Annotated in this window: 47 protein-coding genes, 2 tRNA genes and 2 pseudogenes (2 of these 51 only partly in view); 32 read left to right on the top strand and 19 right to left on the bottom strand. The window is 38.7% G+C overall.

Annotated features, from left to right (window positions below; genetic code table 11):
- Positions 1-1,550: the 3' portion of a 5-histidylcysteine sulfoxide synthase gene (gene ovoA / locus FHX64_RS06460; protein WP_183412968.1), read on the top strand. Its footprint begins 565 nt before the window's first position; only the last 1,550 of its 2,115 coding nucleotides appear in the window; its start codon lies beyond the left edge, outside the window; the stop codon is at positions 1,548-1,550.
- Positions 1,551-1,554: 4 nt separating this feature from the next.
- Positions 1,555-2,283 (top strand): SDR family oxidoreductase, encoded by a 729-nt coding sequence (locus tag FHX64_RS06455; RefSeq protein WP_183412967.1) that lies wholly within the window; start codon positions 1,555-1,557, stop codon positions 2,281-2,283.
- Positions 2,284-2,813: 530 nt separating this feature from the next.
- On the opposite strand, the gene FHX64_RS06450 is transcribed toward FHX64_RS06455, so the two are convergent.
- From FHX64_RS06450 to FHX64_RS06415, 8 genes are all read right to left on the bottom strand, one after another.
- Positions 2,814-2,969 (bottom strand): YqaE/Pmp3 family membrane protein, encoded by a 156-nt coding sequence (locus tag FHX64_RS06450; RefSeq protein ID WP_183412966.1) that lies wholly within the window; start codon positions 2,967-2,969, stop codon positions 2,814-2,816.
- A gap of 55 nt (positions 2,970-3,024) precedes the next feature.
- Positions 3,025-3,531, bottom strand: a complete 507-nt coding sequence (locus tag FHX64_RS06445) for a DUF302 domain-containing protein (protein ID WP_183412965.1) — start codon at positions 3,529-3,531, stop codon at positions 3,025-3,027.
- A gap of 83 nt (positions 3,532-3,614) precedes the next feature.
- Positions 3,615-4,565, bottom strand: a complete 951-nt coding sequence (locus FHX64_RS06440) for an SLAC1 anion channel family protein (protein ID WP_183412964.1) — start codon at positions 4,563-4,565, stop codon at positions 3,615-3,617.
- A gap of 266 nt (positions 4,566-4,831) precedes the next feature.
- Positions 4,832-5,131, bottom strand: coding sequence for a thioredoxin (trxA, locus tag FHX64_RS06435; RefSeq protein WP_183412963.1), 300 nt, complete (start codon positions 5,129-5,131; stop codon positions 4,832-4,834).
- A 137-nt stretch (positions 5,132-5,268) separates the two neighbouring features.
- Positions 5,269-5,556, bottom strand: a complete 288-nt coding sequence (locus tag FHX64_RS06430) for a co-chaperone GroES (RefSeq protein ID WP_183412962.1) — start codon at positions 5,554-5,556, stop codon at positions 5,269-5,271.
- Positions 5,557-5,653: 97 nt separating this feature from the next.
- Positions 5,654-6,229 carry a thioredoxin family protein gene (locus FHX64_RS06425; RefSeq protein WP_183412961.1) on the bottom strand — a complete coding sequence of 192 codons (576 nt, stop codon included), beginning with the start codon at positions 6,227-6,229 and terminating at the stop codon, positions 5,654-5,656.
- A 23-nt stretch (positions 6,230-6,252) separates the two neighbouring features.
- Complete coding sequence (locus tag FHX64_RS06420; RefSeq protein ID WP_183412960.1) at positions 6,253-6,600, bottom strand: thioredoxin family protein; 348 nt, start codon at positions 6,598-6,600, stop codon at positions 6,253-6,255.
- A gap of 229 nt (positions 6,601-6,829) precedes the next feature.
- The gene (locus tag FHX64_RS06415; protein ID WP_246392325.1) at positions 6,830-8,899 is read right to left on the bottom strand and encodes a M3 family metallopeptidase; all 2,070 of its coding nucleotides are present in this window, start codon (positions 8,897-8,899) and stop codon (positions 6,830-6,832) included.
- A 340-nt stretch (positions 8,900-9,239) separates the two neighbouring features.
- Between FHX64_RS06415 and FHX64_RS06410 the strand changes: the two genes are divergently transcribed.
- The 10 genes from FHX64_RS06410 to FHX64_RS06365 all read left to right on the top strand — a co-directional run bounded on the left by FHX64_RS06410 (position 9,240) and on the right by FHX64_RS06365 (position 18,722).
- Positions 9,240-9,635, top strand: a complete 396-nt coding sequence (locus FHX64_RS06410) for a ribonuclease P protein component (protein ID WP_183412959.1) — start codon at positions 9,240-9,242, stop codon at positions 9,633-9,635.
- Positions 9,636-9,726: 91 nt separating this feature from the next.
- The gene (gene yidD / locus FHX64_RS06405; protein WP_183413545.1) at positions 9,727-9,948 is read left to right on the top strand and encodes a membrane protein insertion efficiency factor YidD; all 222 of its coding nucleotides are present in this window, start codon (positions 9,727-9,729) and stop codon (positions 9,946-9,948) included.
- A gap of 292 nt (positions 9,949-10,240) precedes the next feature.
- A complete protein-coding gene (locus FHX64_RS06400; protein WP_183412958.1) occupies positions 10,241-11,236 on the top strand; it encodes an AAA family ATPase in 996 nt (331 codons plus the stop codon).
- Between the two features lie 80 nt (positions 11,237-11,316).
- Positions 11,317-12,183: a DUF58 domain-containing protein gene (locus FHX64_RS06395; protein ID WP_183412957.1), complete on the top strand. Its 867-nt coding sequence runs from the start codon at positions 11,317-11,319 to the stop codon at positions 12,181-12,183.
- Between the two features lie 41 nt (positions 12,184-12,224).
- Positions 12,225-13,223: a hypothetical protein gene (locus tag FHX64_RS06390; RefSeq protein ID WP_183412956.1), complete on the top strand. Its 999-nt coding sequence runs from the start codon at positions 12,225-12,227 to the stop codon at positions 13,221-13,223.
- Positions 13,224-13,236: 13 nt separating this feature from the next.
- Positions 13,237-14,220: a vWA domain-containing protein gene (locus FHX64_RS06385; protein ID WP_183412955.1), complete on the top strand. Its 984-nt coding sequence runs from the start codon at positions 13,237-13,239 to the stop codon at positions 14,218-14,220.
- Positions 14,221-14,268: 48 nt separating this feature from the next.
- Entirely contained in the window at positions 14,269-15,285 is a 1,017-nt protein-coding gene (locus FHX64_RS06380; protein ID WP_183412954.1) for a VWA domain-containing protein, read from the top strand.
- A gap of 94 nt (positions 15,286-15,379) precedes the next feature.
- On the top strand, positions 15,380-16,093 hold the full coding sequence (locus FHX64_RS06375) for a tetratricopeptide repeat protein (protein ID WP_183412953.1): 714 nt from the start codon (positions 15,380-15,382) through the stop codon (positions 16,091-16,093).
- A gap of 39 nt (positions 16,094-16,132) precedes the next feature.
- A complete protein-coding gene (locus FHX64_RS06370; protein ID WP_183412952.1) occupies positions 16,133-17,956 on the top strand; it encodes a BatD family protein in 1,824 nt (607 codons plus the stop codon).
- 16 nt (positions 17,957-17,972) lie between these two features.
- Positions 17,973-18,722, top strand: a complete 750-nt coding sequence (locus tag FHX64_RS06365) for a tetratricopeptide repeat protein (protein ID WP_183412951.1) — start codon at positions 17,973-17,975, stop codon at positions 18,720-18,722.
- Positions 18,723-18,797: 75 nt separating this feature from the next.
- Here FHX64_RS06365 and FHX64_RS06360 read toward each other — a convergent pair.
- A tRNA-Met gene (locus FHX64_RS06360) sits at positions 18,798-18,870 on the bottom strand.
- 315 nt (positions 18,871-19,185) lie between these two features.
- Between FHX64_RS06360 and FHX64_RS06355 the strand changes: the two genes are divergently transcribed.
- The 10 genes from FHX64_RS06355 to mutL all read left to right on the top strand — a co-directional run bounded on the left by FHX64_RS06355 (position 19,186) and on the right by mutL (position 30,055).
- Positions 19,186-19,995: a hypothetical protein gene (locus tag FHX64_RS06355; protein ID WP_183412950.1), complete on the top strand. Its 810-nt coding sequence runs from the start codon at positions 19,186-19,188 to the stop codon at positions 19,993-19,995.
- 22 nt (positions 19,996-20,017) lie between these two features.
- Complete coding sequence (locus FHX64_RS06350; RefSeq protein ID WP_183412949.1) at positions 20,018-22,096, top strand: helix-hairpin-helix domain-containing protein; 2,079 nt, start codon at positions 20,018-20,020, stop codon at positions 22,094-22,096.
- Positions 22,097-22,397: 301 nt separating this feature from the next.
- Positions 22,398-23,249, top strand: coding sequence for an ATP phosphoribosyltransferase (gene hisG / locus FHX64_RS06345; RefSeq protein ID WP_183412948.1), 852 nt, complete (start codon positions 22,398-22,400; stop codon positions 23,247-23,249).
- Between the two features lie 38 nt (positions 23,250-23,287).
- The gene (hisD, locus tag FHX64_RS06340) at positions 23,288-24,604 is read left to right on the top strand and encodes a histidinol dehydrogenase (protein ID WP_183413544.1); all 1,317 of its coding nucleotides are present in this window, start codon (positions 23,288-23,290) and stop codon (positions 24,602-24,604) included.
- Positions 24,605-24,669: 65 nt separating this feature from the next.
- The gene (gene obgE, locus FHX64_RS06335) at positions 24,670-25,782 is read left to right on the top strand and encodes a GTPase ObgE (RefSeq protein ID WP_183412947.1); all 1,113 of its coding nucleotides are present in this window, start codon (positions 24,670-24,672) and stop codon (positions 25,780-25,782) included.
- Between the two features lie 123 nt (positions 25,783-25,905).
- Entirely contained in the window at positions 25,906-26,139 is a 234-nt protein-coding gene (locus tag FHX64_RS06330; protein WP_183412946.1) for a DUF4834 family protein, read from the top strand.
- Positions 26,136-27,146: a geranylgeranylglycerol-phosphate geranylgeranyltransferase gene (locus FHX64_RS06325; RefSeq protein WP_183412945.1), complete on the top strand. Its 1,011-nt coding sequence runs from the start codon at positions 26,136-26,138 to the stop codon at positions 27,144-27,146. The genes FHX64_RS06330 and FHX64_RS06325 overlap by 4 nt, the downstream gene beginning before the upstream one ends.
- Positions 27,147-27,157: 11 nt before the next feature.
- Positions 27,158-27,739 (top strand): Maf-like protein, encoded by a 582-nt coding sequence (locus FHX64_RS06320; protein ID WP_183412944.1) that lies wholly within the window; start codon positions 27,158-27,160, stop codon positions 27,737-27,739.
- A gap of 66 nt (positions 27,740-27,805) precedes the next feature.
- Positions 27,806-27,879 (top strand) — tRNA-Arg (locus FHX64_RS06315).
- A gap of 343 nt (positions 27,880-28,222) precedes the next feature.
- Positions 28,223-30,055 (top strand): DNA mismatch repair endonuclease MutL, encoded by a 1,833-nt coding sequence (mutL, locus tag FHX64_RS06310; RefSeq protein WP_183412943.1) that lies wholly within the window; start codon positions 28,223-28,225, stop codon positions 30,053-30,055.
- A gap of 271 nt (positions 30,056-30,326) precedes the next feature.
- On the opposite strand, the gene FHX64_RS06305 is transcribed toward mutL, so the two are convergent.
- The 4 genes from FHX64_RS06305 to pta form a co-directional block, all read right to left on the bottom strand.
- Complete coding sequence (locus FHX64_RS06305; protein WP_183412942.1) at positions 30,327-31,325, bottom strand: aldo/keto reductase; 999 nt, start codon at positions 31,323-31,325, stop codon at positions 30,327-30,329.
- Positions 31,326-31,461: 136 nt separating this feature from the next.
- On the bottom strand, positions 31,462-32,664 hold the full coding sequence (locus FHX64_RS06300; protein WP_183412941.1) for an acetate kinase: 1,203 nt from the start codon (positions 32,662-32,664) through the stop codon (positions 31,462-31,464).
- A gap of 22 nt (positions 32,665-32,686) precedes the next feature.
- Positions 32,687-33,646 (bottom strand): 3-hydroxyacyl-CoA dehydrogenase family protein, encoded by a 960-nt coding sequence (locus FHX64_RS06295; RefSeq protein ID WP_183412940.1) that lies wholly within the window; start codon positions 33,644-33,646, stop codon positions 32,687-32,689.
- 43 nt (positions 33,647-33,689) lie between these two features.
- Entirely contained in the window at positions 33,690-34,715 is a 1,026-nt protein-coding gene (gene pta / locus FHX64_RS06290) for a phosphate acetyltransferase (RefSeq protein WP_183412939.1), read from the bottom strand.
- Between the two features lie 252 nt (positions 34,716-34,967).
- Between pta and carA the strand changes: the two genes are divergently transcribed.
- The 6 genes from carA (at position 34,968) to serS (ending at position 42,469) form a co-directional block, all read left to right on the top strand.
- Positions 34,968-36,044 (top strand): glutamine-hydrolyzing carbamoyl-phosphate synthase small subunit, encoded by a 1,077-nt coding sequence (gene carA / locus FHX64_RS06285; RefSeq protein ID WP_183412938.1) that lies wholly within the window; start codon positions 34,968-34,970, stop codon positions 36,042-36,044.
- Between the two features lie 79 nt (positions 36,045-36,123).
- The gene (gene carB / locus FHX64_RS06280) at positions 36,124-39,360 is read left to right on the top strand and encodes a carbamoyl-phosphate synthase (glutamine-hydrolyzing) large subunit (RefSeq protein WP_183413543.1); all 3,237 of its coding nucleotides are present in this window, start codon (positions 36,124-36,126) and stop codon (positions 39,358-39,360) included.
- Between the two features lie 131 nt (positions 39,361-39,491).
- On the top strand, positions 39,492-40,298 hold the full coding sequence (gene kdsR, locus FHX64_RS06275; RefSeq protein ID WP_221202152.1) for a 3-ketodihydrosphingosine reductase: 807 nt from the start codon (positions 39,492-39,494) through the stop codon (positions 40,296-40,298).
- 149 nt (positions 40,299-40,447) lie between these two features.
- The gene (gene rplU, locus FHX64_RS06270; protein WP_183412937.1) at positions 40,448-40,762 is read left to right on the top strand and encodes a 50S ribosomal protein L21; all 315 of its coding nucleotides are present in this window, start codon (positions 40,448-40,450) and stop codon (positions 40,760-40,762) included.
- 20 nt (positions 40,763-40,782) lie between these two features.
- Entirely contained in the window at positions 40,783-41,046 is a 264-nt protein-coding gene (gene rpmA, locus FHX64_RS06265) for a 50S ribosomal protein L27 (protein WP_183412936.1), read from the top strand.
- A 154-nt stretch (positions 41,047-41,200) separates the two neighbouring features.
- Positions 41,201-42,469 carry a serine--tRNA ligase gene (gene serS, locus FHX64_RS06260; protein ID WP_183412935.1) on the top strand — a complete coding sequence of 423 codons (1,269 nt, stop codon included), beginning with the start codon at positions 41,201-41,203 and terminating at the stop codon, positions 42,467-42,469.
- A gap of 55 nt (positions 42,470-42,524) precedes the next feature.
- Here the strand turns inward: serS and FHX64_RS06255 are convergent, their stop codons facing one another.
- The gene (locus FHX64_RS06255; protein ID WP_183412934.1) at positions 42,525-43,583 is read right to left on the bottom strand and encodes a DUF6588 family protein; all 1,059 of its coding nucleotides are present in this window, start codon (positions 43,581-43,583) and stop codon (positions 42,525-42,527) included.
- Between the two features lie 710 nt (positions 43,584-44,293).
- Between FHX64_RS06255 and FHX64_RS06250 the strand changes: the two are divergent.
- Positions 44,294-45,751 (top strand): annotated as a pseudogene (locus FHX64_RS06250) (TonB-dependent receptor); the annotation flags it as partial.
- A gap of 23 nt (positions 45,752-45,774) precedes the next feature.
- Here the strand turns inward: FHX64_RS06250 and FHX64_RS06245 are convergent.
- Entirely contained in the window at positions 45,775-47,049 is a 1,275-nt protein-coding gene (locus FHX64_RS06245) for an IS4 family transposase (protein ID WP_183411908.1), read from the bottom strand.
- A gap of 175 nt (positions 47,050-47,224) precedes the next feature.
- Between FHX64_RS06245 and FHX64_RS06240 the strand changes: the two are divergent.
- The 3 genes and pseudogenes from FHX64_RS06240 to FHX64_RS06230 all read left to right on the top strand — a co-directional run.
- Positions 47,225-48,961 (top strand): annotated as a pseudogene (locus FHX64_RS06240) (TonB-dependent receptor domain-containing protein); the annotation flags it as partial.
- A 366-nt stretch (positions 48,962-49,327) separates the two neighbouring features.
- A complete protein-coding gene (gene lptB, locus FHX64_RS06235) occupies positions 49,328-50,089 on the top strand; it encodes an LPS export ABC transporter ATP-binding protein (RefSeq protein ID WP_183412931.1) in 762 nt (253 codons plus the stop codon).
- A 41-nt stretch (positions 50,090-50,130) separates the two neighbouring features.
- Complete coding sequence (locus tag FHX64_RS06230) at positions 50,131-52,365, top strand: RelA/SpoT family protein (RefSeq protein ID WP_425487964.1); 2,235 nt, start codon at positions 50,131-50,133, stop codon at positions 52,363-52,365.
- Positions 52,366-52,404: 39 nt separating this feature from the next.
- On the opposite strand, the gene FHX64_RS06225 is transcribed toward FHX64_RS06230, so the two are convergent.
- From FHX64_RS06225 to lon, 4 genes are all read right to left on the bottom strand, one after another.
- Positions 52,405-53,352, bottom strand: coding sequence for a PhoH family protein (locus FHX64_RS06225; RefSeq protein ID WP_183412929.1), 948 nt, complete (start codon positions 53,350-53,352; stop codon positions 52,405-52,407).
- Positions 53,353-53,423: 71 nt separating this feature from the next.
- Positions 53,424-54,704 (bottom strand): serine hydroxymethyltransferase, encoded by a 1,281-nt coding sequence (gene glyA, locus FHX64_RS06220; protein WP_183412928.1) that lies wholly within the window; start codon positions 54,702-54,704, stop codon positions 53,424-53,426.
- A gap of 158 nt (positions 54,705-54,862) precedes the next feature.
- Complete coding sequence (locus tag FHX64_RS06215; protein ID WP_183412927.1) at positions 54,863-55,618, bottom strand: carbohydrate kinase family protein; 756 nt, start codon at positions 55,616-55,618, stop codon at positions 54,863-54,865.
- A 180-nt stretch (positions 55,619-55,798) separates the two neighbouring features.
- Positions 55,799-57,671, bottom strand: the 3' portion of a protein-coding gene (gene lon, locus FHX64_RS06210; RefSeq protein ID WP_183412926.1) for an endopeptidase La. The gene runs 542 nt beyond the window's last position; 1,873 of the gene's 2,415 nt are visible here — the last part of the coding sequence; the start codon falls outside the window, past its right edge; it ends in the stop codon at positions 55,799-55,801.

Here is a 57,671-nt window from a genome sequence, read left to right as displayed (position 1 = left end):
AAGCGCCTCACAACAGCATGTTGCCGGTTGCTGGAGCTGTGATGACATTAGGTAAGCCTGCTGATCATCCTTTGTTCGGGTGGGATAATGAATATGGTAAATATACTGAAGCAGTCCCTGATTTTAAAGCTTCTGCCATGCTGGTTTCCAATGGGGAATTTCTTGCTTTTGTTCAGGATAATGGATATCATATTCAGGAATACTGGACGGAAGAAGGCTGGAGCTGGCGTAATTATAAGCAAGCCGAAATGCCTCTTTTCTGGCGTCGTGACGGAGAATCCTATTGGTTGAGACTGGTAGCTGAAGAGATTTCCATGCCATGGAACTGGCCTGTAGAGGTGAACTATCTTGAAGCGAAGGCTTTTTGTAATTGGAAAAGCCTTAAAACAGGGAAGACATACCGTCTGCCTACCGAAGCGGAATGGGTACGATTGGCGGAAGTTTGCCAGGTGCCTGACGAACCGGAATGGGAAGTGGCTCCGGGAAATATTAACCTGGAGCATGGAGCATCACCTTGCCCTGTCGATCGTTTTCGCATGGGCGACTTTTATGATGTGATAGGGAATGTATGGCAATGGACGGAGACGCCGATAACCGGTTATCCCGGATTTAAAGTACATCCGGTGTATGATGATTTTTCGACACCGACTTTTGATGGCAAACATAATTTGATTAAAGGAGGTTCATGGATTTCTACGGGGAACGAAGCAACGCACCATGCGCGGTATGCGTTTCGCCGTCATTTTTATCAGCATGCCGGGTTTCGTTATGTAGAGTCTGAAACGCCTTTGGTTATTCATAACGACGAATATGAAACCGATGTGGAAGTTGCTTTGTCATGCGAGGCTAATTGGAGCGATACGATTGATTCGTTATCTAATTTTTATCAAAAGCTGGGTAGTTCTATCCTTGACGTACTTCGGGGGAGGTCTATTCAGAAAGTGCTTGATCTGAATGCGGATACCGGTCGATTGGCTTTTGAACTGGCTACTGCTTTTCCTGATGTAACGGCGCTTGATTTTTCCGCCCGTTTTATTCGCATACCGGATCAACTAAAAGAAAAGGGATTTATGCGTTATATTATGAAAGATGAGGGAGAACTGGTGTTTTATCGTGAGATTGTGCTTCCCGAAACGTTAGCCAAAGGAAAGGATCATATCCTGTTTATGCAGGCTGATGCTCATAATCTGAAATCACTGTATTCGGGCTATGACTTGATTGTGATGCCGAATTTACTGGAAGAGTTGCGCTATCCGACCGCTTTCCTGCAACATATTCATGAAAGGCTTAATGATAAGGGTTGGCTGGTAATTGCCTCGACATATGCATGGAATGGACAGATGGCTTCCCGGGAATTCTGGCCGGGCGGATTCAAACTGGATGGCGAGCCATTGACCTCTTTCGAGGGTATTCAGACCATCCTGGAGCCTCATTTTATGCTTCACGGAAAACCGTTTGACTTGCCGTTGAATATTCGTAAATCATCAAGGGTTACCGAAATCAAACGTTGCGAAATCTCTTTCTGGCAAAAAAAATCAGTAAAATTATAAACACATGAAGTTATCCGACAATAAAATCTTGATTACAGGGGGAGCGACTGGCATTGGGCTGGGGCTTACGGAGCGGTTTTTGCAGGAAGGTAATACGGTTATCATTTGCGGCAGAAGAGAGGAGGTGCTGCAGGAGGTTGTGGACAAGCATCCGTCTGTGATTGCCAAGGTGTGTGACCTGTCATTGCCATTCGAAAGGGAACGCCTTTTTCAATGGATTGCTGCAGCTCATCCTGATGTGAATGTGCTAGTGAATAATGCCGGCATCCAGCAGCGCATGTCTTTGTTTGACCATGACTTTGCGGCACGTGCCCATGAAGAGATTGCTATCAATGTTGAGGCTCCGGTTCATCTGATATCTTTGTTTTTGAAATTAAAATCGCTGAACACCATTGTGAATGTTACTTCCGCACTCGGCTTGGTACCTATGTCGCAGGTAGCGGACTATTCAGCTACAAAGGCGTTTTCCCATTCTTTTACAGCTTCGATGCGTGCCATTTTGGCATCGAGTCACGTTGAAGTGATCGAAATTATTCCTCCGGCGCTTAATACTGATCTCGGAGGCAAGGGGCTTCATGATTATGCTCCATCTGTGAGCGATTTTATTGCCCATATTTTTGAACAATTGACAAAGGGAGAAACAACGCTTACGTTTGGGTATAGCGAATCATTATCCAAAATTGGACTGGAGGAATGGCAGCAGGTATTTGACCGTATGAACACTCCCCGGTAGTACGAATTGCAAGCGAACAACCCTTCGCGGATGAATCTTTAATGTGAAATACTTTGTCGCACTGGTGCGGCAAGCAATATTCTTAACGCTCTTTAGCCGTGCATTCGTGCAGAAACCAATATTTTTAACGTTCTTTATCTGCGCATCAGTGAGGGAAACAATATTCTTAATGTTCTTTAGCCGCGCAGCAATGCGGCTGGTAATTTTCCCAACGATATGGTTCGTTGCACTGTTGGTTAGGGTAATTTCTGCTTTGAGAAAGCGGTTTGATATGTAAAAACAGCAAGAAGTTGAGGAAGTTTCTTCAAGTATCGGAAGCTACAAGAATAACTGAAATAATGTGGTGATGTGATAAGGAGCTGATAAGATAATTAACGGATTGAGTAAAAAAATCAAGAGTCGAAGGTTGAACAACAAACAACGGGTTGAAGGTGAAAGGTGTAAAGTTGAAAATTAATTGCTGTATACTGATTCTCATTGTCAACTGTCCATTGTCAAATTGAATGTGTCTTCCTTAACTTCCTGCTGTTTTATTTCTTTTGATTGAGGATAATCAGGGCAGCCAATACGCCGGGGATCCATCCGCAAAAAGTGAGGATGAGCACGATTAAAAAACTTCCGCATCCTTTGTCGATAATAGCCAGGGGAGGGAAGATGATGGCCAGAATTACCCTGAAAAGACTCATTTGATAAAAAGAAAAGCAGACACAAAGATACAATAATCTTTGTGCCTGCCCATCACTAAAATATATTGAATTTGAAATTCATAAAACGCAGAATACTTTCCACATCCAATGATACTTTTTCAATCAGTTGTCCCGTTTTTCCGCCGAATAATTTTCCTATGACAGCTCCGTTTGATGTTGCCACATAAACCTGTCCGTCTGATTTTTCGTAAACGGCCAGGTTCTTAGGCAACATGGCGCCGATCCGTTTGCGATCATCAGCAGAAAGCATTTCTGCTGACGCTCTCCCGTTGCAATATTGAATAATATCATAATTGCCGATTGGAAATCCACCATGGGTCTGTACCGCCTGGTTTTGATCAATCACGGCTACCACATGCCAGCCCGGTTGTGTGTTAATGTTGTTTACGATGGTAGTCACTGTTTTGTTGAAATCGTAGGGACTTTTCATTTCTTTGATAATCATGTCTCCAGCCGAAAGATTCAGGGTTACGCCTGTGATAATGATGCCGAGCAATACACCGAATAAAGTTGCTATAATGATGGTAATTTTTGTTTTCATATGATGATTTTTTTTCCCAAAGCATAAGAAGCTTTGTGTTGTTTGTTTATAATATTGCTGATTTATCTGTTCATGCGACGATTCTATTCTTCTTCCACACAAATTCTTTCTATTCGCATATTAACGATGGTTTGCCATGCCACGATCCCAATTGTTGCTACAGTAACAAAGAACAAAATCCATGAAATGATTTCAAAAAAAGGCATATGCGTAATCTGATAAGCGGCTACGGAAGCTATGGAGATTGCACTTAAAGGAAAAGTGAATGCCCACCATGAAACAAAGAATCTAAGCTTCATGAAGTTTTTTACCATGAAGGCGAGGAGGATAAGGAAAAAATAGCCTATGAACAATAGAAACAGGGAAAAGTTATCAAAGCTGGTTGTGATGCGCATGTACGATACAAATCCCACAGCCGGTGGGGCTATCAGGATGAAAAACGTTGGGATGAATTTTTCTGGAAGCTGCACATGGAAAACGGCACGGTAAAGAAACAACACGAAAAGGATGATCCAGAAAAAAAATCCTATGGAAAAATAAAAATAGGACAAAAATGGAGGAGCAATATCCACGCCACAAATCGGGATTAAGATAACGCCAACAACGGGAATGAACCATGCTGGGTTGAAATGTTGAAGTTCAAAATTATGCTCAATCCAGAAGCGGATGGTCTTCAGCAATAAAAAAGAATGCAGGAGCATTCCTATCCACCACAACGGTACTGCCAACAGCGGCATAAACGAATAATAATCAATGGAAATTAGCAACAATGATATAGATATTGCTGAAAAAAAATTGATCCGGATACGGTGATGAAAATCGTTTTTTACTTCGGCAGGATAATAAATCCATTTCAGCCCATACAGCAACAAGAAGGTCAGAAAGAGTGCTGATGCCACATAAATGGAAATGGGATAAAGAATGTACGGAAGCCATTGGAGATGGTAAAACTTACCGATCAGAATGGATAAGCCAGTCATACCCATAACCATCGAGAAAATAGTAACAGGGAAAAATTGTAGCTTTTGTTTCATTTGCAGGTTTAGTTTGAATATTTAGAGATAGAATTAATTGTAGCGTATTTGTGGCTTAATGTATTGTTTTATAATACATAGCGTTGATTTGTGAGCCTGAAAAAAAGCGCAAAAAAAGCGTGAGCACATGCGCACTGTACGCACTCACGCAATAAAAAACAAAGAATTATGGAATCAATGATGGAAGAACTGTCCCCACCATTGGTTTTGCCAGTTCATTATGCGGCGTCTAACTAAAAAGTTAATATAGATTGGGTATGAATTACCTAAATATTTTGTCTGATGAGGTTTAGCAATTGCGGCTTTTGCATCAGCCCAGCCTGACGGAATAAAAGCTGACCTTTCTTAAAAACCATCAATGTTGGAACGCCTTGTATGCGGTAATTGTTTGCTATCTGAGGATTTTTGTCGACGTCGATTTTTATCACTTTTACATGATCTCCCAATTCAATGGCAACTTCTTGTAGAATGGGAGATTGCACTTTGCAGGGACCGCACCATTCGGCAAAAAAATCAATAATTACCGGCTTGTCACTTTGAATAAGTTCTTCAAATTTTCCATTCATATGAAATTGGTGTTGTCTGTGGGTTTGATTACTGAAGGGATGAACTCCCTGTTATCCATAAAATCTTGGCAAAGATAAAGTGTCAGGTTAAGAAATGCACCGGTGTAAAGTAGTCCCGGCGCATTTTTTTAGACAATTTATATTTCCTCTGTTTCTACTACTTTCGCCAAAAGATCAGAGTAGGGCAGAATCAGATATTTGCTACCTTCAAATTCAATTTCGGTGCCGCTGAATGATTTATAAATAACCATATCACCTGGTTTCACCTCGGCGTTGTCAATGACGCCCATCCATTTGATTAGAGCAATTTGCGACTTTTCTTTCGCTGTATCGGGGATGATGATTCCCGATGCAGTTTTTTGTTCATGTGTGGTTTCGGAAAGATCGAGTACCACTTGTTGATTAACGGGTTGTAGTTCTTTCATACATTATAAAGATTAAATATTGTGAGACTATGAAGTAAATTTCTGTATTATCATAATGTCCAATACTTTACTTCAATGATTTATCAATAGAGTTATGTTAGATTTCCAATAATTCTTTGAGACGGGCCTGATTGAACCCCACGACAATTTGTCCGTTAATATCAGTTTGTGGCACACCTTGTTGTCCTGTACGGCGCACTAGGTCTTCTGCAGCGTGTTGATCGCGGGATACATCCACATCGGTATATGGGATATTATTTTTATGCAACCATGTTTTCAGCGTATTACACCATGTGCAGGTCGGTGTTGAGTAAACAGTCACTCGTTTGACGGTTTTTCCTTCCGCTTTTGCTTTTGCCTGATAGATGGCGCTTTCCATAAGAGCCTTGTAATATGAACTCTCCTGGCATCCTTTTATTGCGTTGACATATTGTCCATTTTCGAAAACCAAAAGAGTTGGAGCGCTGGTAATACCAAAATGGGGATGGATATCGCGTACTTCGGCCACATCAGCCGAGAAAACAGGAATGTTTGGCTCTTGATTAACGACTGAATCTAAATTGCTATATGCACAAAGACTTTGTTCGTTTCCGGCTTTATATAATAGCAGAAACACTTTGTCGTGCCCTGTGGCTTTCTGTTGAAAATCTGCTAATGCACTTACTTTTTCCATAATCGTTTCTGGCGTTCGATTTGTTATAAATTCCCGAATTCGGTGTCTAAGATGTTGGTTATTTGTTGCTTGGTTTGGATGCTTGAAGTGGCCCTGACAACTTTCCCATTTTTATAGTAGATGGTGAAAGGAATGCCCATAAAACCACGAACTTCAGGTAACTGGCGAATAACATAAGCTTCTGGATTATCAAATTCCATATCATAGAATTTAACATGTATATATTCATTTTCCAGATCTTCTGCAATACCATAGACTGGGATGCACATTGGTCCCATGTGTCCGCATATGACCATGACATTTTCGTTTTCGCTAATTATTTTTTGCAACTCTGATGCTGTTTCAATGTGTTTTAAATTAGTGTATAGCATATGGCTCAAAATTTTATAGGTTTGTGTTCCTAAATCCGAATGCAAAATTAGTACCATAGAAAAATAAAGCAAAGCTTTTGGGCTTTGCTTTATACAAGTGCATAATTGAAATAGATCAATATTTTTCTTGTCGCATTTCTATAAAATAGTGAGAGTGCGTTGCATTGAAAATTTTTCCGAGAATGCATTCATCTTAACGGGAGACACATTTATTCCGATGAGTTCTCCTTTATTTTATTCCGTTTGCCTTTAATAATGCATCAATAGAGGGTTCTTGCCCCCGAAATCGTTTATAGAGTTCCATTGGAGCTTCCGTGCCTCCTTTTGAAAGAATATGCGTGCGGAATGCGTTTGCTGTTGCCTGATCGAAGATGCCATGTTCTTTAAAAACAGAGAAGGCATCAGCTTCGAGCACTTCAGCCCATTTATAGCTATAATAACCGGCTGCATATCCTCCTGCAAAGATGTGGCTGAATGCAGTGCTGATGCAGGTGTTATCTACCACCGGTAAGATGCTGGTATTTTTGGTAGCTTGTTTTTCGAATTCAATGACGTTTCCTTCAAATGGCTTTTTGAGTGTATGCCAAGCCATGTCGAGAAAGCCAAAGTTAAGCTGACGGACACACAAATAGCCTACCATATAATTTTCGGCAGTTTTAAGTCTTTGGATTAATTCTGTAGGAATTGTTTCCCCTGTTTGAAAATGCGATGCAAATTGATCAAGGAATTCTTTTTCTGTGCCGTAGTTTTCCATAAATTGTGAAGGTAATTCCACAAAATCCCGATAGACATTCGTTCCTGACAAAGATGCATATTGTGTATTTGTCAACATTCCATGAAGCGCATGCCCGAATTCGTGTAGGAAGGTACGGACTTCGTCGTAGGTTAATAATGCTGGTTTGGTGGAGGTTGGGCGTGTGAAATTCATAACCAGACTGATATGGGGACGACTATTGAAATCGCCATCCATCCATTGCCCTTTGAATTCAGTCATCCAGGCTCCGGCGCGTTTGCCTGCCCGCGGGAAAAAATCGGCATAAAGCAAGGCTAAATAATCGTTGTTTTGATCATAAACTTCAAATACTTTTACCTCAGGATGGTACACCGGAATATTTTGAATCTGCTCAAACCGGATGCCATATAGTTTTTGAGCCAACCCAAAGACTCCGTTTATAACTTTATCCAGCTCGAAGTAAGGGCGTAATGCGTCTTCATTAAAAGCATATTTTTCAGTTTTCAGCTTTTCTGCATAGTAAGGCCAGTCCCATGGCTGGATCGTGAACTCACCTTTATGTTGGCGGAGAAAGTCCTGAACTTCTTCGTATTCCTGTTTAGCAACAGGTTTGTATGCTGACAATAATTTTTGTAGTAATTTATAGACATTTTCGCTACTTTGAGCCATTCGGTGCCGTAGAACATATTCGGCGTATGTGTTGAATCCTAACAGACTGGCTATTTTTAAACGCAGATTGGCAATGTTACGTACAATTTCCTGATTGTCATTTGCGTCATTATGAATGCCTTTTGAAGCAAATGCCAAGTATAAGGTTTTACGTAATTCAGGGTTATCCAAAAATTTCATAGCTGGCACATAGCTTGGTGCAGATAAATCCAAAATCCATCCGGCTTGTCCTTTCTGTTTGGCTTTTTCTGCAGCAATTTCCAAAAAATCAGACGAAAGCCTCTGAAGCTGGGAAGTATCGGTAATAAGCAAAGAATAGTCATTGATTTCTTTCAATACATTGTGTTCAAATTGCAGCGTGGCAGCATTGAGTTGTTTGGTCAATTCACGGTATTGTTGTTTGTCTGTTTCGTTCAGGTTGGCTCCATTGTCAGCAAAATGATCATACGTATTTTGAAGTAATGTCTGCTGCTCAGGAGTCAGTTTTAGCGTGTCGCGTTGGTTGTATACTGCTTTGATACGTTCGAAGAGTTTGTCGTTTAGCGTAATGTTATTGACATGATCGGTTAAAATAGGAGAAAGCTTTTCGGCAATGATTTGCATCTGATCGTTTGTCTCTGCGCTGTGTAAATTGAAAAATACCTGACTGACGTTGTCCAAAAGTCGTCCTGAATGCTCAAAGGCTTCAAATATGTTATGAAAATCAGGTGTTTGTTGATTATTGATAATTGCGGCAATTTCATTGTTTTGTCTGTTCATTCCTTCTGTGAATGCTGTCATATAATGCTCTAATTTGATTTGATTGAATGGGGTAGCATCATGCGGTGTATTATATGGAGACAAAAATGGGTTGTGTGACATGCCTTTTGTTGAAAGTTGCTTTTCTGGAAGAGTCATAAGCTAAAAATGTTGATTTTATATATGCAGGAAAAAGTTGAATGCCTGTCGAGATTAGATCACACAAAGTTATGAGATTTTTGAGTTGAAGCAAAACTCTGGCACGCTGAATGGGGAAGGCCGTGTTTAACTCGATGATACAAATAGTGATGCGGGGATGATCAAGACAGAAATAAGACTGGTGTTTACTTATGCCGAAAACATATTTTGTGCTCTTTGGAGTTTTTGTGTTAATCTCTGTAAATGAACTATCTGAAGATTTTATGTTGAAAAAAAGAGTACCTTTGTCTAAAGTATATGATATAACAATTTGAAAATTGAATGACAGAAATTATTGCCTATGCAACATCATTACTCATTTTCAAAATCAGAACGGTTAGCAGGGGAAAAGAAGATCCAACAATTGTTTGAAAATGGCAAATCATTGATAGCATATCCTTTGCGTGTTCTTTTTTTGCAAAACTCTACACAAGCAGAACCTTGTAAAGTCCTTTTTAGTGTTCCGAAACGCCGTTTTAAGAGGGCTAATAAACGCAATTTACTCAAAAGACGTATGCGCGAGGCTTATCGTTTGAATAAGCAGCTCCTTTATGATGATATGAACGAGCAAAAACAAGGGCAAATGATTGGAATTACATACATAGCCAATGACATATTGCCATTCTCCCTAATTGAAAAAAAAATGACAGAAGCTATGCATATGTTGCAGCATCATTGGGCAAAAGAATGTCATTAGCAGGTTTTTGTAAAAATATAACACCAAATCAATTGTATGCACTGTTTTGCATAAGAGTTATATCTGATTATAAAACAGACAAATGATGCTTATAAAAAAGATTCTATCCTCGTTATTATTGTTACCGATATATTTTTATCGTTATTTTATTTCTCCGATTAAACCACCCACATGTCGCTATACTCCAACATGTTCGCAATATGCCATTGAGGCAATTCAGAAACATGGGCCGTTTAAAGGGTTGTGGCTTGCTGTTAAACGGATACTGAGCTGTCATCCATGGGGTGGGAGCGGCTATGACCCCGTGCCATAATTCGAATTTTGTATGGCATTTGTGTTGAATTGTCGCATTTAATAGGGCTAATTTATTGAAAAACAATTAATTCGTATTTATTATGAAAGCAATTACTCTTTTTTAACTCGATAGAAGAATATGTTATAGAGATGGACAATACTTTTGCCTAAGAGCATAGCAGAGATAGATATTTATGATTAAGTTGTTGATAATAAAATACATGCATCATTTAAGACTGTTTATGCAACTGTGAAATGTTAAAACAAAGAAGCTAATAGACGAATCTCCACATAAACATTTATTTACAAGTATGAATCCAACAGTTGATATTAGAGAGCTCAACGAGCGCATTGAAAAGGAAAGTGCGTTTGTAGATACCTTGACAATGGGTATGAATCAAATCATTGTAGGTCAGAAACACTTAGTCGAATCGTTGTTAATCGGATTGCTGTCTGATGGTCATATCCTATTGGAAGGGGTTCCTGGATTGGCAAAAACATTGGCAATAAAAACGTTATCTCAGTTAGTTGACGCAAACTATAGCCGAATTCAGTTCACTCCTGATTTATTGCCAGCCGACGTTATTGGTACTATGATTTATAGTCAGAAGAAAGAAGAATTTAATATTAAAAAAGGACCGATTTTCTCTCATTTTATTTTGGCTGATGAAATCAACCGTGCTCCGGCAAAAGTGCAGAGTGCATTGCTTGAAGCGATGCAGGAACGTCAGGTTACCATTGGAGATCATACCTTTAAGCTTGAAGAACCCTTTTTAGTATTAGCAACAGAAAACCCGATAGAACAGGAAGGAACCTATCCACTGCCAGAAGCTCAGGTTGACCGTTTTATGTTGAAGGTAATTATTTCTTATCCTAAAAAAGAAGAGGAAAAAGCAATTATCCGACTTAATATGATGGAGTCGCTGCCTATCGTAAAACCATTGATTAAGCCTTCTGAAATTGTTGCTGCCCGGAATGTAGTACGTGAAGTTTATGTTGATGAAAAGATTGAACGTTATATAGTTGATATTGTATTTGCTACCCGATTCCCTGATGAATATGGCATTAAAAATTTGACTAATATGATTGCATATGGAGGGTCGCCACGGGCTTCCATTAGCCTTGCCATGGCATCAAAAGCATATGCTTTCATCAAACGTCGTGGTTATGTTATTCCCGAAGATGTTCGTGCTGTTTGCTATGACGTGCTTCGTCACCGTATCGGTCTCAGCTATGAGGCTGAAGCCAACAATCTGACTTCGGAAGAAATCATAAGCGAAGTATTGAATGCTGTTGAAGTACCTTAGTGATTGTCTTTTAGTGTGTAAAGCCTGCAAATTGATTGTGGGTTTTTTGTTGATGATTGCAATTTTTATCGCTGAGAATAATGGAAACAACAGATTTATTAAAACGGGTACGTCAGATTGAGATAAAAACACGGGGATTGTCCAATGACATCTTTGCCGGAGAATATCATTCTGCATTTAAAGGAAGAGGAATGACTTTTTCTGAAGTGCGTGAATATCAATATGGAGACGATATAAGAAACATTGATTGGAATGTAACGGCGCGTTTTAATCACCCGTTTGTTAAAATTTTTGAAGAAGAGCGTGAATTGACAGTTATGTTATTGGTCGATGTGTCGGGCAGTCGTGATTTTGGCACCATGTCACAGACAAAAAAAAACATGATTACCGAAATAGCTGCCACGATTGCTTTTTCTGCCATTCAAAATAAAGATAAAATTGGTGTCATCTTTTTTTCTGATAAGATTGAAAAATTCATTCCTCCACAAAAAGGGAAGAAGCATACCTTATATATCATTAGGGAACTGATCAATTTTGAACCAGAAAATAGTAATACAGATATTTCAATGGTTCTTGAATATTTTACATCGGCCATTAAACGTCGTTGTATTGCTTTTTTGATCTCGGATTTTATTGATGGTGATTTTGATCGTGCCATATCTCTGGCTAATCGTAAACATGATGTAGTAGCCTTGCAGGTTTATGATCCGAGGGAAACCGAGCTTCCGAATATTGGTCTGATGAAGGTAAAAGATGCTGAAACAGGTGAGCGATTGTGGGTTGACACTTCAGATCGTCGTTTGCGTATGGCTTATCATAACTGGTGGGGCGAAAATCAGATTAATTTGCAGCAAGTGCTGGCAAAAAGTCATGTTGATTATGTCTCTATTAGCACTGATCAGGATTATGTCAAAGCTTTGATGAGGCTTTTCAAACAACGTTCATGACCTTTGATTTTTTGTAAATGTTCCGGATTAATACTTGAAACATGAGAACAATTCGACACATATTTCTTTTTATTGTAGCAATTTTTATTGCTCAAGGGGTTTTTTCACAGAATGTCTCTGTGAAAGCATCCATTGATTCAACATTGATTTTGATCGGGAAACAATCCCATCTGACGTTTGAGGTAGCACAACCTAAAAATGTCAACGTGCTTTTTCCGGTGATAACCGATACATTGATCAATGGAGTCGATGTGGTAGCCCGTACCAAACCTGATACTACCGATTTAGGACACGGTCGGATTCAAGTGCGACAAGTTTATACCATAACTTCTTTTGATACAGCATTGTATTATATTCCTCCGTATGATTTTATTAATGGAAAGGACACGTTCAAAACTACGCCCCTTGGATTTAAAGTTTTGACTTACTCCATTGATACGACACGCCAGTCTATTTTTGACATTAAACATATTATAATGCCTCCTTTTGATTGGATTCATCTGTGGGAGATCGTGTTTCTTATCTTGCTGATTCTTTTGTTATTGATTTTGGGGGGATACTATTTATGGAAGAGGGTGTTGAAAAAACCGATTCCATTTATCAAAGTTCCGGAACGTATTTTATCTCCTTATGAAGCAGCTATAGAGGCATTGAATGAAATTAGTCACAAAAAGATATGGCAGCAAGGACGAGAGAAAGAGTATTATACGCAATTGACCGATGCATTACGAAACTACATTGAAGGCCGGTTTAATATTCCGGCATTGGAGATGACTTCTTCTGATTTGTTAGATGAGACAAAATATTTTCAGAAAGAATACCCGGCTGCCTATGATAGTCTGAAAAAGGTTTTGCAAGTGAGCGATCTTGTGAAATTTGCCAAATGGCATCCAATGCCTGATGAAAATGAACTAAGCTTGAATCTTTGTTATCTTTTTGTCAATCAGACGAAAGAGGAGGAAGTGGTTCCCCCGGAAAATGCACCGGTTTTGTCTGGAGAGAAACAGACTGACAATCACCAATCTGACAAATCGAATTAAATAGAAATAAAATATGGTATTTAGAAATCCTGGTTTCTTGTTTTTGTTGCTGGTGCTTTTGCCCATGATTGCAGGGTATTTTTGGAAATTACGCCAGTCGGATGCAAGCATGCAAATATCATCAACCCGCTATTTTGCTGGTTTTCCTAAAACAAGACGCTTGTATTTGAGGCATGTTCCGTTCATATTTCGTTTACTGACAGTTATCATGTTGATTATTGTTATTGCCAGACCGCAGATTTCCAATGCGGTGTCTAATAAAACAACTGAAGGTATCGATATTATGTTGGCAATTGACGTGTCAGGGTCCATGCTGGCCAAAGATTTTACCCCGAATCGTATTGAAGCTGCTAAAAATGTTGCAGCTGAGTTTATAAATAGTCGTCCGAACGATAATATTGGATTGGTTATTTTTGCCAGTCAGGCATTTACGTTATGCCCATTGACGACGAATCATGCGGCTTTATTAAATCTGCTAAAGACAGTAAACTTTGGTGAGATCAATGACGGAACTGCAATTGGAGTTGGCTTGGCTACTGCAATCAACCGATTACGTAATAGCAAAGTGAAATCGAAAGTTATTATATTGCTTACCGACGGATCGAATAATACCGGAGATATTGCACCTTTGACAGCGGCTGAAATAGCAAAAACTTATGGCATAAGGGTTTATACTATTGGAGTTGGGACACGTGGATTGGCTCCTATGCCTGTGATGACTCCTTTTGGATTGCAATATCAAAATATGCAGGTTGATATTGATGAAGGCACTTTGCAACAAATAGCCACTATGACTAATGGTCAATATTTCAGAGCTACGGATACGGAAAGATTGCATGAGATCTATCATGATATTGATCAATTGGAAAAGAATAAGATGCATGTTAAGGAATTTTATCATAATCAGGATGATTATATGTTGTTTGCTTTGCTTGCATTGTTGTTCATGACTATGGAACTGGTGTTGCGCTATACCATATTACGAAAGATTCCGTAAATGAAAATTGTTTTAGAAACCTGCTGAGTCATTAAATAGTAAAAAGACATGTTTCAGTTTGCACAGCCTAATTATTTATTCTTGTTATTGTTAGTTCCGCTCATTTTACTGCTGTTTCTGTACAGTAGAATTATGAAACGAAAAAATATTGCCCGCTTTGGTAATCCTGAGTTGGTCAAATCGTTAATGCCTAATTATTCTTCGTCACGTCCAGTTGTAAAGTTCTATTTGCTTTTGGCAGCCATGACATTGATTATTTTAGCTCTGGCAAGACCTCAGTTTGGAACAGGGACGGAAACTGTTAAGCGGCATGGCATTCAGGTGATGATTGCGGTTGACGTGTCAAATTCCATGAGAGCTACGGATGTATCGCCTGATCGTTTGGATGTGGCGAAACAATTGCTGTCTTCCCTGATTGATAAATTGTCCAATGATCAGATTGGTATTGTTGTATTTGCGGGAGAAGCACAGGTACAGCTTCCCATTACCTCGGATAATATTGCTGCAAAAATGTTTTTATCCAATATCAGCACGAATATGATTTCATATCAAGGTACTGCAATAGGATCAGCTATTGATTTGTCTCTTAAATCATTAGCTTCTACTTCAAAAGCAGGGAGGGCTATTGTACTTCTTACTGATGGTGAAAATTTTGAGGATAATGCCATTGATGCTGCGAAACTGGCAGCTAAGAAAGGAATTATGGTTGATGTAGTAGGCGTCGGTACGCCGCAAGGATCTCCTATTCCGATCTCTGGAACGATGAGTTATATGAAAGATCAGCAGGGCAATGTGGTTGTGACACATTTGAATGAACAAATGTGTAAAGAAATTGCTGCTGCTGGTAAGGGGATTTATGTACGTGCCGACAACTCAGATAATGCTTTGAGAGCTGTAAATAATAGTTTGCAGCAATTGGCAACTGCGCCTATTGAAAATGAGGTTTATTCAACCAGTAACGAACAATTTGTCAATTTAGCATGGTTAGCTTTCTTTCTTTTATTGATAGATATGATTATACTGGAAAGAAAAAATAAATGGATCAATCAGTTTAAATGGTTTTGATGATATGAGACAAGCATGCTTTGCAAACAGGAAAAAATTTGAAAAGGCTAATGTATCCGTTTCATATAGCCGTCAATTAAAAAAGTATTTTCGGATGAAAGTCTTCTTTGTTTTGTTGGGTGGACTACTAATATATGTACCGGCATTGGCACAAAAAGGAAATAATGAGATTCGAAAAGGTGCCAAATTGTATGACACACAAAACTACAGTGGTGCTGCCAAGTTTTTTCAGAATGCGCTTAACAAGAATTCAAAGTCATTTGATGCTGTCTATGATTTAGGCAATGCGTTGTATCGTCAAAAAAATTATAAGGCCGCTATGTCTGCTTATCAGAAAGCCTTACCCTTGACAAAGAATAAAATACATCTTGCACATGCATTTCATAATATAGGAAATATAATGATGGATCAGAAGCAATATGAAAACGCATTAAAGGCTTATCGTTCCGCTTTATTGGCAAATCCAAACGATAATGAAACGCGCTTTAATTATGCATATGCAGCTGAGATGCTTAAGCATCAGCAAAATAAAAATAATAATAATGGAAAAAATAATCAGAAAAACCAGCAGAATAAGCAGAATCAAAATCAACAGAAGAATAAGAATAATACCAACGGAAAAAATAACTCGAATAATCAGAATCAGAACAATAACAACAATCAACAACAGCCCCAGGGTGGAGGCATGTCCAAGCAGAATGCCGATCAGATTTTAAATTCTATTCAACAAGAAGAAAATCAGGTTCAAAATCAAATCAATCAGCAACGGGTTCAAATGCATTCACCCAATCCGGCTAAAGATTGGTAATTGACGATAAGATCAGTAAATAAAAGGAATAAAATAATTATGAGAAAAGTCGGATTAATTGCAATTGCCATATTCATGACTATCAGTGGAGGTTATCTTCATGCTGGTAACATTGTTTTTCAGGCAAAAGCACCGTCATCGGTTGTGATGGGGTCAGCATTTCAATTGGTCTATTCGATTAATACATTGGCAGATCCCAACGAATTGCGGACACCGCCTATTTCAGGTTTTGATGTTGTTGCCGGTCCTTTTACAACGCGTTCCGAACAAAGCATAAATGGAGTTTATAGTAGCTCGATGACCTTCACTTTGATGCTGATGCCCAAGAAAGTCGGTACATATTCCATTGGTCCGGGATCAATTACTGTAAATAAACAACGGTATATGTCTAATGGATTATCTATTAGAGTTCTACCGCCAGATAAAAATGCTCCACGGCAATCAGGTGGAGGTGGATTCAGTTCTGAAGGAGGAACTTCGTTTCAATCAGCTTCAAATCAGGATGTTTTCATGAGGGCTATTGTCTCCAAAACAAAGGTGTATGAGCAAGAAGCGTTTCTTGTAACATATAAACTTTATTCTATTCCTGATATTGTTGGATTTGAAGATGTCAAATTCCCTGATTTTAAGAATTTTGTAATGCAACAAATTGATTTGTCAAATGATCGTCAAACGCAATTGGAGCATTACAATGGTAGGAATTATACAACTGCTGTGATTTATCAGGTTTTATTATTCCCGCAACGTTCCGGAGTCATTACAATTGATCCTGCTTCATGTACTGCAATTATTCGATTACGTAATCATGCCAGAGTCAGAAGTATTTTTGATGACTTTTTTGATACTTATCAGGATGTCAAGAAAGTCTTGGTAGCTCCCTCAATTCGTATTGATGTAGCTCCTCTGCCGTCTCAAGGCAAGCCTGCTACTTTCTCTGGGGCTGTAGGTAATTTCCAACTTAGTTCAAATTTGTCCAAAACTATTGTAAAGACTAATGATGCAGTAACTCTAGAGGTTACAGTTTCAGGTACCGGAAATTTGAAGCTGATTAATAATTTACCTGTGACCTTCCCACAAAGTTTTGATACTTACGAACCTAAAGTTGACAATAATTATCGCACAACTTCTACCGGAATTACAGGAACAAAAACAATTGACTATTTGGCAATTCCTCGTCAGGCGGGTGATTATACTATTGCTCCGGTCTCATTTTCTTATTTTGATGTAGCAACACATAGTTACAAAACACTTTCAACACCTGCTTATAAAATTCACGTAGATCAGGGACCGGTAAGCAACAATTCGGTTGTGAATAATATGACGCAGAAGGAGAATGTGAAATTATTGAATCAGGATATCCGTTATATTGATACCAATAACTTTAGAATTTCCAGACGGCAATCATTTCTGATACAGTCTAATCTCTTTCTATTAGCCTATTTAATAGTTTTGTTAGTGGTTATTGGATTGTTCTTTATTTTCAGAAAGCAAGCACGTGATAATGCAAATATTGCCTTGACCAGAACAAAAAAGGCGAATAAAATGGCTCTAAGACGTATGAAATTGGCATCGATTTATTTGAAGCAAAACAATAAAGAACAATTTTACGAGGAAGTGCTTAAGGCTATTTGGGGATATATGAGTGATAAACTCAACATTCCGACGGCTGACTTGACTAAGCAAGCCATGGAAACCGGATTGTTAAACCGTAAGATTGATGTTACACTAATTCAACGCTTAATGGAATTGTTACATACTTGTGAATTTGCACAATATGCACCTTCGCAAAGTGTGCAAGCCATGGATAAGATATTCGATGAGGCGGTTGCAGTTATTGAAGCACTTGAAGGAAGTATTAAATAACTATTTAATAGTCAAGATGAAACGAATTCAATTTCTTTTGATATTTTTTTTAGCAGCAATGATGATTTCTGCTCAGGAAACTTCCTTGCAAAAAGCTAATGCATTATATGCAGAAGGGCAGTATACCGCTGCTGCTGAGCAATATGAAATGATTGCCCAAATTCAGGGAGAATCTCCTCAACTGTATTACAATTTGGGTAATGCATATTATCGTAATGGTAATTTGGGAAAAGCAATTTTGAATTATAATAGAGCTTTGCTTTTAGACCCGAACTATGGTGACGCGGAATTTAATTTGAGGATTGCACAACAAAAAGTCATTGATAATGTAGATGTGACATCCGAATTTTTCTTAGTGCAATGGATGGCTGATTTTGGTGATTTATTATCATCAAATCAATGGGCAATAATGAGTATTATTACTTTTGTCCTTATGTTGTCAATGGGTTTGTTTTATCTTTTTTCGACGTATCGTCAACGTAAAAAATTTAGCTTCAATATCGCTATCTTTATGTTTTTTATCACTATTGTAAGTTTTGGTTTTGCTGAAAAGCAAAGTCATAAAGTGATGGATAGTACTGCAGGGATTATCATGGAGCCTGCTATTACAGCTAAGGATTCTCCATCACTTAACTCGAAGGATATGTTTGTGCTTCATGAAGGGACAAAGGTGACAATTGATAATCAAATTTCAGGATGGACTGAGATCGCTCTTCCTGATGGGAATGAAGGTTTCATTCCTTCAACCAGTATAGAAAAAATATAAACCTAAACTCTTGTTTATAACAAGATTGAATGCAATAAAAAAGAGGATGTCCTTTTGGATACCCTCTTTTTTGTGTTGCGGAGGATGGACTCGAACCACCGGCCTCCAGGTTATGAGCCTGACGAGCTACCAACTGCTCTACTCCGCGATTTGGTTTTGCAAAGGTAGTGCTTTTCTCTTGTCAAAACAAACTTTTCTTACAAAAAGTGATATAAAGTATATAACACATTGTTTTGTAGTATCTTACTCGTATTACCCGGATATATAGAGTTATGGTATCCGTAATATGATTGACTCTTCTTTTTGATTGTTGCTTTTAATTGTTCCTGACGGATTTGGCAACAATATATTATTTTTGATAAAACATTTGTGGTCATATTTATTTTATTTATATTTGCACAATAGCTTTTTGTTTGTATAATAAAAATGCGATCATGAGTATGTGTAAATAATAATCTATATCATGAAAAGATGGCTAATATTGGCAGGATTTTTGCTTGTGTGTTTAACGGCTTATAATCAAGCCGATGTGATAATTCCCGAATCGTATGCTCCCGGAAATGCTTCGGTTGCACGCATTGGTGAGTGGCTTCCTTTTCAAAATCCAGCATTGTTGGATGGAGTTAATCATCCCGCAGTCTCAATGATAATTGAAAATAGATTCACAATCAGAGAATTATCTACAGAAGCAGCATCACTTCAGATTCCCTTTCATCCGCTTAAGGTAGGCTTAGCAGTTTCGCACTTCGGATTTTCGACATATTCTGAAATGTTGGTTGGTATAGCAGCAGCTCATACTTTCGATAAGTTATTAACTTTAGGCATTCAAGTAGATTATTATAGTGCTTATTTTTCGGGGGAACAAGGGAATAAAGGAGCTTTGTTCGCACACGTTGGACTCCTGTCTCAGATTACATCGGATTTCTATATTGGCTTTTCTACCTTTAATCCGACTCGTCAAAAAGTATATTATCAACTGATAACCAAAGATATCCCTTCTGTGTTTACTCTTGGATCATGTTATCGTTTTTCAAATCAATTAGTATGGCTCACCCAGCTTACGAAAGCGGTTAATGCAGATGTTCAATGGGGGACTGGATTTGAATATAATCCGACAAATGTTTTGGCGATCCGTTTTGGCGGATATGGTGCGCCGTTTATTCCTACTCTGGGTGCAGGTGTACAGCTCAACCAATTTCGTATCAATGTGAATTTTGAAAAACATCCTGTCTTGGGAATTACCTCGGTTGGCGGATTACAATATCTTTTTTAGTAAATATCCCTATTTTACACTGATGATTATAAATCGCATAGTATCAATTGTGTGGTGGGCATGGTGCTTTTTTATGTTTGATGTCCTTGTTGTTCAAGCACAAAATAAAGATAACGAAACTGCAGAAATCATTGCTCGGATTTATGAAGATATGTCTGCAAATAGTGAAGCTGATATTGATTTTTCCACGCTGGAAGAAGACTTAAATTATTTTGCCCAGAACCCTGTCAATTTGAATAACACAACAAAGGAAGAGCTGCAGAAGTTACAATTTCTTTCTGATCAGCAAATTGAAAACCTTTTGTATTATCTCTACCGCAACAAGCCTATAAATTCGTTGTATGAACTCCAATTGGTAGATGGCTTTGATGAGTTTACTATCCGAAATTTGTTGCCTTTCGTCTATGTTGGCAAAATGACGCCTCTAAAGTCGAAATTGCCATCCCTGGCAACTATTTTCAGTGAGGGTAAACATGAATTTTTGTGGAGGACTGATCGTACACTGGAGCAAAAAGAAGGTTATACTTCTACTGATAACGATTCCTTAGCGTTGGCTACGAATAAAAAGTATGTTGGAGATCCTTATTATTGCTCGTTGCGATATATATTCCGTTATCGCGACAGAATTGATATGGGACTTATAGCAGAGAAGGATGCCGGAGAACAGTTCTGGGGATCTTACCATAAAGGCTTTGATTATTATTCGGCTTATTTACAATTGAATGATATTGGTATTCTAAAATCTTTGGTTATTGGAAACTTTCGGGCTAATTTTGGACAAGGCCTTGTGATACATCCTGAATTGACATATAGCAAAGCCAACGATGTTGTTAATGTTTTACCTCAGAATGCGGGTATCCGAAAATGCTCTTCTACAGATGAATATAACTACATGAGAGGTATTGGAGTTACGTTGAAAAAAGGAATTTCAACGTTTTCTTTATTTTATTCATATCGGTTTCTTGACGGAGATTCCACTGGTAATGCGATTACAACCATAAAAACAGATGGATTGCACCAAACAATGAGTGATTTAGCACGGAAAGGAACTATAGGTTGGCAAGTAATAGGGGGCAATATGAGTTGGCGATTCCGAAATCTTCATGTTGGAGCGACATTGACGGATATGCGTTTATCTATTCCTTTACATCCAACTATACGACTTGATAATCGATTTGATTTTTCTGGAACTCATCAATTAGCCGGAGGTGTGAATTATCAGTTTCGGTTGCATCCTTTTAATTTTTTTGGAGAGACAGCTATGACAGATCAATATGCTGTGGCAACGATCAATGGTTGCTCCTTTTCTCCCATTTCAATCTTTCAGATAGTGGCACTTTATCGCCATTATTCTCCCCGTTACTCTGTGCTTTTGTCTAATGGTTTTGCCGAAGGTTCATCCATTCAGAATGAAGATGGGTATTACTTTGGAGTTAAAGCCAATCCTATTAAACACTGGCAATTCTCTTTTGCAGCAGATACTTATTCATTCCCGTGGCTGAAATATTCGGTGGGCAGACCTTCAAACGGTTATGATCTCTTACTGACAGCTCATTATGTTTCTTCCCATGCCCTAGAAATGTTTTGGAAAATAAGGTATAAACAAAAAGAAAAAAATTTTAATACAGCAACCACTACTTATTTTACCGGAGAATACAGTACAACAAATGGATATTATTCTTTGGCTTATAAGTTGGACAATCATTTTGCATTGAAAAATATTATTGCTGTAAATCATGGGATTGACGCTATTACTAAGTCACACACCGGATATTTGCTCGCTCAGGATTTTTCATACACACCATCGCGAGTTCCTTTGGCCATTAATATGCGCTATGAATTTTTTGATTCTCCTGCCTACGATACGAGATTTTATGTTTATGAAAAAGATTTGCTCTATGTCTTTGCCATTCCGATGTTGTATGGGAAAGGAAGCCGGTATTTTCTGAATATGCGTTACACAATGAATCAACACTTGACTTTCTGGTTCAAAATTGCGCAAACAATTTATGAGGAGGTTAACACAGTAGGAACAGGACTTGAAACTATTCATCATAATCATAAAACAGATGCCAGAGCTATGTTGCGTTGGAAATTTTAGGGTGAAAAATCTCGAAAAGATTACGGGATAATTTTAGACGAAAGTAATTCATAATGAGAGGTTTTGTTATTTTGACATAATAGCTGCCAATTATTTGCTGAAAAATGACTACTTTTGTACTCTTATCAAACTACTATGAATTTGATTCTTTTATCGCATACAAAGCATCATTATTAATTGTGCTTTCAAACAGTAGGCAATAAAGAAAATTATTTTTCGGTGGATTTTGGCTTGCCATACTGTGGGTGGGCCTTTTTTATTCATCCAACACATAAAATACTCAACTTATACTTTCCCTGTTATGTTACGAATTGCAGTTCAATCCAAAGGTCGTTTATATGAAGATACCATGTTTTTGTTTTCTGAAATTGGTATTAAACTGGGCAGTGCCAAGCGTACATTATTAATACCAGCCTCCAATTTTCCGATTGAAGTTTTGTTTCTTCGTGATGATGATATTCCTCAGTCTGTTGCCGATGGAATTGCTGATGTTGGGATTGTAGGTGAAAATGAATTTGTGGAACGTGCCGTTGAGGCTAATATCGAAAAACGGCTGGGCTTTAGCAAATGTCGTCTTTCGCTCGCTATCCCGAAAGAGGAAGAATATACGGGATTGCAATGGTTTGAAGGGAAAAAAATTGCTACATCCTATTCGCATATTTTGAATACTTTCTTTGCTCAAAAGGGTATTCACGCTCATACTCACCTTATTACCGGTTCTGTTGAAATTGCCCCAAGCATTGGCCTTTCTGATGCGATTTTTGATATTGTAAGTTCAGGTAGTACTCTGGTTAGCAATCATCTGAAAGAAGTTGAAGTGATTATGAAATCCGAAGCTGTTTTGATTGGAACGCCAGGATTATCTGCAGATAAACAGATAATTCTGGATGAATTGATGTTTCGTATTGATGCCGTCCAAACTGCTGAAGGTAAGAAATATATATTGCTTAATGCTCCTAATGAACAGTTAGACAATATTATTGCTGTATTACCCGGAATGAAAAGTCCTACTATTATGCCTTTGGCTAAAGAAGGTTGGAGCTCAATTCATTCTGTATTGGATGAAAAACAGTTTTGGGAAATCATAGGAAAGTTGAAAGCACTTGGAGCTGAGGCTATTCTTGTAATTCCGATTGAGAAAATGATTCTTTAGATTATTATAATCATTGCCACTATTTTATCACATATATGATTCAAGTTATCAAAAATCCTGCTGTTGAAACTTGGGACTCGATTTTGAAACGTCCTGTCATGGATACAACGCGACTGTTTGCTACAGTGCAGCCTATTTTGGATGCTGTACGTGACAGAGGCGACGAAGCTCTTTTGGAATATGAGCAGCAGTTTGACCATGTTACGCTGGATGCGTTACAGGTAACAGAAGCAGAAATTACAGAGGCTACTACGAAAATTCCACATCAATTGAAAGAGGCTATTTCGCAAGCTAAGCGGAATATACAGAAGTTTCATGAAGCACAAGAAGATGAATTACCTTATATGGAGGTTATTCCGCAAGTTCGTTGTTGGCAAAAACGAATTCCTATTCAAAAAGTAGGATTATACATACCTGGAGGAACTGCTCCGCTTTTTTCGACTGTTTTGATGCTGGCCGTGCCCGCACAAATTGCCGGATGTGAAGAAATTGTTTTGTGTACACCTCCTGATAAAGAAGGAAAAGTATATGATGCAGTTCTTTACACAGCTCATTTGTGTGGTGTAACCAAGATTTTCAAAATAGGTGGTGCACAGGCTATTGCGGCTATGGCTTTTGGAACAAATAGTGTTCCAAAGGTTAATAAAATTTTTGGGCCTGGTAATCAATATGTAAATGCGGCGAAACAATTGGTAGGCTTAAATGAAGTTGCCATTGATATGCCGGCCGGTCCATCAGAAGTAGCCATATTGGCGGATAGCATGGCTCGACCAAAGTATATTGCTGCTGATCTTTTATCTCAGGCTGAACATGGAGTGGACAGCCAGTCTGTTTTGTTTACTGTTGATGAAGAACTGATTGATCAGGTGTTGGTGGAGTTGGAAGTCCAATTGGACCTTTTGCCGCGTAAGGATCTGGCTCAGCAAGCCTTAAAGCATAGTAAAATTATTTATATTCCGAAAATAGAAGATGCTATTCGGATGATTAATGAATATGCACCTGAGCATCTGATTATTATGACGAAAAATTATACTGTTGTGGCTGAACGCATTGTTAATGCCGGGTCTGTCTTTCTTGGTGATTTTAGCCCTGAAAGCGCAGGTGATTATGCTTCAGGGACAAATCATACTTTGCCGACAAATGGTTTTGCAAAGGCTTACAGTGGGATTACGCTCGATAGTTTTACCAAAAAGATTTCTTTTCAGGAATTGTCGCGTGATGGGCTGATGATGCTGAGTAATGCTATTGAGATTATGGCTGAAAACGAACAACTGACTGCTCACAAAAACGCAGTAGAGATTCGTTTGGAACGCATATATCGTGAAGATGAGGATGATTTATCGTGGCGTCACTAATGCATTTCGTCAAGGCGTATAAGACAAGTAATATATAACCCGCTTATTCATTTTATAGCAAAAAGATGGCAGAATCAAATTTTGTGGATTACGTCAAAATTTTTTGTCGCTCAGGCAAAGGGGGCGCTGGGTCCATGCACTTTCACCGTGAAAAATATATTCCTAAAGGAGGACCTGATGGCGGTGATGGTGGACGTGGTGGACATGTGATTTTGCGTGCGAACAAGAATTATTGGACATTAATTCATTTGAAATATGCCCGTCATATCTTTGCGGGTGATGGGGGAAGCGGAAGTAAAAGCCGAAGCTTTGGTAAAGATGGAGAAGATCAGATTATTGAAGTTCCGTGTGGCACCGTTGCCCATGATGCCGAAACGGGCGAATTTATTTGTGATGTATCTGAGGATGGTCAAGAAATTATATTAATACGTGGAGGGAGAGGAGGCCTTGGTAATTGGCACTTTAAAACTGCAACGAATCAAACTCCCCGATATGCTCAACCGGGCGAACCACGTATAGAAAGATCTGTTATTCTGGAGTTAAAGGTTCTGGCTGATGTGGGATTGGTTGGCCTCCCGAACGCCGGAAAATCTACATTGTTGGCGGCTATCACAGCTGCGAAGCCTGAAATTGCTAATTATCCTTTTACTACCTTAGTCCCCAATCTTGGAATAGTGGCATATCGCGATAACAGATCATTTGTCATGGCAGATATTCCAGGGATTATTGAAGGGGCTCATGAAGGCCGTGGATTGGGTTTGCGGTTTTTACGACATATTGAACGGAACGCCATTTTGTTGTTTATGATTGCTGCTGATTCCAAAGATATTGCCAAAGAATATGAGGTTTTATTGGATGAATTAAGAGCATATAACCCTGAGTTGCTTGATAAGCAACGTATTTTGGCAATTACCAAATCGGATTTGCTGGATGAGGAGTTAATGACCGAAATGGAATCTGAGTTGCCTGATGTGAAATATTTATTTATTTCATCTGTCACGGGCTTTGGTCTCTCAAAATTGAAAGATATATTGTGGGAAGAGTTAAACGATGAATCCAACAGAGTAATGACCTTAAGCCATCATTTGCCTTCTAATGTCATTTTGCCACAACATAATGCTGGTTTGGAAGAAGAAATGGGGGATGATTCTGAAGTTGAATATGATTGGGATGAATGAGAATTTTGATTCTGTACTACTAAATTATTGTTTATAATGCTGCTTAATAGCCTTATGAAGGGCTTTGAAATGATGTTGATTGATTGGATTCCGGATTTAATTGATCAATCCAATTAGAGGCTTATGAGTTTTATTTTTTTTCTGCTACTGCTTTTTCTGTTTTTTGCTCTTTTTGTATTGACTTCTGTTTTACGTTTTTTCGGATCTATCTTTGGGATCGGACGAAAGCGACACGAAGGTCAAGTAAATCAGGATGAGAACTCAGGTAAATCTACCCGAAAAGTCTTTTCGAAAGATGAGGGAGAATATGTTGATTTTGAGGAAATTGACGATGATGAAAATAACCGGAAAGTATGAAGCGTCTTGGTGATATAATGGCTTATGCACGATTAACCAGGCCTATTAATCTTTTGATTATAGCATTTTTACAATGGACTTTGCATGCTTGGGTGATTATTCCGTTACTAACTCCATATCATATTGCTCCGGCAACATCAGAAGGTGCGTTCTGGTCATTATTTTTTAGTTTGATTTTTGTTGCGGCTGGTGGATACGTGATCAATGCTTATTTTGATACACGTATTGATACCATTAATAAGCCTGATCGGGTGATTGTAGGTGTGTCTGTTCCTAAACGCGCTGCTATGATATTTTATGTTGTACTTACAATCATTGGAGCCTGCTTGGGTTTTTTTTCTGCCTTTCAGGGACGTTCTTCTGTTTTAGCTATACTTCTGTTTGTTGTAGTTGGCCTACTTTGGTTTTATTCTTCCAGTTATAAACGGCAATTTATGATTGGGAATATCATTGTGGCCTTTGTTGTGGCCAGTGGTCTTCTGGCTATCGGGATATTGGAAGTCTCATCTTTATCGTTACGTTACGGTGATTTAATTGGGTTAACTCCGATTCCTTCGAAAATATTTGCATGGACAGGAGGTTTCGCATTATTTGCTTTTTTAATCACTTGGATACGTGAAATTGTCAAAGACATGGAAGACGAGCAAGGTGACCGTGAACTGGAATGTCGGACGATGCCTGTTATATGGGGAATAAAGCACACTAAAATATTTGTGTATAGCTTAATGGCTGCTGTCTTGATGTTGTTGTATTATTTTGTAAATCTGATTCATTTCCCTCAAGATACTATCACGTTACATTACTATTTCATTGCAATTGTAGCACCTTTTGTTTTTACATTTTATCAATTGTTGAAAGCCAGCGATTCAAAAGGATTTCATAAGGCAGCCACTACTTTGAAACTTGTGATGTTGGCTGGCATTTTGTATAGCATTGTCTTCTATTTTTTGCAAGCGACCACGTATCAGTTTCCTTTTTTCGGACTGATGATTCTGCCTGCTATGTAAATTGATATTGTATGCTTTCTCATTTATCTGATTATAGAATCATCCTGGCATCCCAATCTCCGCGTCGTCAAGAGCTTTTGCGGGGGCTTGATATCCCTTTTGCGGTGCGAGTATTGCCTGACGTTGACGAAAGTTTTCCTCTTGAACTTAGAGCCGGCAATATTCCATTGTACTTAGCCAAGAAGAAATCTGAAGCTTATCATTCCATCATGCTTGAAGATGTAATTTTGATAACCGCTGATACTATTGTTTGGCTGGATGATCATGTATTGGGAAAACCTGCAGACCAATCTGAAGCTGTGAAGATGTTGAAAAAGTTGTCTGGAAAGATTCATCATGTCTATACGGGAGTTTGTGTTCGTTCTTTAAATAAACAGGTTGATTTTGTAGCTGACAGTAAAGTGCATTTTTCCAAACTAACAGAAGAGGAAATTCAATATTATGTTGAAAGGTATCATCCGCTGGACAAAGCTGGTTCGTATGGTGTACAGGAATGGATTGGCTATATCGGAGTCAAATCGATAGAAGGATCGTTTTATAATGTGATGGGATTGCCCATCCATCAACTGTATGAGATTCTTAAAATGTGGTAGTTATCATGCGATGAATGACATTTGCCAGTCTGAGAGAAATTTGCTTATTTTGCAGTGTTAAAAAAAGGTCTCGTAGCTCAGCTGGATAGAGCAACAGCCTTCTAAGCTGTGGGTCTTGGGTTCGAATCCCAACGAGATCACAAAGAATCCTGTGTATAAGATTGCTTTATACGCAGGATTTTTTTTTACCAATGAATGTATAAATGCAGCATGCGATAGATAAGAAAAAGTAGTATCAAAATGGCTATCAAAACCGGAATCCATTTACTCTCTTTCTTTGAGGCATGTTTCTTTTTATGCATTATGCTAATAGTTTGAGTTGATGATAACGCCAAGCAAAAATACATCATCTTTGTTCCTCCTGTTCAGATATTCAGATTTTGACTATCAAAAATTATCTCTATTTTTCCTATCTTTGTAAAGCTTTAATGTGGCAGAAAAGAGAGGATTATTTTTGCTGTTTTTCATAATAAAGATAGCTTTATGCATGACATTATTCATCTTTTGCCTGATCATGTTGCCAACCAAATTGCTGCTGGCGAAGTGATCCAAAGGCCGGCTTCGGTTCTCAAGGAGCTGGTAGAAAATGCCATAGATGCTGAAGCTACATTAATTCAGGTAATTCTGAAAGATGCTGGCCGAACATTGATTCAGGTGATTGACAACGGCAAAGGCATGTCAGAAACAGATGTACGTATGGCTTTTGAACGTCATGCTACTTCCAAAATTCAGGATGCATCCGATTTATTCGCTTTGCATACAATGGGATTTCGGGGTGAAGCGTTGGCTTCCATTGCTGCTGTGGCACAGATAGAGGTACATACCCGGCGAGAAGAAGACGAATTAGGTTCATTGATTGCTATTTCAGGTTCGCATCTTGAGAAACAGGAGGTCATCAGTTGTCCGAAAGGAACGGTTTTCTTTGTGAAAAATCTCTTTTTCAATGTGCCTGCACGCCGTAAGTTTCTGAAATCAAACGAAACGGAGTTGCGTCAACTCATTATGGAACTTACCCGCATTGCGCTGGTTTATCCACAGCTTCAATTCACGTTGCATCATAACGATACGGAACTGCTGCGTTTGATGCCGAGCAATCATCGGCAACGAATCGGACAACTTTTCCCTTCGAGAAATCATTCTACCCAGCATCAGTTGTTGCCAATAAGTGCTGAAACATCCATGGTTTCGATTTCGGGCTATGTGGGAACTCCTGAAACATCAGTGCGTAATCCAAACCAGTTCTTTTTTGTCAATGGGCGATACATGCGGCATCCGTACTTTCATAAAGCGGTGATGCAGGCCTACGAAGGAATGATTGCCAGTCCGCTGTCTCCTTCTTATTTTATCTATTTTGAAATTGATCCTGCTACAATTGATGTCAATATTCATCCTACGAAGACAGAAATCAAGTTTGAGCACGAACCTGCTGTCTGGTCTATTTTATTGGCTGCCGTAAAAGAGTCGCTGAGTAAATCGCATGCCATTCCTTCCATTGAATTCGACCAGGAAGGTGCAATTGATATTCCTCCGATGACCACAACGAAAGCTCCTGCGGAACAACCCAGAGTGAACGTCAATCCGGCCTACAATCCTTTTGATACCTATTCCGAACGGTCTTCGCATTACACCCGTCCTCCGATGAATTGGGAATCATTATATCAGGATTTTGAAAAACCCAAAGAAACGCTATTTTCTCAGAAACAGGTTTTCCCAAGTGAGGATGATACTCAGCAAGGATTGCTGGATGAAGAACATGAAGGGAAAAACTATCTGTTGTATAAGAATCGGTTTATTTTGGCAGGTGGCAAGTCTGGCCTGATGTTTGTCGATCGTCAGCGTGCTCATATCCGCATTTTGTTCGAACAGTGGATGCGGCAACTTCGCGAACGAAAAGGATTTTCGCAACAATTACTCTTTCCTGAAATGATTTCACTGAGCATCGATGATGCCTTATTATTCGAAACGGTACTCCCCGAATTGCAGGATGTTGGTTTCGATTTGTCTTCATTGGGGAAAGATACGTTTGTGATTAATGGTGTCCCTGCGGGTTTTGAAAAAAGTTCGGTCATGTCAATGATTGAGTTGTTGATTGACACCGTGAAGCATAGCAAGGGGAAAATGAAGGAGGTGCTTGACGAAGCGATTGCGCTTACTATGGCAAAGTCAGCTGCAGTTAATAATGACCGCCCCATGACTCAGGACGAGATGGGGCAATTGCTCGGACAACTCTTTACGTGTGAAAATCCCAATACCACTCCCGACGGGAAACCTATAGTTGTCATTCTGGGACAGGATGAAATTGAGAAAAAGTTTTAAGCCCTGATTTTGATTAAAGGTTTTCAAAATAAACCTTATCTCCTCGAAGTTTATTATGGATCAATTATTCATATGTCAGACCGAATGGATTATGAAGATTTTCTTTTTGGATGCCTGCATAAGCTTGTCGCAAGCTTTCCACATTCTTTTTAAATTACGTCAAATGACTAGGAAAGGGTTTGCTGGTAACACAGAAATGCAGATCAAGTCAAATTGTTATGGATGCTTGTTGGTTGTAAAGTTGGAGGATAACATCCAACGATTATTGACCTCATTTTTCATTCAAAATCTGATCGATCATACCCAACTCTTCATTTGTAAACCCAGGATAGTTCAATGCATTGATATTGTTTTGTAGTTGTTCCAACGAACTTGTCCCTACAATAACTGACTGCACCAAGGGAGAACGAAGACACCACTGCAAAGCCATTTGTGCCAGACTCTGGCTTCGGTTCAGTGCAATAGCGTTAAGTTTTGATACCTTTTCTACAACTTCTGGTGAAACCTGGTTCCGCTGTAAAAAACCGGTAGGCTTTGCAGCACGTGAATTGTCAGGAATTCCATGCAAATATTTATCCGATAAAATGCCCTGATACAAAGGCGAGAATCCTATGAAGCCGACCCCATGTTCTGATGCTGCCTGCAAAATTCCTTGTTCAACGTCGCGTGACAGCATGCTATATCGATCCTGATGAATCAGGCAAGGCGTCCCATTTGCTTTCAGTATTTTGTATGCTTCTAATGTTTTATCAACCGGATATTTGGAGATACCAACATAGAGCGCTTTCCCTTGTCTGACAGCATCGGAGAGAGCTGACATTGTTTCTTCCAATGGAGTATTTGGATCATACCGATGCGAATAAAAAATATCCACATAATCCAGTTTCAACCGGCGCAAGCTTTGATCTAAACTGGCCATTAGATATTTCCGTGAACTGCCGTCTCCATAGGGGCCCGGCCACATCAAATGCCCGGCTTTTGTGGAAATAATCATCTCATCCCTTGTGTTTTTAGGAAAATGTTGAAGAATTTTGCCGAAGTTTGCTTCTGCAGTTCCTTCGGGGGGCCCATAATTATTTGCCAGATCAAAATGTGTGATGCCGTTATCAAAAGCATACTGGACCATCCGTACCGCTTCATCATAGTCATCTACATCGCCGAAATTGTGCCATAAACCAAGTGAAATTCTCGGAAGTTGTAGCCCGCTATTTCCACACTGAATGTATTGCATCTTGTCTTCATAGCGAGAAGGAGAGGGTTCTATCTGCATAATATAAATTTTTGAAGTTGATAGTTACAAAAATAGTGATTAATTTCTTTTCTTTCAATTATTCTTTTCACATACAAAAAAGAAGCTATTCATTTTCAGAATAGCTTCTTGTTATTATTACGTTTGTTGATTGATTTTAGGACTTAGTGATAATTTGCATAGTGTCCGTTGCAATCATAAGTTCCTCATCAGTAGGGATAACAACAATTTTGATTTTGGAATTGGGGGTACTGACAATTGCTTCAATGCCATGAGTGTTTGCATTGGTTGCCGAATCAATTGAAATTCCTAACCATTCCATGTCGCTGCAAACGGCTTCACGCGTAGCAGACTGATTTTCTCCAACTCCGCCGGTAAAAATAATAGCATCGGCTCCACCTAGCACAGCGAGATATGAACCGATATATTTTTTGATCCGGTATTGATACATTTTTAAAGCAAGTTTGGCATGGTCATTTCCTTCAGCAATCGCTTTGTCAAGATCACGCATATCTGATGAAACCCCTGAAATTCCCAGTACTCCGCTATGTTTGTTGAAAAGGGTAGAGGCCGATTCGGTTCCCAGCACTTCTTTATCCATTAAAAAAGTGACTACACCGGCATCGATATCCCCAGACCTTGTCCCCATCATCAAACCTTCTACCGGAGTGAATCCCATGGAGGTATCAATCGATTTCCCCTCTTTAATAGCTGTGATGGATGCTCCGTTACCAATATGGCAAGTGATTAGTTTGGCTTTTTCGTATTCCAAACCTAAAAATTCACATGCCCGTTTTGATACGTAGCGATGACTGGTGCCGTGAAATCCATAACGACGAATGCCGTACTTTGTATATAATGAATAAGGAATGGCATACATGTATGCATGAGGTTCCATTGTTTGATGGAAAGCGGTATCAAAAACTCCTACCTGAGGAATATTTGGCAGCAATTCTTTAATTGCATTAATTCCAGCTAGATTGGGTGGATTGTGCAAGGGAGCAATTTCGATGCATTCTTCAATTTTCGAAATGACTTCATCATCAATCAATACACTGGAATTGAATTTTTCACCACCATGCACTAATCGGTGACCGACAGCATCAATTTCTTCCAATGAACGAATGGCACCGTGTTTTTGACTGATAAGTACCCCCAGGATGTATTCGATAGCACTTTGGTGGGTTAATATTTCTCCCTCCAAAGTCACCCGATCTCCATCAGCCCTGGTGTGGCGCAAAAAAGAACCACGCATGCCTAATTTTTCGACACCTCCCTGACCAAGAATAGTTTTGGTAGTCATATCAAATAGTTTGTACTTGACGGAAGAGCTACCGCAGTTTAATACTAATATTTTCATTGTAAGTCTTTGATTTTTTTGATCAGTTGTTTATAATCCGGCCGGTTTCGTCATAGGTGTAAAATCCTTTTCGACGACTGACTCCGTAATATTTAGCACGGTAGAGTCGCATGATCATTGGAGATGGCTTATATTTTATATTGCCATATTCATGGAATAGATTTTCCATTAACGGAACAATTTTTTCTATTCCCATTCTGTCAGCTGTGAAAAAGACCCCCTGGCGGTGGCCGAATCCTACGGTTAAGAGTTTGTCTATATCCTCTAGTGTGGCTATGCCTTCCATCACGATGGAACAAGCTTCATTCAGCATAATAAGAAACATGCGGAGGCTTACCAGTCCAACAGATTCTAGTACAGAAATATAACTGTAGTTAATGAGTTCTGCAAAACGGCATACTTTTTCAAATGTGGCGTCTGAGGTGTTGAGTCCTCTTACAATTTCAATAATATGCGAATCCCTGATGTTGGTTAGAAAATGAACGCCAATGCATCGGTTCTGATGTTGTAGTTCACTAGCTAAAGCCGTTACTACAATCGTTGAAACGTTCGTGGCAATAATAGCTTCCGGAGTGAGGATGGCTTCAAGTTTTTTGAAAACTTCTTTACGACCTTCGGTGCTTTGTTGCCCTGTTTTGTTATCGTAACGAATGGCTTCAATAACAAAGTCACATCCTACGAAATCACGATATTCGGTTGTTCCCTTAATTCTGGAAAGGATAACTTTTTTTTCTGATGAAGTTAATCCCCAGTTGTTTACACGCAAATCAAGTATTGATTCTATACGAGCAAATGCATTAGAGATTTTTTCCTGATTGATTTCTAAAAAAACCACTTCCATTCCTTTGCTGGCTGCAATGGAAGCGATGAGGCTTCCTTCTTTGCCACATCCTACTACGCCGATGCGTGAAAAAAGGGTACGTTTACGATCTTTTTTGCTAAGACCGTAATTTTCAATAGGTTCTTTGGGTAAGTCCGCCATGATGCGATGTTAAAATAGTATGATATGAGATCTTGTTTGTGATTTAATGTAAAATGCCATCTTTGTTGTGTTTTAAGCTGATGGCCTGATTAACGGTTATAGCAATCATTTGAATAATATCGTCAGCCGAACATCCGCGTGACAAGTCGTTGATTGGGGCTCCCATACCTTGCAATACAGGTCCGATAGCTTGAGCATTTCCCAAACGTTGTACCAGCTTGTACCCAATGTTTCCGGCCTGTATATCAGGCATAATTAGTACGTTTGCATGTCCAGCTACGTCACTTCCAGGGGCTTTACTGGCTCCTACAGACGGGACTAGTGCTGCATCAGCTTGCAATTCTCCGTCGATTTGCATATCCGGAGCCATTTCTTTTGCGATACGAGTTGCTTCCACTACTTTATCCACCAATTCATGCTTAGCACTTCCTTTTGTGGAAAAGCTGAGCAATGCAATCCGAGGTTCAAAACCACCCAATGTGCGTGCTGTATGTCCTGTCATAACAGCAATTTCAGCTAATTCTTGTGCTGTAGGATTAGGTGTTACAGCTAAATCTGCCATCATGACAAAGCCATTTTCACCATAAGGACTTTCAGTGAAAAGCAGAACGGCTCCTGAAACAACAGATACTCCTGGTTTTGTCTTTACGATCTGAAGTGCAGGACGAAGTACATTTCCTGTTGTATTACGCGCTCCGGCAACTTCTCCGTCAGCATCGCCACTTTTGATCATCAGTGCCCCGATATAAAGCGGATCTTTTACCAACTTTTGAGCCTGTTCTAGGGTCATTCCCTTGTTTTTACGCAATTCGACTAGAAGTTGAGCGTACGCTTCCATTTTATCATAATTCTCTGGATCAAGAATTGTGGCTTGGTCAATATGCTTTAATTGAAATTGATTGGCTAATGCCTGAATCTCACTCGGTTTTCCAATTAAGGTTATTTTTGCTGCTTTTTTTGCTAAAATGGCGTCGGCAGCTTGAAGTGTCCGTTCTTCATTCCCTTCGGGTAATACAATGTGCTGTGGATCTTGTTGAGCACGTTGCATGATGGTTTCAAGCAGTTTCATGTTAAAATATTGTTTATTAAATTATTATACGGTATCCAGAAAATCTATTAATCACAAACAAAGGTATGATATAACTTTCGATTTGCAAAGTAGACATTGCAAAATGTTGCAAATAATTTATGTTTAAAGTTTCATGGGTTATTCGGGTTTGTTTTTTATTTTTATTGAGCGACTTTGCTTTCCATCAGGTAGTTTTTTGTATCTTTGCACACCGAAAGTTGCTCTTATTTATTCTTCAATATAAAAATGTTCATGGAAAAAAGTAAAGCCATGCAATTGGTGTTGGAAAACGGCATGATTTTTCACGGGCAATCGTTCGGATATGAATCGCCCCGAGCGGGAGAAGTCGTTTTTAGCACAGCAATGGTCGGGTATCCCGAAAGTTTAACGGATCCTTCCTATTCCGGTCAGATTTTAGTTGTCACTTATCCGTTGATCGGCAATTACGGAGTCCCGCAAACAGGAATGGAAAACGGCTTATCAATCTTTTACGAATCGGAAATAATTCATGTCAACGGACTGGTTATTTCCGATTATTCGTTTGAATACAGCCATTGGAATGCCAACAAGAGTTTAAGCGATTGGCTTAAGGAAAATAAAGTGCCGGCTATTTGCGGAGTAGATACTCGTGAATTGACCAAGGTGATTCGTGAATATGGATCAATGAAAGGTAAATTGGTTTTTCCTGACATGCCTAATATTGACTTTGTTGATCCCAATAAAGAAAATCTGGTAGCAAAAGTAAGCTGCAATGAGGTAATTCGCTATGGAAACGGATCCAAAAAAATTGTATTGGTCGATTGTGGGGTAAAACATAATATTATCCGTTGTTTTCTCAAGCGTGACGTAACAGTGATTCGTGTGCCGTGGAATTATGATTTTAGTACGCTTGATTATGATGGTTTATTCATTTCCAATGGTCCCGGTGATCCTGAATATTGCGAAGCAACCATTGATCATTTGCGGGATGCTATCCATGGTGAGAAGCCTATTTTTGGTATTTGCTTAGGGAATCAATTGCTATCGCTCGCCGGCGGCGCTTCAACCTATAAATTGAAATACGGTCATCGAAGCCACAATCAGCCGGTTCGTATGGTGGGTACAAATCGTTGTTTTGTTACTTCGCAGAATCATGGTTTTGCAGTAAATAATGAGACATTGGGTAACGATTGGGAACCTTTGTTTATCAATCTGAATGACGGAACCAATGAAGGTGTTCGTCATAAAACTAAACCGTTTTTTTCAACCCAGTTCCATCCCGAGGCTTCTAGTGGACCAACTGATACCGAATTTTTGTTTGATGAGTTCTTGAATCTGATCGATAAATAAATCAAAGCAGCAAGACTGATTGGAATGAGGTAGATTTATTAAAAGTAAAATTCACTACAATATGAACGTCACAGATATGATGATATCTAAAGATAACGTGGTTTCCCTTATTAAAAAAGTATTAATTCTTGGTTCCGGAGCTCTGAAAATCGGAGAAGCAGGTGAGTTTGACTATTCTGGATCTCAAGCATTAAAAGCTTTGAAAGAAGAGGGTATCGAAACTGTTTTGATTAATCCGAACATTGCCACGGTACAAACTTCAGAAGGGGTTGCCGACAAGATTTATTTTCTCCCTATTACTCCTTTTTTTGTCGAAAAGGTAATCCGAAAAGAAAATCCGGATGGACTGTTACTCGCTTTTGGAGGACAAACAGCGCTCAACTGCGGAGTTCAGCTTTATCAAACAGGAATACTGGAAAAATATAATCTTCGCGTTTTAGGTACTCCCGTACAGGCAATAATGGATACAGAGGATCGAGAATTGTTTGTTCGGAAATTAGATGAGATTGATGTAAAAACCATCAAGAGCGTTGCTGTTCATAACCTGGAAGATGCTATTAGCGCAGCCGAATCGCTGGAATACCCTATTATTGTAAGGGCTGCTTATGCCTTAGGAGGATTGGGCAGCGGTTTTTGTAATAATGAACAAGAATTGAGAATTCTTGCACAAAAAGCATTGAACTATTCCCCTCAATTATTGATTGAAAAATCATTGAAAGGGTGGAAAGAGGTAGAATATGAGGTTGTCCGTGATCGCTTCGATAATTGCATCACGGTATGTAATATGGAAAATTTTGATCCTCTGGGAATTCACACGGGAGAAAGTATTGTAGTGGCACCTTCGCAAACGTTGACTAACAGTGAATATCATAAGCTGCGTGAAATTGCTATTCGCATCGTCCGTCATATAGGGATTGTAGGGGAATGTAATGTACAGTATGCTTTGGATCCTGATTCCGAAGATTACAGGGTCATTGAAGTGAATGCCCGCCTGAGTCGATCTTCGGCTTTGGCTTCGAAAGCTACGGGTTATCCCTTGGCTTTTGTAGCGGCAAAGCTGGCTCTTGGTTATGGTTTGTTTGATTTGAAGAATTCGGTTACTAAAACCACACCTGCATTTTTTGAACCTGCTCTTGATTATGTCGTTTGTAAAATTCCACGGTGGGATTTGGCTAAATTTCACGGTGTTTCACGTGAAATAGGCAGTAGCATGAAAAGTGTAGGAGAGGTGATGGCTATTGGTCGTACCTTTGAAGAATCGTTGCAAAAGGGCTTGCGAATGATCCAACAGGGCATGCACGGTTTCATCGGAAATAAACAATTGGATGTCGATGATTTGGATAAAGCGCTTGCTGAACCAACAGACCGGCGGATTTTTTATCTTTCACAGGCGATACAGATGGGTTATTCCATTGATCGTATTCATGACTTAACAAAGATCGATAAATGGTTTTTGCAAAAACTTCAAAATATTGTAGATATTGCACACAAGCTGGAACAAGCAGGTTCGTTTGAGGCCACTTCGGATATTTTGTTCCGCCAGGCAAAACAAACCGGTTTTTCTGATTTCCAGATTGCTCGTTTACTGTTTCATGCAAAAAATAATATGGCTGAACGTGCTAACGAGGTACGGGCGGAACGAAAGAAACGTGGTATTACTCCTGTAGTAAAACAAATTGATACTTTAGCTGCTGAATATCCGGCACAAACTAATTATCTTTATATTACATACAACGGAACATCTAATGACATACATTATTTAGGTGATCACCGATCGGTGGTTGTCCTTGGTTCGGGAGCTTACCGTATCGGTAGTTCCGTTGAGTTTGACTGGTGTAGTGTCAACGCATTGAATACGATTCGCAAAGAAGGGTTACGGTCGGTAATGATTAATTACAATCCAGAAACTGTTTCGACTGACTATGACATGTGCGATCGTTTGTATTTTGATGAATTGACATATGAGCGTGTGATGGATATTTTGGAATTAGAAAATCCAATGGGAACTATCGTTTCTGTCGGTGGTCAGATTCCAAACAATCTTGCTGTTCGGCTAAGTGAAGCCAATGTACATCTTCTTGGTACAGATGCAGCTTCTATTGACAATGCCGAAGACAGGCATAAGTTTTCCAGTATGCTGGATAAGCTGAAGATAGACCAGCCGCGCTGGCAGGAGTTGAGATCCTTTGATGATGTAAAACAATTTGTGACTAATGTGGGATTTCCTGTTTTAGTTCGTCCATCTTATGTGCTTTCGGGTGCTGCCATGAATGTATGTTCGAACGAAGAAGAGCTGGAAGAGTTCTTGAAATTAGCGACTGAAGTATCACAGGAGCATCCGGTAGTTGTTTCCGAATTTATTGAAAACGCTAAGGAAATTGAGATTGATGCAGTTGCCAATAAGGGGGAAATTGTGGTATATGCCATCTCGGAACATGTTGAATTTGCAGGAGTGCATTCCGGTGATGCTACGATTCAGTTTCCACCTCAAAAGATTTATGTAGAGACGGTTCGTCGAATCAAACAAATTGCACGCCAAATAGCAAAATCGCTTAATATATCGGGCCCCTTCAATATTCAATTTCTGGCAAAAGATAATGATATTAAGGTTATTGAATGTAACCTGCGTGCTTCACGAAGTTTTCCATTTGTTTCAAAAGTACTAAAAATTAATTTTATAGATTTAGCTACTCAGGTTATGTTGGGATTGAATCCGGCAAAACCGCAAAAGTCAGCGTTTGATCTGGACTATGTGGGAATTAAAGCTTCTCAGTTTTCTTTCACCCGATTACAGAAAGCAGATCCTGTTTTAGGTGTTGATATGGCTTCGACAGGAGAGGTAGGTTGTATTGGGCATCATTTTGATGACGCCTTGCTCACCGCCATGTTATCTGTTGGATACCGGATTCCAGAGAAGACTGTGATGGTTTCTTCCGGCGAAACCAAATCAAAGGTGGAACTACTGGAAGCATGTCGTTTACTGCAAAATAAAGAATATCAGATCTTTGCTACGCATGGTACACAACAATTTCTTGAAGCTCACGGCGTCAAAGCTGTGGATGTGAATTGGCCAGATGAGGATGGAGATCATAATGTGATGAGCATGATTGCCGATAAAACATTTGATTTGGTAATTAACATTCCGAAAAATTTAACGAAGCGGGAACTTTCTAATGGATATAAGATCAGAAGAGGAGCTATCGATTTTAATATTCCGTTGATTACGAATGCTCGTTTAGCAAGTGCTTTTATTAAAGCATTTTGCAAAATGAGCATGGATGATATAGATATCCGTCATTGGGCTGAATATAAATAAAGGTGCTGATTCTTTTGGCAAGGGTATCAGTAGTGACTGAAATAAAATATATCTTTGCCGAAATTAATAGAGCAAGCTATATTTTGCGTGATCATGTATCAAAGCTGACAATCTCTTAAACCTACTTTATTATGGGAAAAGTTGTTTTTATTACCGGAGCAACATCTGGTTTGGGTAAAGCGTGCGCTGAACATTTGGCTACGCTTGGACATACTGTCTATGGTACAGGTCGCCGTCAAATGATCTCATCAGGAAATGTTAAATTCATTCAAATGGATGTCACCAATTCCGATTCTGTATCTCAAGCTATCGGGCAGGTTATTAAAGAACATGGTCATATCGATGTGGTATTGAATAATGCCGGTATGGGGATTGGTGGCGCTGCTGAATTGGCAACACCGGAAGAAATCAATTTGCAGATGAACACCAATTTTATGGGAACGGTTAATGTTTGTTCTGTTGTGCTACCTCACATGCGGAAGGCTAAACAAGGTACTATTGTTAATTTTAGTTCTTTAGGTGGCGTTATGGGCTTACCTTTTCAAGCTTTCTATTCAGCTTCCAAATTTGCCATTGAAGGATACAGCGAAGCTTTAAGCCTGGAATTGAAATCTTTTCATATTAATGTATGCCTTATTGAACCGGGTGATTTTGCAACTGGTTTTACTGCCAGCCGGGTATTATCAGAAATTACTCAAAAGAGTGATGCGTATGGAGCACAGTTTGCTAAAACATTGAAGAATATTGAAAAGGAGGAGCAAAACGGATTTAAACCTATACAATTGGCAAAGGTAGTTGCTCGCATTGTAAACGCTAAGCATCCTAAATTTCGTTATAAAGTCGGAAATATAGTACAGGTAGGGTTTGCAAAATCAAAGGCTTGGGTACCGGATAGAACCTATCAATTTCTGCTTCGTTTCTTTTATAATATGGTGTAGTTGTGCTATTCTAAATTAATGTAGAGCTTTTGGTAACTCAAAAAGAAATACTTACCTTTGCATCTCAATTTTCGAGGGGGTTTTAAGTAGCGCTGTTGCAAGGTAGCAAGTATCTCACCTCACGGATAAAATATAAAAATAAACGTGTTATGTACGCTATCGTTGAAATTTTGGGACAACAATTCAAGGTGGAAGCCGGACAGAAATTGTATGTTCATCGTATGGAAGAAGCTGAAATAGGATCGGAAGTTACTTTTGACAAAGTATTGCTTGTAGAGAATGAAGGTAATGTTTCAGTAGGTGCTCCTGTTGTAGAAGGAGTAAAAATTGTTGCAGAAGTGAAAGCTCATGTAAAAGGTGATAAAGTTCTTGTGTTTAAAAAAGTACGTAAGAATGACTATCAAAAAATGAATGGGCACCGTCAATATTTCACTGAGTTATTCATCAAAGAAATCGTTGCGTAAACATTAAAAATTAAACCATAATGGCACATAAAAAAGGAGTCGGTAGTTCAAAAAACGGCCGTGAATCGGAAAGTAAACGATTAGGCGTGAAAGTTTTTGGCGGCCAATTTGCAAAAGCTGGTAACATTATAGTTCGTCAACGTGGAACTGTCCACAATCCTGGCGAAAATGTCGGAATGGGTAAAGATCATACCCTTTTTGCGTTGGTCAATGGTAAAGTAGTTTTTCGTAAGAGAAAAGATAATAAATCATTTGTTTCTATAGAACAAGTGGCTGCGGAGTAAATCCCCTTATACGAAAAAAGTCTCATCATTGCTCTGGTAAAGAGCAATGATGAGACTTTTTTTATTTATGGTGATGGATAAATTATCATTGCTTGTCGCTCAAAACCGGTAGACACACAAAATAATTGTAACTTTGCAAAAAATACAGACAATCATGTTGACACTAAAAGTTATCATCGAAAATAAAGAAGAAGTGATTCGGCGTTTGGCGAAAAAGCACTTTGATGGCGCTGAAATTATTGAAAAAATTGTTGCCCTAGATTTCCAGCGTCGATCCATTCAATCTACTTTGGATGCTACGTCTGCTGAAATGAACAACCTGTCTAAAGTGATCGGAGAGCTTTTTAAGCAGGGAAAACAATTAGAAGCGGCTGATGCCAAGGCAAAAACTTCTGACCTTAAGGAAACAATTAAATCTCTCTCATCCGATTTGGATAACGTGGAAAAAGAATTGAACGATTTGTTGGTGACGATTCCAAATCTCCCCCACGAATCAGTTCCAGAGGGCCGGATTGCTGAGGATAATGTGATTGAATGCACAGGAGGCATTATTCCTGATTTATCTGCTGATGCTCTTCCTCATTGGGATTTAGCAAAGAAATACGACCTTATTGACTTTGAAATGGGGGTGAAAATAACCGGAGCCGGCTTTCCGGTTTATAAAGGTAAAGGTGCCCGTTTGCAAAGAGCGTTAATCAATTTCTTTCTGGATAATGCCCGTGAAGCCGGTTATCTGGAAGTACAGCCTCCATATGTGGTGAATGCTGCTTCCGGATATGGAACCGGACAATTACCTGACAAAGAAGGCCAAATGTATTATTGCCAGGTGGATGATTTTTATTTGATTCCAACTGCTGAAGTTCCAGTGACCAATATGTATCGGGATGTCATTTTGCAAGAAAATGAGTTACCTGTCAAAAACTGTGCTTATTCTGCCTGTTTTCGCCGTGAAGCTGGTTCATATGGAAAAGATGTGCGCGGTCTGAATCGTCTTCATCAGTTTGACAAGGTAGAGATTGTGCGTATTGACACTCCTGCTCATTCATACGAATCATTGACTGAAATGGTAAGTTATGTGCAGTCTTTAGTGGATAAATTGGAATTGCCATGGCGTATTTTACGTTTATGTGGAGGAGATATGAGTTTTACCTCGGCTCTGACTTTCGATTTTGAAGTATTTGCTGCAGCCCAAAAACGTTGGCTTGAAGTAAGTTCTGTTTCAAATTTTGAAAGTTACCAAGCCAATCGATTAAAATGTCGCTTCAAAAATGAAGACAAAAAGGCTCAACTCTGTCATACTTTAAATGGGAGTGCCCTTGCTCTGCCTCGTATTGTAGCTGCTTTACTTGAGAATAATCAAACACCCGAAGGAATTCGAATACCCCATGCATTGGTTTCATACACGGGGTTTGACCTCATCTGAAAATAGATTTTATGTAAGGAGATTTATATCTCCTTTTTGTTTTTGTCAGCAGGGCTTAGCGAATATTAATTCCTATCCCTGCTGATGCTGTTGGGTATTGTTGAAATGTATATTGTGCATGGAGTGCCAAGACCCATAAGATCTTCAATCTGAACCCAAGTGTTAGCTGTGGACTTACGGAAGCATAATGTAAGGGAATGGGATTGGTCAGTGTGTTTACATCGATAGAATTGTCGCTATGTACCGTGCCTAACACAGGGTAATTTCCTGTAAAATTGAAATGGAAATCATTGCTTGATACGCCAAATCCCAGATATGGAGTGAAAAATAACAATCTTTTAGATACGATAATATTAGCCATTAAAGAACTTGCGGTCAGCTTCATTCCTTGATTATCATAAGAAACGCCAGCCGGTACGTTGAGGGTAAAGTTAGGATTGTCGTTTAGATCATTTGGGATAATGGGATTTTCAAAGTTGTAATTAAAATGAACGCGTGTGTATCCAATCATAACTGAAGCATCAAATGGTAAAAGTTTGACCACGGGTATCCATTGCTTAATATTGTGTTTTATTCCAACTCCCCATAATCCTACGTTATAGCGATTATTTGTTACGTTTGGCACAAACCGGAATGATAAATCATTTCCAAATGGCAATCCGATGGTTATTTGGGCATTTATTGCAGGTAACACTGGCGTAACACCTTTGGGCGTACTAAATTCCGTAATAGTTTGCCCATTCGAAGCTAATCTCAATAATACTCCGTCTCCTTTTCCGCTTAAGGTAGGAGCCGATGTTTGTCCGTTAACTACTTGTAAAGCCTGCAGTCCAGATAAACTAAATGTTTTGTCGCTTGTTGGCACAAACATGGCTCCAGCTCCGACAGTGATATCAAATCCAAGAAGTTTGTGTGTCGCTGCTGTATTATACCAATTGGTACCAAGGCCCTCAGATAAGCCATATCCTGCAGGTTTCAGATAGCCTTCAGCTAAGCCTTGAATGTCAGTAGCCCCTGATTTAAATAACTGTGATATGTCATTTTGTCCCGTTAGAGAAATAGGAACAAATACGCATGTGATTACAATTGCGATAAATAGATGTCTTGTTTTCATAATGTTATTATTTTGATAGTGCATTAAGATCTTAATAGCATCAAAACTGATGAAAATAGGTCGTAAAGTGCTGAACTAAATAATCTTGATGAATTAGATTTCGCAAAGTACTCGTTTGACTATTTACGTAGCAAAGATAATATTGTTTTAAACTAATAATAAGATAGTGTAAAAGATTTCAATAAAATATTTGGGTTGATCTGCCTAAAGATATTTGATTCTAATACTTACTGTATTGCATATATCAAAAACGGTGTAATACGAAGATTACAAAAAAAGGAATTAGTGTGTATTGTATTCGTATTTTATATCTTAATTAACACGGGTGGTGATAACCAGTGCTTCTAAAGTTTGTTTTTTGATCGTATGCGTTTCGTATTTTCTTTTCAATAAATACATTATGTTGTGTCGTGTGTAACTTCATTGTTTTGTAACATTTTTAATAATTAGTGTGGCTACCTTTGCAGTGAATTTCAAACGGTGCAGGAAAGTATTCTTTAACAATTCTGTTACTCTGTTGTTGAAAACTTTTCAAAATATCTAAGGTGTTTATGTGTGAATGTTGTATATTTGTAGAATCAACGCGGAGAACTATTTTATTTCTTTAAAAAAATTGAATATCAACATATTGATGAAGATGTGCAAATGCAAAAAAATCATTTGCAATGAGATTAATGACGGTTCTTATTGTTTAATTAAATTAAATTAGTATGAAGAAAACAAGTATGCGTTTTTTGCTTTTTGCCATAAGTCTAATGATTTCTTTGACGACTATGGCGCAAATTACTACTGCAAGTCTTAACGGCCAAGTTACTGCTGATGGAAAGGCATTTGTCGGTGCTACTGTTCAAGCCATTCACGAACCATCTGGAACTGTGTATGGCGCAATAACAAACGATAAAGGTCGTTATTTTATTCAAGGTATGCGAGTTGGAGGTCCATACAAGATTATTATTGCTTGTTTGGGATATGACCAAGTGGTATACGATAATGTACAACTTTCCCTTGGAGAGCCATTAACATTAAATGCAACTCTAAAAGAGAATGTCAAACAATTGGGAGAGGTTGTTGTTCGAGCATCCGCCGGGGTTAAAAGTGCTGCAGGAGGTGCTGCAAGCAACTTCAATTCTAATCAAATTAGCAACACCCCTACAGTTGATCGTAATATTTATGACGTTGCAAAGTTGTCTCCATTGGTTATGGCTTCTAAACTGGGTGGAATTTCTATTGCAGGCTCAAATAACAGGTACAATTCATTTCAGATTGATGGAACTGTGAGCAACGACGTCTTTGGATTGGCTAGTAGTGGTACTAATGGTGGTCAGACTGGCGCAAACCCAATTTCTCTGGACGCTATTCAGGAGATTCAAGTCGTAGTTTCACCGTTTGACGTTCGTCAGAGCGGGTTTACAGGAGGTGGAATCAATGCAATTACTAAGTCAGGTACTAATACGTTTAAAGGTTCTGTTTATGGTTACTTTACTAATCAAAATATGTATGGAACCTGGAGCCAGGTGCAAGATGCTAAATCAAAGGTAGGAAAACAATCTACAAAGACATTAGGGTTTACGTTCGGCGGTCCGATTATTAAAGACAAATTGTTTTTCTTTGCGAATGCTGAATATAAATATAATACCTATCCATCGGATTACTTTCCTGGATATACAAATGGTTACATAACAGATGCTGAAGCTCAGGCTATTGCCGCCAGATATGCTACAATTACAGGAAATACTGATAGTTACAGTCCACGTGATATTAATACAGAAGGTCTTTCTCTTTTGGGTCGTATTGACTGGAATATTAACAAAAACAATAAGTTTGCATTGCGCTACCAGTTGAATGATTCGTATGAAGACAATTATGGGGTTGGTTCGAAAACTTATTATTTTGATAACAGCAGTTATCGAATGGAAAATAAAACCAATTCTATCGTAGCTGAATTAAACTCTCATATTAGCAACTCTTTATATAATGAAGCCCGTGCCGGTGCTACTTTTGTACGTGATAGCCGTGCTGTCCCATATCAAGGTCCAAGTATTACTATTTATAATCTTGGTGGAACTTACGATGCAAAAACAAATTTATGGAGCACAGGTAGTGTTACTGGTTATATTGGAACAGAATATTCTTCAGGTGCTAACAAATTAAATCAGGATATATATACCAATGTCGTTTAATTAAGGTGAAGCTATAATCTTTTGTAATTCATGGAGTAAAGTTTTTTGGGCTTTTTCTTTCGTTCGTTACTACGTCCCGGACGGATGACTTCTCTGGTTTTTTCAACCACTGAATCGAATGCCTGCATTGCTTTTTCAAATTGTTGTTTAAGCAGTAGTGGTATCAGAATATTTTGAGTCATTGATAAAGCATTTGTTTGATTAATCTGTTGATTGTATTTTCTTTGTTCATCAGCCTTGTATTCTTCTCTTACTTTTTCGTCAATGGGATGCGCGTAAATAGCACAAAGACTCATTAAAAAGATTTTTGCATGAAAATCTTGCCTTACCGCTATGGCTGTTTTACCTGAGAAATCTTCTAATTCTATTCTGCTTTTTAGCAACTTATATGCTTCTTCTACTCCCCAGCGAAGATGATACAATTCATCAAAATCTTCGTATTTATATTTTTCTGCATCTATCAAAGAGGTACACAATATCTCTTTGCTTCCATCCGGCAAACCTATTTTTACTAAACGGCAGGTGATCGTTGTATCTTGCATGTGGGGATATTCAGCCAACTTCTTTCTGTCTTTTTTTGGCAAGGTAAAAGTTACGATCCTTTCTTTTTCTTCACTTTCGGTAAAATCTTTTACCTTTAACCACCAATCCTCTTTCAAGCGAACACAAAATTCAATCCCCTCGGCCTGAAGTAAAAACAACAACCAGAAACTTGGATAGCCCCGATCAAGTAGCAATAAATCTCCTTTTTTGACTTTGGATAAATGCTTCATTAATAAACTGTTTTCGCTGCTTGAATAAGGTGCTAATTGCCCTTCAATAGTAACCTTGTTCAAAACATCATACAGCACCGATCCCAAAGCCAATGAACGTGGGCTATCTGCTTTGGGACCAAATTCATGCACCCCAAATTCCTCTACCACACTTGGGTGATTCGGCAGCACCAAACGCGTTCCATCGACAGCTAACACCCGATGCTCTTCCCATAAATAATAGGGCGCTTCATCATAAAAAGTATTCACAGCAACTTCATTCAGTCGTTCAAAAGCCCATGGATCCAATTTGGAACGAGCTGTCGAAAAAGCACCTTTTGTTACGGCTCGAATATTAAAATCCGATTGATTAACCGCTTTGAAAAAACCGTCTAATTCTCGTTGTATGGATGACTTAAATGTTATGATCAATACAATTAAATTTTTGAATGTCAGTACTCTATCTCGTGTAAATACTTTTTTAAGGACACCTCGTGAGCGTCCCCTAAACTCTTCGTTATCAAGTTCATACACTATGTTTTTAGATACATTTCCACGGTAATCCGCTTTTTGATTAGTACTTGGGTTACCCCCATTAATATATGGTTTAAAAATACGAAGAAATTCTCACACTACAAAATACAAACAACTTTTTCTTTGAGGTAATTCATTTCCTGTCAGACTCTAAGATGGGTATTCTTAATTAAACGACATTGATATATATACTGTAGAAGATAACCTTTCTTGGTATAATGGTGATCATACTTTTACATTTGGTACTCACAATGAATTCTATCGTATGTACAACCTCTTTATTCAAGCAAGTAACGGAGCATATTATTATAATTCATTGAATGATTTTATAAATGATAACGCATATCAGTTTGTATATAACTATTCAGATTATAATCTGACTGGAAGTTACCAATGGGCAGCAACCGTGAAAGCTGGCCTACTTGGTTTTTACCTGCAAGATAAATGGAATGTTACAAACAATTTGAATTTAACATATGGACTGCGTTTTGATATTCCTACGTTTTTTAATAAGCCATCAACAAACAGTGATTTCAACGCCAGCTCTTATTCAACTACATATGGTGTAAAAGTAGGGGAAATTCCTTCAACGAAGGTGATGTTATCTCCGCGTCTTGGATTCCGTTGGTATACAGACAACAGCCATAATACTTTAATTCGTGGTGGTGTAGGACTTTTTACAGGTCGTGTCCCGTTTGTATGGTTATCTAACTGTTGGAGCAATACTGGGGTCGAAATGAAAGGGACTACAATTACTAAAAACGTTCCGTCATTCGCTACATACGCTAATAATCCTGTAGGAGCAATGAATTCTGCCGCTGGAACTGCTTCAAAACCCACCATTAATACTGTGTCTAAGGATTTCAAGTATCCACAAGTATTCCGGGTTGACCTTGCGTTGGAGCAGAAACTGCCTTTTGACATTAAAGGAACCTTTGAAGGGTTATATTCAAAAACATTGAATAATGTATGGTTTAACAACCTTGCTTTAATTAATAACGGCAAAAAGGTGTATGCCGTTAGCGCAGATGATGCGAATTCTGCTACTACATACTACTCAATGAGTCCTGGCAGTTATTATGCAATTATCAATCTGCAGAATACGAACAAAGGATATACCTATTCATTAAGTGCTAAGCTGGAAAAAAGTTTTAATTTTGGTCTCGACTTGATGACAAGCTATACTTTCGGCCATTCTTACTCTGTAAATGATGGAACTAGCTCTGTTGCTTATTCTAACTGGAAATACAATTATTCTAAGGATCCTAATAATCCGAATGAACTTTCTTACTCCGTTTTTGATGTGCCAAACCGGGTGTTAGCTCAGGCTTTATATACTACTCCAAAGTACATGAACGGACGCCTTGCTACGGTTGTATCTCTTATTTATAATGGATATAATGGTATGCGTTATTGTTTGACAATGAATGAAAGCGCCGATTTCAATGGTGATGGTTATAGAGGGAATTCATTATTGTATATACCGACACAAGATGAGCTTCAGAAAATGACTTTTGCTACGCCGACTGATCGTACGAATTTCGAAACATGGATTGAAAATGATAGTTATGCAAAGAATCACCGTGGTCAATACGCAGTACGGTATTCAAACAGCGCTCCATGGGAAAATCACGTAGATCTCCATTTGGCAGAAGATTTCTACTATCTTAAAGGAAATGGCAGCAAAGTTTCATTGACATTTGATATTTTGAATGTTGGTAATTTGATAGATAAGAATTGGGGTTCAGTATATGCTTCTACGTACAATGTACAGCCATTAAAGGTAACTAAGCTCACAGCTGACTCCAACGGAGATATGATTCCAACATATTCATATCAAAGCTCCAGCGTTGCTAAAAGTGATTTCTTAAGCCGTTGGCATTTGCAAGTTGGCTTGAAAGTTACATTCTAGAATTTAGTCTAAATATCTTAATTAAAAGAGGTTGCCCATTTTTTTGGACAGCCTTTTTTAATTTGAGGCAGAGGGAGGATAACATTCTTAGGTGAGGAATACAAGGTTTTATTTGTACTGGATTGATAGAAGACTAAATGAAAGTGTAGTCTTATTGCTTGAGAGGAGAATATGATAAAATTGTTTTGTTTTTCATTTGGTATTTCATCTTCCAAAACCAAAAAGCATAAGAAAATCAAATGAAGACTAGATCGTAACTCTTGCTATAGATATGTCTTGAACAAATGTGTTTTTATTTCGTATTGGGAAAGATAATTCGTTGAAAAGATTTGTTATTTTTGTCTTCTGAACAAACTCAAGAAGAGCATGGAAGATTTAATGGTGCTGCGAACTGAAAACTTAGTAAAGAAATATGGTAAGCGAACAGTGGTTGATCATGTTTCGATTAATGTAAAACAAGGGGAAATAGTTGGACTTTTAGGCCCGAATGGCGCAGGAAAGACAACTACCTTTTACATGACGACCGGCTTGATTGTTCCGAACGAGGGGACAATTTTACTAAACGATGTTGATATTACGCAGTATCCCGTTTACAAGCGGGCTAAAGCCGGCATTGGATATTTGGCGCAAGAAGCTTCTGTTTTTCGCCAAATGAGCGTAGAAGATAATATTCGCGCTGTGCTTGAGATGACCAGTTTTACGAAAGAAGAGCAAGAAGCAAAATTGGAAAATCTGATTCGCGAATTTAGTCTTAACCATGTGCGAAAAAATATTGGGAATCGACTGTCAGGAGGAGAGCGGCGACGCACTGAGATTGCCCGCTGTTTGGCTATTGAACCGAAATTTATCATGCTGGATGAGCCCTTTGCCGGAGTTGATCCTATAGCTGTCCAAGATATTCAGGACATCGTATGGCATCTTAAAGATAAAAATATAGGCATATTAATTACCGATCATAATGTGGATGAGACGTTGTCAATTACGGATCGGGCATATTTACTATTTGAAGGGAAAATTTTATTTCAGGGAACTGCTGAGGAGCTAGCAGACAACCCTGTGGTGAGAGAGAAATATTTGGGTCGTGATTTTGAACTCAAACGAAAAAAAGGCGCTTTTGTGATTAAATGATTTTCGCATAAATCTTATTTTTAGCACTGAAATCTATGTCAATACCAGAATTGGAACAGCAAGAACAGCATGATCAGGAAATGATTCAGGCTGCCTTTGATGAGGTGCTTTCTATTTACAAGCAGTCTCCCCATCGACAGAAAGTTGAACTAATTGAAAAGGCGTTTCATTTTGCTAATCAGGCACACAAAGGTATTCGGCGACGTTCGGGAGAGCCTTATATCATGCACCCAATTGCTGTCGCAAGAATTGTGGTGAAAGAAATTGGGCTTGGTTCTACTTCTATTTGTGCGGCCTTACTCCATGATGTTGTTGAAGATACAGATTATACAACAGATGATATAGAAAATCTTTTTGGGAAGCGTATTGCGATTATTGTCGATGGTTTGACAAAGATTTCAGGTGGTGTTTTTGGAGAACGTGCCTCAGAGCAGGCTGAAAACTTCAGAAAATTACTGCTGACTATGTCTGAGGATATCCGTGTAATTTTAATCAAAATTGCCGATCGCCTTCATAATATGCGAACTCTGGCTTCCATGCCTCAGGCCAAACAGTACAAAATTGCCGGTGAAACCCTTTTTATTTATGCCCCTTTGGCTAACCGGCTTGGTTTGTTTGCCATCAAAACAGAACTTGAAAATCTTAGTTTCAAGTATGAACATCCTGAAGCATATGCCCAAATTAAATCGTTGATAGATGCTCAGGCGAAGGAAAATGAACAAATCTACAAAGAATTCAAAATACCTATTCAAGATAAACTGGCTGCTCTGGAGTTTAAATTTGAGTTGATAGAACGCATTAAATCGGTCTATTCTGTATGGCATAAAATGCAAAAAAAGAATATTCCGTTTGAAGAAGTATATGACTTATTGGCATTACGAATAGTTTTTGAACCCAAAGATGGCAGCACAGAACAAGAGCAATGCTGGCTCATTTATTCTGCGATAACCCAATTATATCATCCACATCCTGAACGCATTCGCGATTGGGTTAGTACCCCCAAAGCAAATGGATACTCAGCTTTGCATGTGACAGTGATGGGGCCTCATGGAAAATGGATTGAGGTACAAATACGAAGTGTACAGATGAATGAAATAGCTGAACGTGGATTGGCTGCTCATTGGCGCTATAAGACAGGAGAACGGGATGATGAAACCGAACTGGATAGGTGGCTGAAGGAATTGAAAGAAGAATTGAAGAATCCGAATCCCAGTGCTATTGATTTTATGGACAATGTGAAGTTGAATCTGTTTGCTTCTGAAATGTTCGTATTTACTCCAAAAGGTGAAATCAAAACCTTGCCTCAGGGAGCCACAGCTCTTGATTTTGCATTTTTGCTCCATTCAGATATTGGCTTTAAAGCTATTGGAGCCAAAGTGAATCATAAGTTAGTTCCATTAAATTATCAATTGCAAAGTGGCGATCAAGTGGAGATACTAACTGCAAAAATGCAGAAACCAATAGCAGAGTGGTTGAATTTTGTAATTACTTCACGAGCCAAAACAAAGCTGGAAAATGCATTGCGAAAGGAATTAACCGTGACAGCGCATCACGGTCAACGCACGATTGAAGAAGAACTTAAAAAAGTAAATTTGACCCCAACACCTGAAGTTATTCAAACCTTACTGGATTATTATAATATCAGAGATAAACGCGAATTATATCGCCAGGTAGGAAGAAAGACCATAGATGTAACGGATATTTCGAAGAAAATTTTCAAAGCAAAGCCGAAAAATCTTTTGAAGAAATTTGTCACTTTACAATTTGGTAGTTCTGATAATAAAATGGTTCCTTTGATTAAAAAAAATAAAAAAGTTGATCGTAAAAAAACATTTCATTTATCAGACGATACTTCCAGTAAATCCTTTCGGATAGCGCAATGTTGCCAGCCTATTCCAGGAGATGATATTGTGGGATACGTAGACGATAATGAGATAGTTGTAGTTCACAAACGACAATGTCCAGAAGCATTAAAATTACAAGCTAGCCAAGGTGATCGGATTATTTCAGCAGAATGGGCAACACGTAATGAAAAATCATTTCCTGTGACACTTGAAATGAAGGGCATAGATCGAATGGGAATGCTGCGGGAAATTACGAATGTCATTACCGACGAATATTCTGTAAATATTCAAAGTATCAATATTCAGACGGATGCAGGAATTTTCGAAGGTAGTCTCCATGTGTATGTACATGGGACAGACGATGTGAACAACCTTTGTCTGAAATTAATGAAAATCAATGGAATGAATTCTGTGAAACGAGTAGAGCTTTGATGGTTTTATTCAATTATCCTCTTTGCCGATGTTGTGGCATCAGCTTTTTTCAGCATAATTTTTTTCATAAGCTTCCACGATAAGTTTTACCAGAGGATGTCGCACAATGTCTTTGATGGAAAATTCAATGATGGCAATCTCTTGCACGTGATGCAATACCTGCAAGGCATCGATTAATCCTGATTTTTGAGAATATGGCAGATCGATTTGTGTGATATCACCAGTGACAATGACCTTGCAATTTAGCCCCATTCGCGTTAAAAACATTTTTATTTGCTGGATTGAAGTATTTTGCGCTTCATCAAGAATCACTACCGCATCATTAAGCGTTCTCCCTCTCATAAAAGCTAAAGGAGCAATCTGAATAACGCCGGATTCCATATATTCTTTAAGTTTTGCTCCCGGTAACATGTCCTGAAGTGCATCATAAAGAGGCTGGAGATAAGGATCAATCTTTTCTTTCATATCTCCTGGCAAAAAGCCGAGCTTTTCCCCAGCTTCTACAGCTGGACGACTGAGAATGATGCGTTTAACTTCTTTGTTTTTTAACGAACGTACGGCTAATGCTATAGCAGTGTACGTTTTTCCTGATCCTGCGGGGCCAATAGCAAATAGCAAATCTTTTTTTGCGAATGTTTCTACCAGCAGTTGTTGATTCGAGGTTCGGGCTAAAATGGCTTTCCCATTAACGCCATGGATAATCAGGTTCTCCTGTCTTATTTCAACAGGGGGGATTCCCTTGATGACATCAATAATGACCTCTTCCGTGAGCTGATTATATTCAGAACAATAATGCTGAAGTTTAACCAAGGCTTCTTCCAATTCCGTCATTACCTCTGCATCACCCAATACTTTGATAACATTGCCCCGGGCAATAATTTTCAGTTTTGGGAAGAGATTTTTTATCAGTTGGATATTGACGTTGTTGACGCCGAAAAAAGTTACCGGATCAACTGATTCATTGAGAAATATTGTACGTTCAATCATTAAGGATGGAGTTCAGGTGGAATAGGCAACAGAGGAAAAGCTGAAAAACACCTTCCTCTGTTGTTTGAATATCAGTATGCAAATAAAGGGTATTCTGCCATCATTGCATTTACTTTTTTGCGAACAGTGGTCAATACATTTTCATCATCTACGTGATTCAAAACCTGATCAACCAGTTCAACAATTTCCTCCATAAAAGATTCTTTTGCGCCACGTGTTGTTATGGCTGGTGTTCCAACTCGGATACCTGAAGTCTGGAAAGGGGAACGGGTGTCAAATGGAACCATGTTTTTATTCACCGTAATATCTGCTTGTACCAAACTGTTTTCGGCAACTTTTCCCGTTAATTGTGGAAACTTAGTGCGCAGATCAATTAACATGGAATGGTTATCTGTTCCGCCGGAAATAATATGATACCCTTTTGCCAGAAATGCGTTTGCCATTGCAGCTGCATTTTTCTGAACTTGTTGTTGGTACTCTGTGAAAGAAGGCTGAAGCGCTTCGTAAAACGCCACGGCTTTAGCAGCAATGACATGTTCCAGAGGGCCACCCTGAATTCCAGGGAACACAGCAGAATCGAGTAATGAAGACATTTTCTTGATTTCTCCTTTAGGCGTTGTTTTCCCCCAAGGATTATCAAAATCTTTTCCCATGAGAATAATTCCACCACGGGGACCACGCAATGTTTTATGAGTGGTAGAGGTAACAATATGGGCATATTTTAGAGGATTCTCAAGCAATCCTGCCGCAATCAAACCGGCGGGATGTGCCATGTCGATCATCAACAAAGCACCTATTTTGTCGGCTATAGCGCGCATCCGGGCATAATCCCAGTCGCGAGAATACGCAGAAGCTCCACCTACAATCAATTTTGGACGTTCGCGTAATGCTACTTCTTCCATTTGATCATAATCAACCCGCCCTGTATTTTCGCGAACATTATAAGCGAGAGGTTGATACAAAATTCCTGAACTGTTGACAGGCGATCCGTGAGATAAATGGCCTCCGTGGGCAAGGTTTAATCCTAAAAACTTATCGCCAGGATTCATTACAGCCAGAAAAACAGCAGCATTGGCTTGTGCACCTGAGTGAGGCTGAACGTTAGCATATTCAGCATTGAAAAGTGTTTTAATACGATCGATGGCAAGTTGTTCACTTAAATCTACAACTTCGCAACCTCCGTAATATCGATGTCCAGGATAGCCTTCGGCATATTTATTGGTAAGCCATGTTCCCATAGCTTGCATAACCTGATCACTTACAAAATTTTCGGATGCAATAAGCTCTATACCTTTAAGTTGGCGTTGATGTTCCTGCTCGATAATTGAAAAAATAGCATTGTCACGTGTCATGTGAAAGGAATTAATCAAAGGGTTAAAAACGATGTTAATTTGAATACAAAGGTAGCTTTTTGATATGAAATGAGCATGTTAAAATGGTAAAATCTGAGATTTATCAATGTTTTCTATCCAATTGCCATTGATTTCAGAATCTGATAGCGTTTTTTGTTCTATTTCAGAAAATCACGTGCAACTTGCTCTACTGCTTTTGAACTCCCACGGATAAAAGAGGTTTTTTCTCCAAAATTTACGGCTAACCTGACAGTTTCTTCTGGCATATAGTGATTCAATAACCCGTAAATAACGGCAACATCAAAGGCATCCCCACATCCTAATGGATATTCTCCTTGATTGGTGATTGTTTGATTGATTTCACGTCCCAAATGGAAATAACTTCCACCATTGATTCCTCGTTTCAAGAAAACCGGTTTATCTTTTGGAATAATATCTTTTATTCTTTGATATTCTTTTGCGTTAGGAATTAGTACATCACAATATTCAATGAAGGATGCTTCCCATTCAAAAACAGGCGACGGATCGAGTATGACCATTCCTCCTTTTTGTTTCATCATTTTTGCGTATGTTAAGAATGTGTCTCCTCCACATTCCAATGTGGCAAAAAGAAGATTTGATGTAAGAGCTTTAGGGGTAACATGCAAATTGGCTCCACGATGAACTGCAAGTGCTTCTTTTTCATTACGGCAGACAAAAATACCTGTACGCGTTCCTATAATAGTAGTTGTGTCATTTACCGGGAAGTCATCTCCGGATGCGCCGTGAAATTTAGCATCAATATTCAAAGCAGCTAAGCCTGTATAAACATTATATCCTGTACCACCCATCATTTCCAATACATTGTTGGCGTGGATATGACCATAAAAAAGTAAGTCCCTGAAAACACCACCAAGAATATCCAATTGACGCATAAAATCTATTTCATTTGATGTTATATGTTATTCACTAGGCAATTATAAATTACCTGAATGTTGGTTCAAAGTTGATTAATTTCTGCCGTATTTGCAAGTCAGATTCTGTTGCAATAAAAAAAGCTGTCTGGATTTTGCCCAAACAGCTTTTGTTTTTTAAACTGAATCGTACTGAGTTTGTTATTTGATTAAAGCAATATCTAATACTTCCCGGATATCGCTGACAAAGTGAAACTTAAGACCTTTCAGATAAGATGATTTGATTTCCTCAATATCTTTCTGATTTTCATGGCATAGAATAACTTCCTTAATATTGGCACGTTTTGCTGCTAATATTTTTTCTTTTATACCTCCTACAGGCAATACTTTCCCTCGTAAGGTCATTTCGCCGGTCATAGCCAATGCTTTTTTTACTTTGTGTCCTGTAAATGCAGATGTCATGGCAGTGACCATTGTGATTCCGGCAGATGGGCCATCTTTAGGAATTGCTCCTTCGGGGACATGCACATGTACGTTCATCGTTTCAAATAGAGATTCGTCAATATTTAACTGTGTTGCATGAGCCTTAATATATTCCAAAGCAAGAATAGCCGATTCTTTCATCACATTTCCTAAATTGCCAGTTAAGGTTAGAGTTGGCGCTTTTGATTTGCTCAAAGAAGTTTCGATGAAAAGAATTTCGCCTCCTACAGATGTCCATGCCAAGCCTGTAACAACTCCGATATAATCATTCCCTTCATATAAATCCTTAGTGAATAATGGAGCTCCTAAGTAATTCTTCAGTTCTTCAACAGGAATATCTATTTCGTAAGTTTCGTTGGTAGCCACCTTCTTGGCTATTTGACGCATTATTTTTGCAATTTTACGATCCAGTTCTCTTACGCCTGATTCGCGTGTGTAAGATTCAATAATTGCACGTACTGCTTCTTTGGATAATATACATTGCTCTTTTGTTAATCCATGGTTTTCACGTTGGCGCGGAATCAAGTGACGTATAGCGATTTCGATTTTTTCTTCTGTGATGTATCCTGATACATCAATCAATTCCATCCGATCCAATAAAGGTTGCGAAATGGTTTGTATAGTGTTTGCCGTAGCAATAAACAAAATTTTCGAAAGATCAAAATCAATATCCAGATAATTGTCGTGAAATGTTGAATTTTGTTCTGGATCCAACACTTCAAGTAGGGCTGAAGAGGGATCACCTTTGAAATCTGAGTTGACTTTGTCAATTTCGTCCAGTACTATGACAGGATTTGCCGAACCGGCTTTTTTGATATTTTGAATAATTCGTCCCGGCATGGCGCCAATGTAGGTCCTGCGATGACCTCTGATTTCGGCTTCGTCGTGTAACCCACCTAATGAAATCCGAATATATTTTCGATTCAATGTTTCTGCAATGGATTTTCCTAATGAAGTTTTTCCAACTCCCGGAGGGCCGTAAAGGCATAAAATAGGAGACTTGAGATCACCTTTTAATTTTAAAACGGCCAGATGTTCTAAAATTCGGTCTTTTACTTTTTCCAACCCAAAATGATCACGGTCAAGTGTTCGTTTAGCTCGTTTTAAATCAAAATTATCTTTTGTGTATTCGTTCCACGGAAGCTCTAATATCGTTTCAACATAATTCATTTGAACCGGATAATCAGGAGAATGTGGATGCGTGCGCTCTAATTTGCTTAATTCCTTTTCAAATAATTCTGCAACTTCTTTATTCCATTTTTTTAAAGCTGCTTTTTCACGCATTTCATTGATCTGTTGTTCTGAAGTGCCTCCACCCAATTCGTCTTGAATGGTTTTCATTTGTTGTTGTAAAAAGTATTCACGTTGTTGCTGATCAATGTCTTCACGCGCTTTTGACTGAATACTCGCTTTAATTTCAAGCAATTGGGATTCTTTGTTCAAAATCTCCAATAGTTGGTACCCTCTTTCTTCTAGATCATCTATTTCAAGTAGTCTTTGCTTTTCAGTAACTTTCAGCGCAAAATTACCAGTTATATAGTTGATCAGTTGTTCCGGGTTGTCAATGTTTCGGATTGCAAATGTCGTTTCT

The organism is Microbacter margulisiae (assembly GCF_014192515.1).
GTDB lineage: Bacteria > Bacteroidota > Bacteroidia > Bacteroidales > Paludibacteraceae > Microbacter > Microbacter margulisiae.
The sequence above is the reverse complement of the archived record's forward strand: the minus strand, read 5'-3'. Positions and strand labels throughout refer to the sequence as shown.

Excerpts from the sequence above, each read along its gene's own strand:
- FHX64_RS06390 (WP_183412956.1), top strand. The coding sequence starts at position 12,225 with ATGAGAACAATTCGACACATATTTCTTTTTATTGTAGCAATTTTTATT.
- FHX64_RS06295 (WP_183412940.1), bottom strand. The coding sequence starts at position 33,646 with ATGGCGGACTTACCCAAAGAACCTATTGAAAATTACGGTCTTAGCAAA.
- FHX64_RS06320 (WP_183412944.1), top strand. The coding sequence starts at position 27,158 with ATGCTTTCTCATTTATCTGATTATAGAATCATCCTGGCATCCCAATCT.
- rpmA (WP_183412936.1), top strand. The coding sequence starts at position 40,783 with ATGGCACATAAAAAAGGAGTCGGTAGTTCAAAAAACGGCCGTGAATCG.
- trxA (WP_183412963.1), bottom strand. The coding sequence starts at position 5,131 with ATGAATGGAAAATTTGAAGAACTTATTCAAAGTGACAAGCCGGTAATT.
- FHX64_RS06385 (WP_183412955.1), top strand. The coding sequence starts at position 13,237 with ATGGTATTTAGAAATCCTGGTTTCTTGTTTTTGTTGCTGGTGCTTTTG.
- lptB (WP_183412931.1), top strand. The coding sequence starts at position 49,328 with ATGGAAGATTTAATGGTGCTGCGAACTGAAAACTTAGTAAAGAAATAT.
- FHX64_RS06455 (WP_183412967.1), top strand. The coding sequence starts at position 1,555 with ATGAAGTTATCCGACAATAAAATCTTGATTACAGGGGGAGCGACTGGC.
- FHX64_RS06440 (WP_183412964.1), bottom strand. The coding sequence starts at position 4,565 with ATGAAACAAAAGCTACAATTTTTCCCTGTTACTATTTTCTCGATGGTT.
- pta (WP_183412939.1), bottom strand. The coding sequence starts at position 34,715 with ATGAAACTGCTTGAAACCATCATGCAACGTGCTCAACAAGATCCACAG.
- FHX64_RS06325 (WP_183412945.1), top strand. The coding sequence starts at position 26,136 with ATGAAGCGTCTTGGTGATATAATGGCTTATGCACGATTAACCAGGCCT.
- FHX64_RS06410 (WP_183412959.1), top strand. The coding sequence starts at position 9,240 with ATGCAACATCATTACTCATTTTCAAAATCAGAACGGTTAGCAGGGGAA.
- FHX64_RS06330 (WP_183412946.1), top strand. The coding sequence starts at position 25,906 with ATGAGTTTTATTTTTTTTCTGCTACTGCTTTTTCTGTTTTTTGCTCTT.
- FHX64_RS06430 (WP_183412962.1), bottom strand. The coding sequence starts at position 5,556 with ATGAAAGAACTACAACCCGTTAATCAACAAGTGGTACTCGATCTTTCC.
- mutL (WP_183412943.1), top strand. The coding sequence starts at position 28,223 with ATGCATGACATTATTCATCTTTTGCCTGATCATGTTGCCAACCAAATT.
- FHX64_RS06450 (WP_183412966.1), bottom strand. The coding sequence starts at position 2,969 with ATGAGTCTTTTCAGGGTAATTCTGGCCATCATCTTCCCTCCCCTGGCT.
- kdsR (WP_221202152.1), top strand. The coding sequence starts at position 39,492 with ATGGGAAAAGTTGTTTTTATTACCGGAGCAACATCTGGTTTGGGTAAA.
- FHX64_RS06350 (WP_183412949.1), top strand. The coding sequence starts at position 20,018 with ATGATTATAAATCGCATAGTATCAATTGTGTGGTGGGCATGGTGCTTT.
- FHX64_RS06355 (WP_183412950.1), top strand. The coding sequence starts at position 19,186 with ATGAAAAGATGGCTAATATTGGCAGGATTTTTGCTTGTGTGTTTAACG.
- obgE (WP_183412947.1), top strand. The coding sequence starts at position 24,670 with ATGGCAGAATCAAATTTTGTGGATTACGTCAAAATTTTTTGTCGCTCA.
- FHX64_RS06395 (WP_183412957.1), top strand. The coding sequence starts at position 11,317 with ATGGAAACAACAGATTTATTAAAACGGGTACGTCAGATTGAGATAAAA.
- FHX64_RS06425 (WP_183412961.1), bottom strand. The coding sequence starts at position 6,229 with ATGGAAAAAGTAAGTGCATTAGCAGATTTTCAACAGAAAGCCACAGGG.
- serS (WP_183412935.1), top strand. The coding sequence starts at position 41,201 with ATGTTGACACTAAAAGTTATCATCGAAAATAAAGAAGAAGTGATTCGG.
- FHX64_RS06370 (WP_183412952.1), top strand. The coding sequence starts at position 16,133 with ATGAGAAAAGTCGGATTAATTGCAATTGCCATATTCATGACTATCAGT.
- carA (WP_183412938.1), top strand. The coding sequence starts at position 34,968 with ATGGAAAAAAGTAAAGCCATGCAATTGGTGTTGGAAAACGGCATGATT.
- FHX64_RS06445 (WP_183412965.1), bottom strand. The coding sequence starts at position 3,531 with ATGAAAACAAAAATTACCATCATTATAGCAACTTTATTCGGTGTATTG.
- FHX64_RS06255 (WP_183412934.1), bottom strand. The coding sequence starts at position 43,583 with ATGAAAACAAGACATCTATTTATCGCAATTGTAATCACATGCGTATTT.
- carB (WP_183413543.1), top strand. The coding sequence starts at position 36,124 with ATGATATCTAAAGATAACGTGGTTTCCCTTATTAAAAAAGTATTAATT.
- FHX64_RS06415 (WP_246392325.1), bottom strand. The coding sequence starts at position 8,899 with ATGACTCTTCCAGAAAAGCAACTTTCAACAAAAGGCATGTCACACAAC.
- FHX64_RS06375 (WP_183412953.1), top strand. The coding sequence starts at position 15,380 with ATGAAAGTCTTCTTTGTTTTGTTGGGTGGACTACTAATATATGTACCG.
- FHX64_RS06215 (WP_183412927.1), bottom strand. The coding sequence starts at position 55,618 with ATGCGTCAATTGGATATTCTTGGTGGTGTTTTCAGGGACTTACTTTTT.
- rplU (WP_183412937.1), top strand. The coding sequence starts at position 40,448 with ATGTACGCTATCGTTGAAATTTTGGGACAACAATTCAAGGTGGAAGCC.
- FHX64_RS06225 (WP_183412929.1), bottom strand. The coding sequence starts at position 53,352 with ATGATTGAACGTACAATATTTCTCAATGAATCAGTTGATCCGGTAACT.
- FHX64_RS06305 (WP_183412942.1), bottom strand. The coding sequence starts at position 31,325 with ATGCAGATAGAACCCTCTCCTTCTCGCTATGAAGACAAGATGCAATAC.
- FHX64_RS06400 (WP_183412958.1), top strand. The coding sequence starts at position 10,241 with ATGAATCCAACAGTTGATATTAGAGAGCTCAACGAGCGCATTGAAAAG.
- FHX64_RS06300 (WP_183412941.1), bottom strand. The coding sequence starts at position 32,664 with ATGAAAATATTAGTATTAAACTGCGGTAGCTCTTCCGTCAAGTACAAA.
- glyA (WP_183412928.1), bottom strand. The coding sequence starts at position 54,704 with ATGACACGTGACAATGCTATTTTTTCAATTATCGAGCAGGAACATCAA.
- FHX64_RS06365 (WP_183412951.1), top strand. The coding sequence starts at position 17,973 with ATGAAACGAATTCAATTTCTTTTGATATTTTTTTTAGCAGCAATGATG.
- hisG (WP_183412948.1), top strand. The coding sequence starts at position 22,398 with ATGTTACGAATTGCAGTTCAATCCAAAGGTCGTTTATATGAAGATACC.
- FHX64_RS06420 (WP_183412960.1), bottom strand. The coding sequence starts at position 6,600 with ATGCTATACACTAATTTAAAACACATTGAAACAGCATCAGAGTTGCAA.
- FHX64_RS06380 (WP_183412954.1), top strand. The coding sequence starts at position 14,269 with ATGTTTCAGTTTGCACAGCCTAATTATTTATTCTTGTTATTGTTAGTT.